Source organism: Bifidobacterium sp. SO1 (assembly GCF_018555335.1).
In the GTDB taxonomy this organism is placed as follows: Bacteria; Actinomycetota; Actinomycetes; order Actinomycetales; family Bifidobacteriaceae; genus Bifidobacterium; species Bifidobacterium simiiventris.
Genome location: NZ_JAFEJR010000007.1, coordinates 56,713 through 111,178 on the forward strand (window position 1 = coordinate 56,713; position 54,466 = coordinate 111,178).

Genomic DNA, 54,466 nt, shown 5'->3' on the forward strand with positions numbered 1-54,466 from the left:
TCACGGGAGCACCGGTCTCAACTTCCATATCCCCGCAGGGCTGGCTCTATAAATTATCTTATAGCAGCCCGCTGACGTGAATATGTCATGCCAGTTACCGATGACATGCATGTCTGAATGCCGCTGCATAACCCATGATCAGGAAGGCAAGCAACCACAGGAGCAATACCAACGTCCCGGTAAGTGGACGGTTCACTGCAGTTGCCTCGCGTATCGCCGCCGGATAGAACAGCCTGTTCGCGGCAGGTATCAGATACATGATGAACGGTTTGAGCAGTATGGGTACGAACAGGTAAATGGATAAGCCAAGCAGCACGTTCCCAACGAACATGGACAGCGACAGCACTGCGATGCCGTTCATGACCGCTAACAGCAGGCATCGGGACGAAAGATGGCCGAAGACATCGCCGTCTCCGTAGACGATGACGTTGCCGATGGTGTCCAACATGGCCAGAAACAGTCCGGCAATGAGAATGATTGCGATCTTCTCTGTTATCAAGGCATAGGCCATGCAACGGTGGGAACCGACGATAAGCGTTGCCATCACCGTTTCTCCTGAACCAATCTCGATGTGCGACAGAACAATGGCGATGATCACCGTCGCCTGCGACGCAAGCGTCATGCTGCTTCCGGCGTTCAGCGGGTTGTTCCCGGACACATCCATGCTGACCGGCATGAGCGCGACCGTGTATACGACAATCACCCAGCACACGGCTGCCAGACATGCGATCCACAGGGAGCGTGACGTCATATCTTTGTAGAGCAGGGCCTTGATCATACGAGACCGCCTCCTACGCCTGTAACCGCCGAAGAAGCCGCCCACGAATGGTCGCCGCAGCGCAGAACGTCACTGTTAGCCAGCAGGCCATGACGATTGCGGAAACGTTCACCGGAAGATCGCCCGCTTCATCGACTCGTCCGAACGCGAAGCTCTTGCCTCCGATCATCGGCAGCAGCACGTCCGCGTGGATCGCCTTCAGCACGCCGGACAGCGAGACCATGAGCAGCAGGAAGATCACGACCAAGGCCGGCACGTCGCGTTTCGTGGCCACGGCCGCGATGTATCCGACCAGTCCCATGACCACGGCGAACACCATGACACGCAACGGCGTCGTGACGACGGTCGTGGTGAGGAACATGGGCCGCAAGGCAGGATTCAATGTCGCGGCGAGTATCGCCGCGTTCAGTGCGGATGACAGCAGTGAGACGCCAGCGCAGTAAATCACGGTCGCGAGCACGTCCCCGATCGCGAACGGCCAAGGCCGGTTGACCAGCAGTCGCAGTTGTCGTTCGTCTCCTGTGCGGAATCCTGCCGCGACGTTCAACGCCATGATGATCGGAATAAGGATGATCGAGGTCTGGTAGGGCGAGGCAAGTACGGCGTCGGACACGATATGCGCCGGATCCGGGTCCAGGGAATCAGCCGATCGTATGGCGCCATCCGCGGCAATGGACACCGTCGAGGAGATCGTCTGCACGTCCAGTACCGCGAACAGCGCGGTGAGCGCCAGCACAGCGAACACCGACCAATAGAACTGCCGGTTCGCGCAGTACCGCACCAGCGAGCAGGACACATACCGGGATGATGAAACATTCGTTCCCATGACGCTCACTCCTTCACCACATTGAAGTACGCCTGTTCCAGGCTGCCATAACCGTCGAGGAGCGTGTCGATGTCATCGTCGAGCACCTTCCGCCCGTTCGACAGGCCCACGACGCGGTCGGTCACCAGTTCCAGTTCGGCCATGTAATGGCTGGAGACCAGGACGGTCCTGTGATCCGAGACGTAGTCCTTGATGAAGTCGCGCACCCATTTGATGCCTTCCGGGTCGAGACCGTTCAACGGCTCGTCCAGAATGAGATACGGGGCATCGGTCAGTATCGCGGTCGCGATGCCCAGCCGTTGCTTCATGCCGAGTGAATAGGTCTTATACATGCGGTTGCGTGCCTCGTACAGGTCCACAAGACGCAGGCATTCATCGCAACGGGAGAACGGGATGCCGGCGGCCAGCGCGATCCAATGAAGATGATTGAGCCCCGTCCGTGATGGATACGGCATCAGCCCGTCAATGAACGAACCGACGACCATGAGCGGATCGGGGCCAAGTTTGTTGTATCGTTTGCCGTCGAACGAGGCTGTACCGCTACTGGCCGGTTCCAATCCGAGCAGGATGTGCAGCAGCGTCGATTTGCCGGCGCCGTTCGGCCCGATCAACGCCGTAACCTTGCCTTGCTCAACTTGGAATGACACGTCATCCAACACACGCTTGTCGTCATAGGTCTTGGAAAGCCTCGAAATCTCGATCATCGCAATCTTCCCTCTTAAAACACCATGGACTTTTGGGACAGTCTCATCTGTGTACTGCTGCGTTTCACTCCTCCATGATGATCGTCAACGCAGGATCGTGCCAATCGGGGAAGTATTCGTCAACCAAAGACGACAAGGGCGTCGGCGGTCATCCACCGACGTGGGCGAGGGGATTCTTCATAGGGATGCAGAACCTCGGTTGATGTTTTGGTGCATGTGGAGGCCGAATGATGGTGCCGCGTTGACGGATTCATCGATGAACAGGTTGACCCTGACAGAGGTACGTGGAGGCCGGGTCCCATGAATGACAGGGGGCGTCGGTCGACCTCGTATCCTCACCGGGCGGGCTTGCGGCACATCATTCTCGAGTGGCCCGATGACTTGGGAGCGACGGAGGTGGTGCGCTCTATGCTTGTGCAAACGGAATCCGGCAATCCGACCACATGCACGCCTCCGGGTGCAAGAAATTCGGGGAAAGAGGCCGATCATCCCGAATTTCTTGCGGTGAGCGTCAGTCAGTGTAAGAAATTCGGGACGACTGGGCTGATTTCCCGAAATCCTTGCGCTGCGGATTGCTCAGTGCAGGAAATTCGGGAGTATGGAGTTGATTTCCCGAATTTCTTGCGCCGGACACGGAAAGGAATGGATGAGCGCCTTCATCGGAAGTCGTCATGCAACGGACGACCGTCGTTTCGTAACGGTTTCATCATCTTCGATGATGCCGGCAGAGCCGCATGCAGGATCCACGTGCCGTCTTCGGCGGACGTGCTGATCGAACCGCCGAGAGTGGCGAACCAGGTGCGATGCAATGCCAGTCCCTTGCCGGAGTGGGGTTTGTCCGGCAACAGCGATCGTGTGGCGATGTCGTTGACCTGATCGACAGACAGGCCATCACGGTTGCGGCGCACGACCACACGGTATTCGCCGGACGGGTCGCCATGCACGGCGATGTTGGTGTACAGCTCGCGCAGCAGGTCGATCACGGCGGACTCGCGTTCGTGGGTAACGTCAGCCGTATCCGTCGGCTTGTCCGTGGTCGGATTGTCGATCAGCGTTGAATCGCCGGCGAAACCAAGCCGGGACAGGTATCGGTCGCCGTGGTCCAGTACGTCATGGATACGCTCGGGGAACGTGACGCACGACGAAGAAGCCGCAGTCGAGTTTCCGATTTCGATATCGTCGTCTCCGGAATGTCCGGTGTTGCCGTCGTCGGTGCCATCTCTCCGATATGCGTCACCGTCGCCGTGATCATCCCCGATGCGATCGTGATGTGATCCGGTATCAGTGTCCTCACCGTCCCCGTCGAGCATGTCGATGACCGTGCGCACCTCGCCGAGCGTGTCGATCGTGCGCCGGTACAGATCATCGAACAACGCCGTATGTTGCTCGTCGTTCGTCGAACGTGACCGTTCGTAGTCCAATCGCATGGCCATGTACGCGAGCTCGCTCGTCACCGCGTCGTGGATGCGGCTCGCAGCCCGCGCGTCGCGGCGCATGGCTTCCACCTGTTCACGCTCTCGCTCATAGCGCAGCCGGTCCTGTTCCGCCTGTATGGCCACGGCCCTCCACGACATCGCACGGCCGAATGCATACGCGACGAAGAACGACACCAGTAGTATCACGTAGTCGCCGAACGGGATGCCGGCGCGCGCCGAGACCATCCAACGCACCGCGGCGATCAACGGCGGCAACAGCCGCCACCATCGCGACCGACCGTACCGTCCGGCAGCCGCCAGCGCGACCCACATGCCGTAGAACAGGCTCGCCCCGCTCATATCCGGCAGGAACGCGCACCCCACATACGTGACTGCGACCGCCACGCTCATCGGCAACGGAAAGAACGGCAACACCAGCAGGCACAGGATATGGATGACCGTGAGCACCGTGGTCGCCACGAGCTGCGCGGGATACTCGAACATCTCCAACACCGTCAGACCGGCGGACAGCAACACGACGCACCACATGACCGGCCCTACGCCAGCGGCACGAACACGCTCACCCGCGCGGCGAACTAATCCTGCAACATCAGCCATTCGGCCACCGCCTGCGTCCGATTCCGCGCGCCCAGTTTCCTCGCCGCGCGCATCACATACGTCTTCACCGACGACTCGCCAACGCCAAGCAGCTCGCCGATCTCGCGCGAACTCCGGCCCTGCGCGCACAAGCGCATGACCTCACGCTCACGCTCCGTCAACGACGCGACGGCCGTGGCCGCAGTCGCCGAGCGTGTAGCGGAATCGCTATCAGCGCCGGTATCATCATGTTTCGCGAGCAGCGCATGCGACTGCGCGGCCGTCAGATCGGACACATACCGGGTGCGCGGCATACGACCGTTGACCAGCGTGACCGCCGCATCGCAGACATCCTTCACCCGCGCCTTGTCCATCACGCACTGCGCGCCCGCGGCCAGCGCGTCGGCCGCGTAATGCTCCAGCGAGAACGACGTAACGCCGATCAACGCGACATCGGCCGTCGCCGCACGCACCTGCCGGCACACCTCGACGCCGCTCAACCCCTCCAACGACATATCCACCAGCAGCACATCCGGACGCGAATCGGCCGACAGGCAGCGGGCGACCGCATCCCGGCCACGCCGGCACGCCCACGTCACGTCGACCTCGGGAAGATCGCGATGAACCAGCAACGTCAGCATCGTCAACGTCAACTGGTCGTTGTCCACCATCCCAAGACGGAACCGTCTCCTGTCGTACATACGCCACCATCCCATAACAAATCCGGTCAACGGACATCATATCGACGGCTCATCGTTGGTCTTCTCCCATGATCGCGGTGCGCATGGCGCCCGACAATTCGTATCGTACCGGTCGTTGCCCGGTGGCGATGATGGTTTTGTCTCCGACAAGGGCATCCAGCGCATGATTGGTTCTGTTCCGCCCCAATCCCATCGATTCTCGCAGCCGCGGTCTGGTTACGCTGTGGGGGGGGCGATCCCGAAGAGTTCTTCTTGGATGAGTGCGGCTACGATGTTCGTGGCATCGTCGTTCCAGTCCCGTTCCGAACGCAGTCGGTCGAGTGCCGCGAACGACCGCAGCAGTATGGATCGTTTGATGGACAAATCGTCGATGATGCGCCGTTGCGCTTCGGTGACGAATTCCATCATCCGATATGAGAACAGGCTGGCGTCGAGACGGTTCAACGGGTGCTGCGCGTCCTCGAACGCCTTGTAATACCGGTTCTTGCCGTCGGAGATGACCGGGCTGAGACTGATGGAGGTCGGCACGCTCAGATGCTGTCGAAGCTGGAGGGCGAACAGGAACCGGCCGGTACGACCGTTGCCATCGTAGAACGGGTGGATGTACTCGAACGCGAAATGGCACATGGCGGCGCGGATCAATGGCGGCACGTCCCGGTTGCGGGTGAGCGCGAGCCATTGCGTGAGCGCGACCTTGATCTCGGATTCCGGTGTGACGCCGGTGTGGACGCGCCGCCCGGTCGTGGGCTCGTCGATGTACACGGGGCCGTTGCGGAACAGGTCGCCGTCCGGTCTGTCGTTGTCGTCGAGTTCCCCGGCGACGACCTTGTCGTAGATGCCACGGATGTCCCCGAGCGTTTCCGGCAGCGCGTAGCGCGCGGGGTCGTCGTCGCTGAGCGCGAGGAACAGGCGGGCGAACTCGCTGAACCGCGCATGCCCTCCATGTTCCGTGGCGGCCTCCAACGCGAGGCTGATCTCCTGCCTGGTGGATCGCACGCCCTCGATGCCGTTGGTGCTTTGCATCTCCTCGCCGATGAGATCGTACAGGTACGCGCGTCTGGCGATCGGCGGCAGCGCGTCCCATAATGCCGCGACCCGCGTCTCCCGCTCCCGGATATCGTCCGTGATGGTGGCGAGTTCGCGGAAGTTGACGACGAACAGTTCATGCCCGCGCAGGGTGATGCCGGAGCGGAACGTGCTCCACCCGTCAAGACGCCGCAAATATTCTTCGTCGGCGATTTCCTCCGGCCTCTTCGTTGACCGGCTCATATGCGCGGTCTGTCTGATGCTTTTTAGCCTGTTCCCATATGCGCCGCTTTCCAGTCAGTCGACCATTGCAAGGGTCGCAACAATGATGCTATAGGTCGTTTTTGGCAATATCGACCTATAGACAGTCTATATCGTGGTGGCTATCGGTTGGTATTGGTCATGGCGACGCATATTCACGGGGAAGGATCGGATGTTTACGATTCCCCACGGCGTTTCGACGAACGATTTGGGTTAGCGCTGAATCGTCTGCCGCGAACCTACCGGATGGTTCCGCGCCCCGTCTGCCATTCGCCGGCGGTGATGATGCGGAGGGTCTCGTCATGGTATTCGTCGATGAGCGGGAAATGGTTGTGCTTCGATTCGCCGGCGACCTGCATGCCGCATTTCTTCATCACGCGGCCGGACTGCGTGTTGTCCGTGTAGTGCGCACCCCACACGGCGTCGACGTGCAGCGTGTCGAACGCGTAGCCGAGCACGGCGCGCAACGCCTCGGGCATGTATCCCTTGCCCCAGAACGGGCGGCCGATCCAGTAGCCGAGTTCCAGCGCGTTGCCGCCGACGTGCCGGGCGTAGCGTTCGTCAATCGTGCAGTCCGGCCCGTTATCGATGTGGCGGAGCGGCTTCAATTCGACGCAGCCGACGGGTTCGTCAACGTCGGCATCGATGTCTTCCGCCGCGGCGTCCCGAATGGTGATGGCCCAGTTGTGCTCGGTCGGGGAGAACACGTCACGGATGACGCGCATGCTTTCTTCGATGTCCTGATGCGGTGGCCAGCCGCACGGCAGACCGATCCGCGGGTCCGAAGCGTACCTGAACAGGGATGCGGCCTCGGAACGGTCTTCGATCTTCCATGGGCGAAGCAGCAGACGCGCGGTTTCGATAATGTCGCTCATCGTACCTCCCAACTATTTGGCATGCGAATTCCAGACCAACGTTACAACAGCGCACTCGGATATGGGGGAGACCCGTCCCCGGCCGGCGGACCAAGCACAGCGAGAACCGCGCGCATCGTCCTTACGGATGATGCGCGCGTTCATCCCCGCGCCCGATGGATGGCTCCTGCGAACCGGAAGATCATGGAGCCATAACATTCGTCGCGAGGTTGCGGCGGGGAAGGGGAGCAGCATGAACAGGCTGTTGAAGGTCGCCGTCTGTGTGTTGATGGTGGTGTTGGTCTCATTGGCCGGGTTGATGTCGGTGTTCGTGTTGGGTGACGGGTATTTCACGGCGATACGCGAGTATCCGAAACAGGGTCGCCTGTTGTCGTTGTCCGATGTGCCGCATGACCGGTCCGACCGGACCCTGAACGTGCTGCTGGATGCGGTCGGCGCTGACGGTGGTGTGGTCGTGCGTTCGGATTTGCTGACGTCGCCGGTGGATGGTTCCGCGGGCGGGTACCGGTTGGGCGTGTACGGTGACGTGACGGCGCATGCCTCGACGATGCGACTGCGGTATCTCGGCGCATCGATATTGGATGAGCATAATCTCTCCCGGCTGATGACGGCGACGAATGAGAACGCGACGTTGGGATTGGACCAGGTGCGTCCGGACATGATCGCCGACCTGCCCGGCACGCGTACGGGTGTACGTCTGGTGGTGATGCAGCTGAATGCGTTGGTGCGTCAGTCCGGCACCGTCAACGGCGACTATCGCATCGTCGGATTGGACGACGGTCAGTTCCGGGATCTGGTGTCCCGCGTGAGCGAGGCGAGCGGCATCGCCGGCGACCAGTTGACGTCGGCTTCGTCAGGTTCGTCGTTCACGGACAGTTTCATGACGCTGGTCACGCTGGCGTTGATCGCCGTGGCGTCGCTGGCGTTGATACTGATCGTGGTGTTGGGCACGTTCCAGGAGTTCTCTCGCCTGGGCGTGTACATGCTGCTCGGATGGTCGCGACTGGGGTACGGGGCCGTATTGTACCGTCCGTTCCTGCTGTTCCTGCCGGTGATAATCCCGATCCCCGTCCTCATCATCGGCTGGGGGTTGAGCGGATTCCCGTTCACGCCGCAACTGGCGTTGGCCATGCTGGCGCCGAGCCTAGCCACGGCCGCGATCGTGCTGCTGGCGTTGGGTTGCGGCGTACTGGCGTTGCTGTCGGTGCGGCCGGTGGCGGCGATCCGCAACCGTGTATCGAAACGGGCGATGCTGGTCGTGATCGCGATCGTGTACGTGCTCGCGTCGGCCGGACTGGTCGCCGGCGCGCACGCGGTGGACGCGCCGATGGCCGGCGTCCGCAACCTGACGCAGGTGAGCGCGCAATGGAGCCGATACCGGTCGATGCGCATCCTGTACAAGGACTCGCGCGGCACGAACCACACGTCGACGTCCGGCCTGTCCGACGACCATGCGAAGGAGATCTACGACTGGTACACGTCGATCGAACGGGAAGACGGCGTATACCTCGCCAACACCCGATACTACGGCCGCAGCCTCGTCGCATCCTGGCGGCACCTCTACCAACAGGTTCCCGAACAGGCGTTCTGGTACTTCACCATGTCCCCGAACTACCTCGCCGCGCAAGGATTCACCGTCGACCCGAACGTGGCGGCGCGGGCCGAAGCGGGCGAACGCGTCTACCTGATCCCCGACACCATGCCGCAGAATGAACAGGAACGCATGCGCGGCTACCTGACCGAAACCAGCATGAAATACAAGGACTGGGAAAGCCCCATCCACACCACTTTCATGAACACGGGCGCCGTCGGCTTCGTCACCTACCATCCGTCCACGCCGCTGTTCACGTGGAGCGACGACCCCGACCAGCCTTCGGACGTCACCGACCCGGTGATCCTGTTGGCCACCGGCGCGAACATGACGCCGTTCGAGACGGAAAGCCTCGGCGCGGTCGGTCTGACGAACAGCTACATCAAACTCGACGCGGCCGCCGCCCAACGGTACACGGCACCGGGCTACCTCGCCAAGTACCATCTCGAAGACAACAATCCGGTCTTCCGCACGACCGCCGACTTCATCGCCGGCATGCGCAAAAGCCTCACCGAATTCATGCAGCTTTTCGGCGGCCTCGCCATTACCGCCATGATCTTCCAACTCATCGGCGTCGCCACCCTATGCCGCATCTACGCCATGACCTACCGGGAGACCATCGCCGTCAAACGACTACTCGGCTACCCACTGCGACGCATCTTCGCGCCGGCCTTCACGCTCATCATCACCGTATCGGCCATCGTGTTGCTCGCAGCGCTGCTGCTGGGGTCGCAGGCGGGCGTCATCGCGGCCGCCGTGACCATGCTGTTCCAGCTGGTCCTCATGACGGTCCAGTCGCGGACGCTCGCCACGAGCCAGCTGCAGACCATGATCAAAACGGAATGAACCGCCGCATTCGCGGACCGGCATTCCGGCGTCGTTTCAACCATCACTCAACCACACTCAGCCGTTTTCAACCAGCGCTTATACAAGGAGCATCCCATGTCCACGAGCATCATCGTCAACGATCTGTGCAAGACCTACGGCAGCCGCACCATCCTGCAGCACCTGTCCTTCACCGTGCCGACCGGCGGCAGTCTGGCCATCATCGGCCCGTCCGGCTCGGGCAAATCGACATTGCTCAACATCATCGGACTGTTGGATTCGCCCACCGGCGGCACGGTCACACTCGACGGGCAAAAACTGCCGGACATCAACAGCGGCAAGGCGACCATGCTGCGCCGCACGACTATCAACTACCTGTTCCAATCGTATGCGCTCATCAACGATCTGAGCGCCCTCGGCAACGTCATGCTCGGCATGGCGTTCATGCCCGGCGGCAAGCAGGTCAAGCAGCGCAAGGCCAAAGCCATGCTCACGCGACTCGGCCTCGGCAACGTCATCGACGACAAGGTCGCGACCCTGTCCGGCGGCGAACAGCAGCGCGTCGCCCTCGCCCGGTGCATCCTCAAACCCGGCGACGTGCTCCTCGCCGACGAGCCGACCGGGGCGCTCGACCACACGCTCGCCCAGCACGTCTTCGACGAGATGCTCGCCCTGCAGCACGAATACGGCAAGACGCTGATCGTCGTGACCCACGACACCGGCATCGCGCAGCAATGCGACCGGGTACTGGAACTGCGCCACGCGGCATGACAAGGAGATCGTGATGCGAGGTAGGACCATTCAGCTTGCGGTGCTGGTGGCGGTGCTGGTCGCCGTTATTGGTTCGTTCGTGATGCTCAGCGGGTTGGATGCCGTGGCGCCGTTGGGTGTGCAGGGCACGGTGCAGGTGTCGGGGTCGACGCCGTCCGCGCCCAGTTCGTCGACCATCGTGGGGATCGAACGGACGGCCGGCGACACGGGCGCCGACATCGTCAAGCTGGTGGAGGATATCAAAGACCCGGGCGGGGCCCGCACGCTGTATGTGGCCGTCGGGAACCGGTCGGGAGAACCGGCCCGTTGGCTGGCCGACGGGTATCCGGGGTTCACGCGTTCGATGAACACGACGGTGCTGCCTTTCGGCCGGCTCTCGGGGCAGGACCCGCGCGGCAGCTACTACGTGTACGGCGATCCGGCCTCGACCCGGGCGTTCGCCGAGCGGTTCCGCACGGACGGATACGACGTGGATGTCAAGACCGACTACACGGCTTCGTACGCGCAGTGGCTGAGCAATCAGCCGCTGGGGGTGAGTTTTGCGGTGACGGTTCTGCTGTGCGCGATGCTGGCGGGCATGTTCGCGTTGATGAACGTCAAAGGGTATGCCGTGCAGCGCCTGCAGGGCAACTCCGACTGGAGCGTCATCGCGCGTGACGTCCGCGCCAACATCCGCCAGGCCCTGGCCTCGACTCTGGCTGTGCTGCTGGGGTTCATGGGATTCCTGGCCATGTACAACCATGCGTCGCATATGGGCGCGGCGTTGGCGTTGGCGGCCGGTGTGTTCGCCGTGTTCCTCATGGTGATCGTCGTGGCGTATCTCGTCGGGTTTGCGGTGGCGTCCCGTTCGTCGATGCTGGCCGCGCTCAAGGGACGTCTGCCGGCGCGTTTGGCGTCCGGGCTGGTCTACTGCGTGCGCGTGCCCGCCGTGATCCTGGCCGTCTGGGCGGCCGTCTACGCGGGGATGGCCGCAGGCCAGGCCTTGGACCAGGCCGAAGCCCAACAGGCATGGGCCACGGCGGGCCGTGCCAGCGCCATCAGACTCAACCCCCGGCTCTCCTCGGATGAGCAGGACCGGTATTCGGCCGCGACGGGCCAATGGCTGATCTCGCAGGAGCGACAAGGCCGTATGATCCTCGCCGAGGAGGGATACACGCTGGAACAGCTTTCCGCCTTTGCGAACCAGACGGGCTCGTCCGCGGACGGTACGGCTTCCCTGTCCGGGGACGTGCTGATGGTGAATTCGAACTATCTGCACGCGCAGACGGTGCAAGACGCCTCGGGCCGACGGATCACACGAGTGCCGGACCATGGGGTGCTGGTGGTGATACCCGCCTCGAAACAGGATCAACGCGAGAGGATCGAGAACATCGTACGGGCGTTCATCGGCTCGCAGAGCCAGATGCATGGCGTCGCAGCACCCCGGATCACCGTGCTGACGGGCAAGCCCGGCCAGTCCCTGTTCGGCTACGGACAGCAGAACATGCCGAACCAGAAGACCCTGTTCCACGACGCGGTGCTCGTCGGCGTGGATTCCGGCACCGGAGTGTTCTCGCCCGACGACTACACGGCTTACGCCTCCGGAGGCAATGCCATGCTCACCGACCCGGATCAGGCGCTCGTCTCGCTGCGCGAGGCCGGACTGCAGCCGTTCATCTACGCCGTGAGCAGCGTCAGCGCAAAAGCGGCCGCGGACTTCGCGAAACTCCGGGCAAATCTGCGCACCCACCTGATGAACGTGCTCGTCGCCATCGCCATCCTCATCGCCTCGGCCATCGCCGCCGCCCAGACGCATGTGCGCAGCGGTGCCCAACGCATCTTCGCCCGCTACGTGCACGGCTGGAGCTTCCCGGCCACCCACCGGCTCGCGATCACCGTCGAAACCGTCCTGGCCCTCACACCGATCCTCTACTCGGCATATCTGGTCATCCAAAGCGGGCTGCGCTCCGGAACCCCCACGGGCGCCCAGAGCGTCGCCGACATCTACCTGCTGGGCGGCTGGCAGCCCGCGTTCATCGCCATGGTCACCATCGTGAACATGCTCATCTACCTGCTGGCGACCGCGCGCTACGAGCGCGCCCTCGCCGCCAATCACTCCAGAGAGGAATAAACCATGCACGACCACCACTCCCTGCCCGGAGCTCCCATCACCGCCACCAAACTCGAGAAGACCTTCGGGAAACGAACCCTGTGGCGCGACCTCACGTTCCGCATCGAACCGGGACAGATGATCGCGCTGACCGGACCGTCCGGCTCGGGCAAATCGACGTTGCTGAACATCATCGGCCTGCTCGAACACGCCACCGCCGGAACCCTGGAATGCGGCCCGGACGACCTGACGGCCATGAACCCGCGTCATGCCAGGCTGTTCCGTAAACGCACCCTGGGCTACCTGTTCCAGGACTACGCGTTGATCGACAACGCCGACATCGAACAGAACCTCGACGTGGCAATGCACGGCACAGCCATCCGGCAGGACAGGCGAGACCGAATCAGCCGGGCATTGGACCGCGTCGGACTCAAGGGACGCGAGCACGACCCCGTCTTCCAGCTCTCCGGCGGCGAACAGCAGCGCGTCGCGTTGGCGCGCCTCATCGTCAAACGGCCCGGCGTCATCCTCGCCGACGAGCCCACCGGCGCCCTCGACCATGACAACGCCGACATGGTCATTCACACCCTGCGCGACATGGCCGAGAACGGCGCCGTCGTCATCATCGCCACCCACTCCGACCACGTGGCCGAAGCATGCGATTGGACCATCCAACTGTGATGCGCCGGCACAAGGTCGGAGGGCGTTGCATGGATAGGTCATTTCCGAATGGGTTCCGTGTCTCCATTGCCGTGGTGTCGTTGCTGTTGGGTGTGTTGTCTTCATTTCTTGCGTGGGCTGTGTACTGGGGCGTTCTTGATTGGCGTGGTTCGCAATGGGGCATGTCCGATGCGCGGGCGCAGCTGGTGTTGACCGCGTCGGCGGATGCCGGGCACGACGAGGGGAAGAGTCTTGAGGCGACGCGTGATCTGGCCGAGTATCTTTCCGGTCATGGTATTTCCTTGGTGGAGGGTTCCGTGGGGGATGGCTGGCCGGCGATCGTGTTCCAGTCGTCGGGGTCCTCTATCGGATGGGCTGATGCGCTTCCGCGCGGATACCGGGACGTGGACAGTCGCGCGGCCTGTGTGATCGAGTCGTCGTTCTCGGCCGGCCAATGGCGCGAACATGGCGACGTGCCGTTGCTGCCCGCGGGGTTCTCGATCGGCGGTGTCGTCAGGGTTCCGGGGGTGAACGCGGGCGGCAACCTGCAGTATGTGCTCCCGTTGGGTGCGGTTCCCTTGTTTCCCGGCAGCGTGTACGTGAATACGAGCGACCCGCAGCGGCTCCGGGAGATCTCGGACCTGTTCGCGCGCTGCGGCATGGACGTGACGCAGCCGCAGGCTCAGTCGTTGTGGTCGTCCCTTGCCGGTGACTCCTTCGTGGGCATCACCTTGCTGTTTCTGGTACTGGCGTTGGTCTGCGCCTGCGTGTGCGTCATGACGATGGAGACGGCGAGGAGGGCGGACCTGCATGTCAGGCGATTGTTCGGCGCCACCGGCAGGCAGGTGTGGGCGGGACGGGTGCGCGCGGCCATCGTCCCGGTCGTGACGGGCGTGCTGGCGGGAACCGCGTTGAGCGCCGTGCTCATCACCGTGGTGTCGGGCAGGACCGGCATCGGCCCGGCCGTCGCGTTCGTCGCGGCCTTCGCCGTCGGCACGATTCTGACGGTGTGCGCGACGGCGTTGGCCGAGTGGCTCGGCATACGATCGAATGACGAGGTGGAACGATGATCCATGAACTGATGACCGGCGTCCGCATGGGATTGAGACGATGGGGATCGATTCTCGGCATCACGCTGCTCGTCGTCTTCGCGGGAAGCGTGTTCACGATGACGCTCAGCGACGTGCTGACCGAGTCCAGCGTGATCGGCGGCGAGGCTCGTCTGCGGGCCGCCGACGCGGTCACGTTCTCCCCGCAATACCTCCTGCAGTCCCCGAGCAAGACGGACCCCAAGGTGGCGGATGGCCTGCGGGACATGCTGGAGCAGGGCAGGGCGTACACCGCGATCGTCAACAACATCGAGATCGACGATCCCGGGTTCGCCAACGGCATACCGGCCATCGTCCTGATGGGCAACGTCGATGACGTGTTCCCCCGGCTTGGCCTGTGCTCCCACGCGCCCTGCGCGTCCATCGGCTACCGGGTGGACCGGGCGCAGGCGCCCGACAGCGTGCATATCGCCGGCGCCGACGTCAAGGTAACCGGCACGCTGCCGGCCTCGGCGGCCATATTCGACCCGAACACCGCCGGCCTCAACCTGGACCGGACCATCGTCATCCGACTCGACCCGAGTTCGCTGAACCGGCTCAACGACATCGAACTCGAAGAGGCGGTGACCAAAACGGTCATGTTCAACCCATCCCGGACCCAGCTCGACGAATTCATCACGGGAAGCCGCGACGCCGGCCTGATACTCGTGCCGCACCGGCTGAACACGGAACAACCCCAACGGGACAAGGACCTCATCGTGCGCGCGCTGATGTACCTGCTCGGACTGTCCGCCTTCCTCGCGCTCACCGTCATCGTGATCATCCAATCATTGTCCGTGACCCTCGCGAGGGAACAGCCGCCGATGCTCGTCCGCCGGCTCTACGGCGCCACCGCCGTAGGCGAGGCGGTCCGCGTCGCCGGACTCATCCTCAGCATGCTGCTGCCCGCCGCCGTGGTACTGGCGTGCTTCCAGCTGATAGGCGAACCGGTGGCCACCGCATCCCGGACGATGATCGCCGTCATCCTCGCCATGGCGATCCTGGTCTGGACGATCGCCGTACGACGCGCAACCACACACATCCAATGAAAGAAGCACCGACCATGCCACAGACGACCATAGACGCCAGAAACCTGACCAAACGATACACGGACGGGCAGGCGCAGCTCCTCGCCGTGCACGACGTATCCCTGCACGCCTCGGCCGGGGAGTCGATCGCCATCATGGGACCGTCCGGATGCGGCAAATCCACCCTGCTGCGCATGATCGGACTGTCCATGAAACCCACCTCCGGCTCCCTGCTCCTGCAAGGACGCCCGGCACCGGAAAACGACAAGGACCGGTCCGCATGGCGCAACCGCATGTTCGGCTTCATCCCGCAGGACTACGCGATCCTCGAAGACGAGCCCGCATGGGCCAACGTCGCCATCCCCATGGAATACGCACACCCCAGGATCAGGCGCGCCGAACGCCGGCAACGCGCCACGGCCGCACTGGAACAGGTCGGCCTCGCCGGCAAGGCGCGACGCATGCCCGGGCAACTGTCCGGCGGCGAAAGGCAACGCATCGCCATCGCCAGGGCGACCGTGATGCACCCGGCCATCATCATCGCCGACGAACCCACCGCGGCACTCGACACGCACACCGCCGACACCATCATGACCATGCTCCTCGCGCAATGCAAGCAAGGCGCCACGCTCATCCTCGCCACCCACGACCCACGCGTCGCAACCCAATGCGACACCACCCTCACCATGCGAGACGGCGCATTCCTCTGAGGTCGCCCGCAAGGTATCGACCAAATCTACAGGAGATGATTTACCATGTGGCAAGCGTTTCAATGGTGTCGAGCCCGTCTTGACGGTGTGATTCGTCAAGGTTGTCCCAATAAGGTGAATCCTCGGTGAGCTTGTCGTGCAGGAGTTTGATGCGTCTGCGATCGGTGTTGCTGTGCAGGCGCATGAGTTCAGCGTCAGGGTCCGGGATGAGCGACGCAAGCATGGCTGCATCATAGAGGTGACGTTCACCGTAGCCGGCGTGGTCGGCGCTGTAGGCCGCGCTCTTGAGTATCAGTGCGCCGAGCAGGTCCGGGATGCGGATTGCGGCTTCGATCCCGCTTTGGTCGTCGATGAGTCCGACCTGCATGCTGCGTTCCACGGCCTGAGCGCCGCCCGGCATGGACAGCACCGGCGTACCGGCTATGGTCGCGTCAGTCCCGAGGAACTTGGGCAGGTGATCGGCGACCAGCAGGTCCACAATGTCTCCGTTTGGCGCGCTCATGCGTGTCGTGTATCCGGTCAGCGTGCCCGGTTGCGTCTCGAACCCGCGGGCAGCGAGGATACCGCGTAGCTTGGCGATGCCGCGTCGGTCGGCTATGAGGTCGGCGAGCAGGTCGGCGTCGGTGGTGGGGCGCGCGGTCAATCCTCCCATGATGGCGTGCAGTTGGACCATGAGTCCGCCCGTGAGCAGCCATGATTCCGGGATGTTCGCCGCGGCGACCGCGTACACGGTGCTCCATGGATGGCCCGTGTTGGGGATGTGGATCGTCGGAATCATGCCTGATGCTCCTTGCAGTGGTAGTCGTCGATCAGCTGTTGGAGGGTTTCCAAGCCGGCGCGACATTCTCTCGGGTCGTTGGATTCGGCCAGATCGGCCGCACATACGCCGAGAGGCATAGGACCCTCACCGGCGGGAAGACTATCGACGACATGGAGCCGCACCCGGACTGGCGTCGCACCCTGTTTCAACCGACATTGCCGAATGACGTCATCCAGAGCATCGGCGGTGACGTAGCCTTCCACCACGTCTGTGGCGGTCAATTGGAACGAGGTGGCCAATGCTCCGGTGGCGGCGGAGGGACGGATGAGGGTTTCGACCTTGGTGAGGTTGGAATCCCGGCACCAGTATTCGACCATCGTCGCGCGCCTGCGCGTGAGACGGACCAGACTCTCCACATCCATCTGCCTCAGATATCCCCTGAGCCGGTACCGCTGCTGCCGGCCCAGCCGCGGGGTGTCGAGCCCGCTGATCATATACAACGCGGCAAACGCCATATCCGGCGAATACGGACGCCCGTCCGCACCTTGCCACTGTGCTTGACGGCGTACGGAATCCTCGGTGATCAGCGTGCTGTTCCCTACGGGAAACGATTCAAGCTGGCCTGTGGCGCAAAGCGCGTTGACTCGTCTCTCGCTCACTCCGAGTCGGCGTGCGGCTTCCTGCCGTGTGAGCAATGTCCGATTCGTTCTAATAGCCATGCCCCTATTGTATACAGAACTATTCTTGATCATGAATAGTTCTGTATACAACGAGTAATAGGACATCTCAATGCTCATTCGAGCATAAGCGGCCAACATCCCACTTCAATGAAGTCTGCAGCGGATTGGTTGCGTTTTAGTGACGGCATTGGATGGCGATGTACGTCAAACCGTGATCGGAATAACCTCTGCCGTTGCGGGATGTCACGCGGAAATCGCCGTCATAGTGTTTCTCGTCCCGGTCATCCCCGCGCGTAGCACTCCCCGAATATGACCTGCACAAGGTCCCACCAGCTGAATGGAGGAGTAGAGATACCTCTTGCGGTGCGGCAGAAGAGGATGCGTCTTATTCCCGCCGTATCGCCGTCGATGGCTACGATCGTCGGCAATCGAACATATCTGATTGTGATTCAAGAAGTAAGAAAGAAATCAGATGTGATCGATTTCTTTGCTCCGACATGCCTCAGCGTTCTTTGAAGTAGGTGAAGAGGTGTCGTTCCTTGATGTGGAGGGTGGTGATGGTGGTGGCGAGTAGGTAGGCGGCGCCTGTGGTGATGGTGGTTTGTATGGCGTTGAGGGTGATGGTGGTTCGGTCGGTGGCGTCGATGAGGAGTCTGGCGGCGGTCATGTCGATGGGCAGGCTGATGGCGGTGGCGAGCAGGATGGTGATGCCGGTTTCGATGATGATCTGCGTGGCGAGTGCGGGTTTGGGGACGCCGCAGTGCAGTGCGGAGGCGATTTCGAGCCGGCGGCCGCGTATGAGCAGGTATCCGATAATGAGGGCGATGAGCGCGCCGCAGGCGGGCAGGATGCGTGTGGAGCGTTGCCGGTAGAGGGTTTGTCCGTCGAAGCCGTCGCCTTTGGTGGTGTTGAGCTGGCCGAGGGTGGGTGCGTCGTCGCCGGTGGTTTTCGCGTTCGGGGTGAGGGTGGACCAGAGGGCGTTGCGGGTCTGGCTGGTTTGCGGCCAGGTCTTGGCCCAGCAGGCGTCGAACGTGCCGGTGGCGGGTGTTTCCTCCATGAGCGCGTACGCGTATCCGGGGGTGCGTCCGTCGTCGGGGTATTGGTAGACGCCCTTGACGTGTGCGGTGCGTCCGTCCGCGAGGCCGATCGTGCCTCCGGTGGTGGTGCCGAGCGTGTCGGCGACTTGCTGGGAGGCGATCAGTCCGGTCGTGTTCGCGTCCTGTTTCGTGTCGAGGAGTTTGGCCAGTCCTGGGGTGATCTGGTAGAGGGGCGTGGTGGTGTCGGGCAGGGCCGCGAGGGTGAGCGGGTCGGCTGCGCGGATTGCGCCGGCGGCCTGGACGCCTGTGAGGCTGGTGAGGCGTTCGCAGGATGCCGCGTCGATGCCGTCGGGCGCGTTGAGTACGAGGATGTCGGCCCCGGATTGCCGGTATGCGTTTGCCTGGTCGAGGATGGCCGATCCGGCGGCGATGTCCATGATGCCCATGCCGGCGGCGGTCAGGGCCAGGGCGAGGACGGCCGGGGCGAGGCGGGCGGCGCCGCTGGTGATGGAGCGCCATGCCTCGGAGATGACGGAGGTTGCTTTCATCGTGGTGTGGTTCATTGGTAGTTCTTCAGATCGATGATGTCGGTGCATGCGTCGCGCGTGTTCGGGTCGTGGGTGGAGACCACGACGATCGTGTCGTTGCGGGCGATGCGGGAGAGGGATTCGCTGACCGTGGCCGCGGTGTGCATGTCGAGCTGGGCGGTGGGTTCGTCCACGAGCATGAGCGAGGGTTGGGCGGCGAACGCGCGGGCGAGCATGAGGCGCTGGGCCTCGCCGCCGGACAGTTCCGCGAACCTGCGGTCGGCGACCCGGGTCAGGTTGAACCGGTCCATGAGCGTGCGCGCCTGTTCCTCGGCCTCGCGGCGCGGGAGCCCCTTGGCGAGCAGGGGCAGGCTGACGTGGTCGATCGCGGTGCGTTGGGCCACGCCGTGCGGGTTCTGGAAGATCCAGCGCATCGAGTCGATGCCCTGTCGGGTCACTTGGCCTTCGGCGGGCGTGGTCCAGCCGGCGATGATGCCGAGCAGCGTGGACTTGCCCGCGCCGCTCGGCCCGGTCAACGCGTACACGTGTCCGGGCATGAGGCTTGCGGTCAGATCGTGGAACAGGAGCGGGCCGTCGGCGTACCGGTGGCCGACGTGGTCGAGGTCAACGCGCATCGCACGCCGCCTGTCCCGGATCGGCCTTGATGCGCGCGGGCGCCTTGCCGTCGATTGTGACCAGCGTGCGGCCCAACGAGCTGCCGGCCACGTGCGCCTTGACGCTCGTGCCGTCAGTCGCCACCACGCACCCGTCGCTGCCCTTGAGCCCGGTGAGCGCGGCCGCGGGCACCGAGTACACGCCGATCGGCTCCTTGAGCTTGTAGGTCACGGTCACGCTCGTGACGTCCTCGCCGTCCTTGCGCGCGCCCGTGTACGTGGACCATCCGGCCATCGCCTGAAACGCGGCCTGGTCCGACACGATGCCGTCGTCGCCGATGGGATAGTCCTTGCCGTTGATCTCGACCACGCGATCGCCCTGGATGCGGCCGTCCGGCAGGGACGCGGCCTTGACCGACGCGACCCCGGCCGTGGCTTGGAACGCGGGCGAATCAGTCGAATCGCCGGTCACGGTCGAACCCAGCGACGCCGCGCACGACACGCTCATCGCCTGCGCGGGCAGCCACACCGCCAACGCGCGGGAGAACGCGCCCTGCTGGACCCTGGCCGTCGCCGCGGCCGTGCCGGCGTTCGCCGCGTACAGGCGACGCCACGCGTCCCACGTGGCCCAGTCGAACACGCCCGACCGGGAGCCCCCGTAGCCGAGCGCGGCCAGCTCGTCCTGCAACGCCGTCACGTCGTCGCCCTTGTCCCCGTACGTCAGATCACGATACAAGGGCGTGTCCGTGTGCAGGCTCACCAATGGCGTGCCGTCCACGTCGTACTCGTGCGAGCCCGAACGCACCACGCCGTCCGCGGGACACGACGCGAACGTGACCCTGCCCGACACCGGGAACGCGACCCCGCCGGCCGGCGACGCCGTCACGTCCACGTTCAGGGAACGCGCGTCGTCGAACTCCTCCGACCCCAACGCAAGACTCCCCGCATCCGGGGAAGCCGACAGGGACGGCGGCGTCGCCATCCGCTCCAACCCCACGGCCAATCCCATGCCGGCAGCCAGGCACGCGACCATGCACGCCACCACGAACCCCACGCCGTTCACCCGACGACGTGTGCGAGCACTACTATTCTTTCCGGATCGAAACACGAGCAGCACCCCCTCTTTACTTGCTCGGGTTCGCCAGGCACTGGGAGAACGCGTCCGACGACGTGTCCAGCTTCGACGACCCCTCGGGCTTGCCCATCTCGGTCAGGTAATCCTGCTTCGTGAACGAGTCCGGCACCAGCTTACGCCGCTTCAGGCAACCCACGACCAGTTCGATCTCGTCCGCGTCCGACGGGTTCTGCACCATACGCTCGTACAGGTCGCGGATCTGCAGGTTCGTGCCCTTCGCGCACGCCATACTGTCCTCGTTCGCCCTGGCCGAATCGTAATTGTCGTCCGTATTCATGTGCTCCTGCATCAACCCGGTGGACTGGTCCGTGTCGAACTCCACGTCATCGCCCTTGGCGGCCATGCACTCCTGGTACTTCTCGTTCGCCTCCCGGTAATCCGACTCGCTGATCCTGCCCGCCTTGACCGCGCGTTCCAGCACACCGCGCTCGAAATCGCTCGACGCCGACTGCAACGCCTGCTTCAACTCCGCCTCATACGACGACGATCCGGAAGACGACGAAGACGAGGAGGAAGCCCCGTCCGACGCGCCGGCATTCCCGGAACCCGGCATCGAACACGCCCCCAAACCCAACACCACCGACAACACGTCGGCAGCCGCAACCACGCGCAGCATCCGCTTCGACAGCATGATGATGTGCTCCTTTCGTTTGAACATTGATGTGACGGGAACACACCGTATGAGCCGGTTCGATGGGTTTTGCCGGTTTCGACCCGGTTCCGACCGTTTTTGACCGATTTCCGACCTCGTTCGCCACGGCCGATATGATGTGCCGCAGCCAATCAACCGGAAAGGAGACGTCGATGCGCGTGCTGGTCGTCGAAGACAACGTGAACCTCGCCGACGTGGTCGGCATGGGATTGCGCATGAAGGGCTTCGACACGACGGTCGTCTACGACGGGCGCGACGCGATCGACGAACTGGACGGCGCGCGATGGGATCTGCTGATCCTCGACCGGGACCTGCCCGGCGTGCACGGCGACGAGATCTGCCGTCGGCTGCGGGCGCGACGCGATCCCGTCCACATCCTCATGCTCACCGCCGCCTCCCGCACCGACGACATCGTGCAAGGACTGGGACTCGGCGCGGACGATTACCTGACCAAACCGTTCGCGTACGCCGAACTGCTCGCCCGCGTCGAAGCCGTCCAGCGGCGGCTTGGCCTGGCCGATACCGGACCGTTCGTGCGGGGCGGGTTCCGGGCCGATTTCCGCACCGGCGACATCAGCATGAACGGCGAGCCATTGCGCTTCGGCCAGCGCGAGCTCGCCGTGCTGCGCATGCTGGTGGAGGCGCACGGCGCGGTGGTCGGCGTCGACCGCCTGTACGACGAGATCTGGCAGGACGACCACGCGCACACGAAAAGCATCGTCAAAAGCACCGTGTACACGCTGCGGTCCAAGATCGGCGACCCGGACCTCATCGAGACCGTGCCCGGACAGGGATACCGCATATCATGAACCAACAGCACGCCACGCACGAACCGCAATCATGTCCGCGCGTTCTTCGCCCATCGCGATGGTCGACGCGAGGCCGTCTGACCGCCACGATCGTCGTCGCGTTCCTGCTGCTGACGACCGCCGTCACCGCCGGCACGTTCCTCATCGTGGACCGGCAACTGTCCACCATAACGGTCGGCGGCATCGACACGAGCACGGACTCCGAAAGCGCGGACAAGTCGCTCCGCCAACCATCCTCGAACGCTACTGACGGCGACGAGTCCGGCTACACATCCATCCACGTCAACGAGGACAGGGGAGACGGACTGTCGCTCAAGGCGACGGCGGGCGACGACCGGACGCGCGATCTCATACTCGCCACGACCATCGCGCCGATTCTCGTGTTCGGCGTGCTGGCGGCCATACTCACATGGACCATCACCACCAACAGCCAGAAACGCATCAACATGGTGGCCAGACAGATCACGACCGCGGACGGGCCATTGTCCGCACGCCATGCCGTCAGCATCCCGGAACGCAACGACGAGGCCACGACCATCGCCAATGCCTACAACGCCATGCTCCACGACCTGAACGACTCCATCGAACGGGAGCGACAGTTCATCGCCAACGCATCCCACGAACTGAAAAACCCGCTCGCCGCCACCTCGGCCGCCCTCGAAATACCACTCGACGCGGGACTGTTCGACGACGCGACCCGCCCATTCGTGCGCAAGGCGCTCGACGCCAACCGCAGCGGCACGGCACTCGTGCTCCGACTGCTCGAACTCGCCCGCATCCAACACCTCGACCACACGGATCTCACCCGCATCGACCTCGCCGACGTCGTCTCGGACGTTCTCGACAAGGAACACGACGCCCTTGCCCCGCTGACGGTGACGGCGTCGCTCGCGCCCGCGACACTGCAGGTGGACCGCATACTCGTCAGCCAACTGGCCATGAACCTCATCCTCAACGCCGCACAACACAACATCCCCGGCGGCAGCATCGACATCACCACCGCAACCAGCCATGACGACGGCAACGACTATGCGACGCTCACCATCGCCAACACCGGCAAGGACCTCACCCGGATCGACCCGACGGAACTGCTCGCCACGTTCAACCGTGGCCCGGACAGCAGAATCAGCAACCGGCACGGCACCCCCAACCACGGACTCGGCCTATCCATCTGCGACGAGATCGTCCGACTCCACCACGGCACCATGAACCTGCACGCCAACCCGCACGGAGGGCTGACCGTCACCGTGCGACTGCCTGACACGAATGCACGCCGATCTATGCAGCCGAAACCGCACATGGACAGCGCTGTGTCATCGGATATGCAGCCCGTCGGTATAGCATGTTCCTCATCGACAACGACGACCGAAGACGGGGGGAACGACCGATTATGAGCGCGGACAATACCGGCAACGCCAACGATCCGATTGACGGCGGATGCCGGCCGAAGCGGCGGGACGACGAACGCACGGTCGCCGGCGAACACCGGCGTATGCGGCGGGCGGATCGGGAGATCGTCAACCATGAGCAGATAGCTGAGATTATCGGTCGGTGCGACATTGTCGACATGGCATACATGGACGCCGAAGGACCGACGATCGTGCCACTGAATTTCGGATACGATTACAACTCTGCGACCGGCGACCTCACGTTATGGATACATTCAGCGCCGCGCGGTCGCAAGCTCGACGCGATCCGTGCGGCCAGCAACCGCCTGCCGGTGTCGTTCGCCATGCGCACCGACTGCGAGGTGATCGAGGGGCGGACCGCATGCAACTGGGGCGAGGCGTTCACGTCGATCGTCGGCAACGGCGTCGCCTCGATCGTGGACGATCTCGGCGAACGCCGTCGCGGCCTGCAACTGCTCATGGCGCATCAGGCGCATATGCCGCACGTCGAGTTCACCGATGCGCAGGTGATGAGCGTCACAGTGTGGAAGATCACGGCAACCCGGCTCACTGCCAAATCACACGCAAAACCGGATCGTGGCAGCCGTGTCCGTACCGAACGGCCGGGTGGCAGCGCTCCCGCTGCATGACAAATGACGTTACAGATCCGGCGTTGCCGTTGCAACGCGAAAGGACAATGCCGGATCTGCTCATTCCTCGGCGTCCGCGCATTCCTGGTTCGCGGAAGAATCACACTGTTCCTCGGTCTCCTCGCGCTCCAGTGTGTCGGCGTCCGGCTGCTCTTCATACCCGATGACCTGCCTGTGGATCAGGATGTAACGCTGCGCGCAGCGGGCGGCATCGGCGTATATCACGGCGTACTCGTAATTGGCTTTGGCCCACAAATGCAGTGCGGCGACATGCGGCAACGCGCTTTTGCCGACATCAGTCAGCATGTATTGGGCGTTCGTACGCATGCAACTGTTCGCCCGAATGGCCACCACTCCCGCTCGTTGCAATCGTGTCAACGTGTTTCTCGCCTCACTCTCGGGCATGGAACGCAAACGTTCGCATATTTCCTTGAATGTCAGAGGCCTTGCTCGCAACAGTTCGATGACCAGCACCGACCATTTACCGGAAACGGCTTCAAATAAATCAAAATAATGATGTTCGTCGATATTCACGTTATGACGACCTGCCATATAACCTTCCATTCTCACGTCGTTGTGCTATCTCTGTCTATGCCAAGGTTGTCATAAACATTTTTCCAGCATACGGCAAGCTTTGACAAAAGACACTGGCACATCGACACGCGCGCGTTGCGGCATGGCGCGACACGCAGCGTGCCGTCGCGTTCACCAATTGTTTACGAACACCCCCTTATCCATGTGTGACCGTCAGACGATTTTCGGCTAGACTGTTCATCAGTTTTGTTCGTTTTCCGAAAGGATGCGCAGTGACCGACGTGTTCGATCTCTCTGCAGAGAAGATGCATGCCAAGGGCATGAGCGATGTGGCGATCTCGCAGTTCAAGCGACTGTACGACGTATGGCGCAACGAGGAGGCCAGCAGCTGGATCCGCGAATCCGATGTGGAGCCGCTGACCGGCGTACCCAGCTTCCACGACGTCTATGAGACCATCGACCACGACAAGGCGGTGGACGCGTTTTCGAAGACCGCCTTCCTCAAGCTCAACGGCGGCCTCGGCACCTCCATGGGCCTCGAATGTGCCAAGTCGTTGCTGCCGGTGCGCCGACACAAGGCCAAGCAGGTGCGCTTCATCGACATCATCCTCGGCCAGGTGCTCACCACCCGCGCACGCCTGGGCGTTCAGCTGCCCCTGACGTTCATGAACTCGTTCCGTACGTCGGCCGACACCATGAAGGTGATCCACCGCAACCGCAAGTTCCACCAGGACGACATCCCGGTGGAGATCGTGCAGCATCAGGAGCCGAAGATCGTGGCCGCGACCGGAGAGCCGGTCTCGTTCCCCGAAAACCCGGAGCTTGAATGGTGCCCGCCGGGGCACGGCGACCTGTTCTCCACGATCTGGGAGTCGGGTCTGCTCGACAAGCTCGAGGAGCACGGTTTCAAGTACCTGTTCATCTCGAACTCCGACAATCTGGGCGCCCGGCCGTCACGCACCCTGGCCCAGCATTTCGAAAACACTGGTGCACCGTTCATGGTCGAGGTCGCCACACGAACCTACGCCGACCGCAAGGGCGGTCACATCGTGCGAGACAAGGCCACCGGACGTCTCGTGCTGCGTGAGATGAGCCAGGTGCATCCCGACGACAAGGCCGCGGCCCAGGACATCCGCAAACACCCGTACTTCAACACGAACAGCCTGTGGATCCGCGTGGATGCGCTCAAGGCCAAGCTCGCCGAATACAACGGCGTGCTGCCGCTGCCGGTGATCCGCAATCACAAGACCGTCGATCCGACCGATCCCGACTCGACCCCCGTCATCCAGCTCGAGACCGCGATGGGCGCGGCGGTGAGCCTGTTCGACGGCGCGATCTGCGTGCAGGTCGATCGCATGCGCTTCCTGCCGGTCAAGACCACCGACGACCTGTTCATCATGCGTTCCGACCGATTCCATCTGACGGACTCGTATGAGATGGAGGACGGCAACTACATCTTCCCAAACGTCACGTTGGATCCGCGCTACTACAAGACCATCGCCGATTTCGACGAGCGGTTCCCCTACGGAGTGCCTTCCCTGGCAGCGGCCAATTCCGTCACGATCGCCGGCGACTGGACGTTTGGCCGCGACGTGATCCTGTTCTCGGATGCGAAGCTCGCCGACCAAGGAGAGCCGAGCTACGTACCGAACGGCGAATACGTCGGACCGCAGGGCATCGAGCCGGACGATTGGGTGTGATCGGGGGTCTGAGAAAGTAGGCCGACAGGAAAAAGGCGGTTTTTTTCTCGAAAATGCCGCCTTTTGCATAAATTGCCTCTAATATAGAGTGAGGTGTTGCCGTTACGGCGCGCACTTATAACGAAACGTTAACGATACGTGAGGACTAATGGCAGAGGGAACCAACGGAAGGCGGCGTTTTTCCGACAAGTGGGGCAAGCACGAGCTCGACGTACTGGCTGTGTTGTCATCCGCGTTTCCGCAGTGGCTTACCTCCCGTCAGATCGCGCAGCGCGTGAAAGCGTACGCGGATTCGTATGGTGAGCTTGCGGATCAGGCGGCCAAGGCGGCATTCGCCAAGCAATTCCAGCGTGACCGTGCCAAACTGGCGGCTATGGGCATTGCCATCGAATCGCGACAGCCGGAGTATTCGTCCAAGTCGGAAGGTCAGGATTTCGCGTCGTACCGTCTGCAGCTTGGCGACGAACCGCGCATCCGTCTGCACTTCGAGCAGGAGGATCTGCCGGTGCTGGCTGCGGCGAACTATCTCGCCCGTTCCATCTCCGTGTCCTCCACGTCAGCCAAGCAGGAGCAGCAGGCGCAGCAGCATGCCTCACGCACCACACCTCGCGTGCCGCAAACCCCTATCCCAGGTCTGGGTCTTGATTCGATCGCTCCCGGCCTAGGTACACAGACCATTCCCGAGACACTGGTCAAGGTGATCGATTCGCGCCGGTTCGCCGCGACTGTGGACGTCGACGGCGAGCATATCAACGTCGCGTACACCGACTCCGACGATCTGGCGATGTTCGTGCTCGAGCATCCGGGAGCTTATGTGGTCAGCCCGCCCGAAGCGGTGGCTGCGTTCCATCGTCGTCTTGATGCAGCCACACAGTTCGCGATCGCCGACGAATCGTCCGGTGACAACAGCGCGACCGTCGTCACCTCGGCGATCAGCAGCCATCACGACCGTTCCGGGGCGGATGATGACGACGATCCCGAACTGTCGAAGGCGCACCAGAAGAAGAGCGCCTCGTTCCAGACTGGCAGCGAGGTCGATCGTCGACTGCGTCTCATGCTGTTCCTGTCCGCGCATCTTGGCGAGGAATATTCGCTTGCGGAACTCGCCGAACGCTTCATCGGCAAGGCGAAGAGCGAGGACGAGCTCAAGAAGTTCGTGAACGTGATCCACAAGGACATCAACACGCTCACCACCGTGTCCGATGACGGGGAGATGGCCGGTAGCCAGTTCTTCGACATCGACTGGTCGCTGCTTGACGCCGAAGGCATCGTCTCGGCCACGAATTCGCTCGGTTTGGAGCGTCTGGCCGGCATTTCGCCACAGTATCTGAGCTTGCTGACCGCATCGGTGAGCTACTTGGCGCATTCGCCGCTGCTGCCCGAAGAACAACGCGATCAGGCACGTTCGCTGTACGAGCGGTTGCACGCGCACGTCGTGCCGGGAGAGACCCCGTGGCTGAGCTTGACCGGGTACGAGCTTGAGCCGCGCAGCTTCTCCGCGGTCAGGCGTGCGATCTCCACCGATTCGCTGCTCGACATGGAATACACGGACGGCGCGGGCCGTACCCGTCGCAAGCTCGTCGCCCCTGCGAAGATCTTCGTGGATGAGGGCGTGTACTATGCGGCCGTATGGACCGACGTCGCGGATGTCGCGCCGAAGGACAAACAGCATCTGGTCGTCAAGGACACGCGCATCAACAAGGCGAACGGCAAGCCGCGCATCTGGCAGGTGCTGCGTCTCGCCCGCATCGAGCGGGCCGAACTGGTCAAGCCGACCAAGCCGATCAGTATTCCCGATGTGCCGGTCAATGAACTGCGCAAGTGGAGCTTCGACAACGGCACCGCCGCGGTGTTCATTACCGATCAGCCGGATCTGTCGTTCCCCAAGACGCTGTCCGGCGCCACCGTCGAGCCGTACGGCGACGGGCAGAAGGTGCATCTGACCGTGTCGTCCGACTCGTGGTTCGTGGCGTTCTGCATCGCGCACGCCCGTCACATCACCGCAGTGGCCCCTGAGACGTTACGCACGATGATCGTGGCCCGTGCACAGCGTGAGCTCAGCGTCAGCCAACACGACAGCGAAGAATCCGGCGAGTAGTCGTATCGGAAACCGCGTAGCGGACAGGTGAAGGAGGGGAACCATGCCGTGGTGGATATGGCTGCTGTTGGCACTGTTCATGATCGCCATGATCGTCGCCGGCGTGGCTTATGCCGTCATCCATGCGATGCGCGGCATTCGTAACGTCAGTGGCGTCGGCGCGCGTATCGGCGAATTGCTAAACGCGATGCAGGAGCCGGAATCGACAGCCGAGACCATGCAGACACCGTCCTTCGCCGAACCGTTGGCCGATGTCGCCGACCGGTATGCCACCGCACATGCCGAAGTCGTCGAACGACAGGCCGCCAAGCGCGAACGTCATATCCGCCAATGGGCGGAATGGAACAGCAAGTAGGATCATGCCGCGTCATCATCGCAACTCCCGTACCGATTCCACGGTTTCTCCGTCTCCGTCGCAACGGTATGCGGCCTTCCAGAAGACCAAGGCTCAGGCTCGGTCGTTGGCCGCAAGATTCGCGGCGACATTGCCATTCGAAATCGACGAGTTCCAGCGCGAGGCAAACGAGGCGTTGGAGGCCGGCCGCAACGTGCTCGTCGCCGCGCCGACCGGCGCAGGCAAGACCGTCGTTGCCGATTTCGCCATGTATCTGGCGCAGGAACGCAATGTCAAAGCGTTCTACACCACACCGATCAAGGCGCTGAGCAACCAGAAGTACCACGACCTCGTGGCCGTGTACGGATCCGACAAGGTCGGTCTGCTCACCGGCGACACCTCCATCAATTCCGAAGCCGACATCGTGGTCATGACCACGGAAGTGCTGCGCAACATGCTCTACGAGCATTCGACCACGCTCACCGCGCTCGGCTACGTGATCCTCGACGAAGTGCATTATCTCGCCGACCGGTTCCGCGGACCGGTGTGGGAAGAGGTCATCATCCATCTGCCGCAGTCCGTGCGTATCATCGGATTGTCGGCCACCGTGTCGAACGTCGAAGATTTCTCGCAGTGGATCACCTCAGTGCGTGGTGAGACGACGCTGGTCGTCTCCGAAACGCGTCCGGTGCCGCTCGAACAGCATGTGCTGGTGCAGGCGGACGACCATACCGAACCGGAACTCATCGACCTCTACCAGCATGACGAATACGGCCGGCAGACCACCAAGCTCAACGCCGAACTCGTCAACCGCCTCGACCAGCTCGATCGCAGGGCCGCACGCCGACGCGGCGAGGAGCGCCCGACCAAACGTGGCGGCAAGAACGGCCGTGGGCGTGGCGGCGCGAACGGCAAACCGGAGCGTGGCAAGCCGGAACGGCATACGCCCAAACGTTGGGCGGTCGTCGACGAGCTCAACTATCTCGACATGCTGCCCGGCATCTACTTCATCTTCTCACGCAACGGCTGCGACCAGGCGGTCGAACAGTGCATCAACGCCGGACTGGAGCTGACCACCGAGGATGAGGTGCGCCGTATTCGCCGCATCGTCGACGAAATGGTCGAAGGCCAGTTGTCGCAGACCGATCTCAAGGCGCTCGGCTTCTCGAAGTTCCGATTCGCGCTCGAGGAGGGTTTCGCCTCGCATCACGCGGGCATGGTCGCCTTGTTCCGCCAGATCGTCGAACGACTGTTCGAAGAAGGTCTGATCAAAATGGTGTTCGCCACTGAGACGCTGGCGCTCGGCATCAACATGCCGGCACGCTGCGTGGTGGTTGAAAAGCTCGAAAAATTCGACGGAACCGGGCACGTGCAGCTTACGCCGGGGGAGTTCACCCAGCTGACCGGTCGCGCGGGGCGCCGAGGCATTGACACCATCGGGCACGCCATCGTCGTGGATCATCGCGGGTTCATTCCGGCCACGGCCGCCGCACTGTCCAGCAAGCGCGTCTACCCGCTGCATTCGAGTTTCCGTCCGACGTTCAACATGGCCGTCAACCTGCTCAATTCCAGCGATTACGAGACGGCACGCGTCACGCTCGACCATTCGTTCGCACAGTGGGAGGCCAACGAGTCTGCGTGGCAACTCGAATCGCAGATCGACACGCTCGAGAAGGCCCTTGCAGGTTACGAGCAGGCGTTCATATGCGATCACGGCGATTTCAAGGACTTCATGACGATCCGCATGAAACTGTCTGATCTGGAGAAGGCCGGCCGCCGAAAGCTCAAGCAGACATCGTTCCGCACCGACAAGCAGCGGTCAGCAGCGTTCCGCGAATTGGATCGGCAGATCGCCGAACTCAAGGAAGCCGACCGCGAGCATCCATGCCGCAGCTGCCCCGACTTGCAACAGCATCTCAAGTGGGGACATCGCTGGGCGCGTGAGACGCGAGAGTTAGAACGGGTACGGGACCGGTACGATTCACGCACCGGATCGGTCGCACGTCAGTTCGACCGCATCTGTGACATCCTGTACCGGCTGGGCTATCTCGAACGTGAGGACGGTTCGCCGGCCGCGTCAGTCGGCACCGGCAATGCGGCCGGCCATACGACGGCGGATACCCGTCTCGGATACCGGCTGACCGAACGTGGCCAGCTGCTGCGCCGCCTGTACAGCGAGCAGGATCTGGTGCTCGCCCAAGCGATCTGCGCCGGCACACTCGACATGCTGCCGCCGCAGTGCCTCGCATCCGTATTGTCGTCGCTGATCTACGAGGCGCGGCGAGGCGGCGGGGGAGAACCGCGCTACTATCCGGGCGGCTCGCAGGGGCCTGTCGCATGGGCGGCGCAGGAGCTACGTGGCATCCATGGCGAAATCCGCATCGAATGCGAGGACGCGAGCCTGGACGCGCCGGCTCAACTTGATTTCGGCATCGCCGACATCATGTACGAATGGGCGGACGGCGAGGAACTCGCATCGATCCTGCGCGGCACCGAATTGACGGGAGGCGACTTCGTACGCAACGCGAAACGACTGGCCGATATGCTCCAGCAGATCGCCACAGCCGCTCCGTTGCTGGGCGAGAAAGGCGAGGCACTGGCCCGCACCGCACATGAGGCAGCCGATCAGGTCAACCGCGGCATCGTCTCGTATTCCGGCGTGGACTGACCGGCCGACAATCACAGCGATCAGTCGATACTAGGCCGAACGGGAATAGAACGCCCGTCCCAACTGTTCGATAACGTAGTACGGATTGTGATATAAGGAGGAACTCATGGCGGAACGTAGTCTCAGAGGCATGAGCATCGGCGCGAAATCGCTGGAATCCGACGAAAACGTCGATTTCGCGGCGCGTACGGAAGTGGCGTACATCTGCCCGAAGGGGCATCGTACGATCCTGCCGTTCGCCGACGGTGCGGAGATCCCCGAGGAATGGGAGTGCCGTTGCGGCGCCACCGCGCATCGCGAGGGCGACGGGGACCAGGAACCGGACGAGATCACCAAGCCGACCCGCACCCACTGGGACATGCTGCTCGAACGCCGCAGCGAGGAGGAACTCAAGGCCCTGCTCGACAAGCGACTGCAGATGCACCGCGAAGGATGGATCCCCGATTACGAGTGATCGCGCGTGCGCCGACGCGGCCGACCCGCACAAGCTGAACAACACGTGAACTGATGCCCGGTCATGATGGCCGGGCATAATTGTATGCGTTTGCAATCGTCGGCGTTGCGTTTGCCGCCGAACACAGGGGAGAGATGACCATGACCCAGAACCATCCGCTGAACGTTGTGCTGCTCGATCTGGACGGCACGCTCACGCAGTCACATTTCGGCATCATCGCCTGCGTCGTCAAGGCGTTCGAGGCACTGGGACTGCCAGTGCCGGACGACGCCGAGCTACACCGGTTCATCGGCCCGGCCATTATTGAATCGTTCAAGCGCAACCATATCCCTGACGGCAAACTGGATGAGGCCGTGCGTATCTACCGCGAATACTACGCCGACAAGGCCGTGTTCGACGATCCGAACGATCCTGGGCATCTGGTGCCGGGACGCCTGTACAACCGCGTGTACGACGGCATTCCCAAGCAGCTGGCTACGTTGCGCAAGGCCGGATATTATCTCGCCATCGCCACCTGCAAGCCCGAGTATCAGGCCGTGCCGATCTGCGATCATTTCGGCCTGACCGGCATGGTCGACGGCGTGTACGGGGCCAGCCGCGACAATTCGCGCCTCGACAAGGATCAGGTGATCCGGTATGCGTTCGATCGCATCGGATTCGATGCCGCGGCAGGTGACCGCGCGCTGATGGTCGGCGACCGTTGGACCGACGCGGACGGCGCCTCGGCATGTGGTCTGGATTGCCTCGGTTGCGGCTGGGGTTATTCGGAACCCGGCGAACTCGCGCAGCACGGTTGCTACCGGATCCTCGATACCGTGGCCGAACTGTCAGGCGCGGTCGAGGATTACTTCGGCTGAGCGGGTTTTTCAATGATTGATCCCGGGCTTACGGCCGTTTCCGCAGTGTCAGAAGACCGTAGGCCCGGGACGAATATGCGCGGAGACGTACGGACACGACAGCATCATATTATCCGATAATGTACGTTATGTCAGAAAGGATTTAGGGGGCATTCCCGGTTTGGGTTGGAATCCCGTCGGAACCGTTGGAATATCAACGATTTCGACACCTTCCGCCGGACGGCGCGTCCACGTCCACAGGCGGCTGAAAACGGCTATGGGAGGCCGGGATAGGCACGCATAGGCACGCGCCCATGCGCGGGAAGCATGCCGTCCGACGACACAGAAAACCGGTCGAAAGGACAAGCCTCATGCCAGCCAGACAGACGCGCCGCGACAAGGGCGCGGGATCCGTCGTCAAAACCGATACGGGCAAATACAGGGCGTTCGTGCAGACATCCCCCGACCCCGCCACCGGGGAACGCCGAAGAGTCAGCGCCACCGGACGGACCCGAACGGAGGCATTGGAAAAGGCCCGAGAGAAGCTACGGCTCATGGAAGGAGACCCGCACGCATGGGATCGGATACCCACCGTGGCGGAATGGTGCGAAAAATGGCTCGACGAGATCATCGAACCGAAACGCACGCCGAACACGACGAAAACCTACCGGAACGCGGTGAAGCTCCGGATCATCCCCATCATGGGCGCCCTCCCCCTCGATGAAGTCCGCCCGCACCACATTCGCATGCTCGAACAGATGATACTGGAGGGGAATCCGAGACTCGGCGTGAAGGCGAGAAGCCCCGCCACGACCCTCAACACATGGCGTGCGCTGAACAGCGCTCTCGACGCGGCCGTCAACGAAGGAATAATCGACCGGAATCCGATGAAGGGATGTGAACCGCCGATGATGAACGACAACGAGATCAGAATCCTCACCCCGCTGCAGGCGGGACGGCTCATTCGCATGGAACCCGACCCCCAGTACAGGCTCATCTGGAGAATTCTGTACACGACCGGCATGCGACTGGGCGAAACCCTGGGGCTCACCGCCGGCGAGATCATGGAGAAGGACGGGGTGCCGTTCATCACCATCCAATGGCAGCTGCAACGGTTCGACGGCGTGGAAGACGAAAGCCGGTTTCCGAAATGGTATGCCGCCCGGCACGTCGGCGGAAGACTCTGGCTCGTACGACCGAAGACAAGAAGCTCCCGGCGATCCATTCCCATCACCATGGATCTGGCGGATGAGATCCGCCGTCACATGGAGGATACGGGAAGGAAAAGATCGGATGATCTGATCTTCCTCACCCGTCGAGGCAATCCGTTCGGCCGATCCACGATCCATCCCGCCTGGGACAATGCGCTGGAACGTGCCGGACTCCCCCATGTGCGCATCCACAGCGCCCGTCACACCTTGGCGACCATGCTCGCCACGCTCGGCGTATCCGACGTGTATCGCGAGGCGATCATCGGCCATGCTGACATCTCCACCACGAACCGCGTGTACACGCATACGGACATCGGGCATCTCGGTCGGGTCATCGACGCGGTGGGCACGCTGCTGGAAACTCCGGAACCCATGCGGGAGAACGCTTTGACCTGTGCGGATAAGGTCGGATGATCCGTCTTGTACGCATGCGTGGCGCATGAGCATTGAAAACCCGGTTCCCATTCAGGAGCGTCTTACGCTCACCCTCCCGGAGGCCGCATGGCTGGCCGGCCTGCCCGTACGCGAACTGCGTCATGCCGCCGACCGGCATGATCTGGAGACGTTCACGCTCACGTCCACGACGAAACGGGTCCGAAGACGGGATCTGGAGGATTGGCTGAACACGCTCTGAATGGGCGACACGCCTCGAACATGAGGCGTGTCGCCCATTCCCGTATTCGTTCCGGCGGACGCATGAGCCGTCCGTCGGAACGTCCGGCGAACATGGCGGAAGGGGAACGGGAGACGGTCATGGAATGCGTTGAATGCGGGATCATCATCGACGGGGAGAAGGATGCGTTCGACCAGTGCGAGGCATGCGATGCCGTGTATTGCGCGGACTGCGCGGAAAGGGATCTGACGAAATGCGACGAATCCGGTCACTCCCATTACGATGACAAATATTGTCCCGACTGTCTGACCGAATGCGGATGCTGCGGTCACCGGTCATGCCCGGACGGGCTGACGGGCGATGATTTCGATGTCTGCGACTTCTGCGGGCGCCGCCATTGCCCGGACTGCGATTTCTGCGGCGGCGATTCGTATCCGCGGGACGTGGAACGGTATTATCATTCGTCGCGCATCTGACCTGCGGCAAGCCGTCCGAACCGGCGGCCCAGCTCATCCACGTCGATCACATCACCGCCGCGGATGATCGTCTCGCGTGCGAGACCATCCACCGTCCGGACGATCAAAGCGGGGGTGAGCCGGCTCCCCCACTCGTACGCGTTCTCGAAATGCCGGCCGTCGAGCCTCATGCCGATCTCATCAAGCCGGAGCATGATGATCTCCTCCGCCAGATTCCCCGTCATGGCGGGCATGCTGATGCGCAGGTCGAATCGGCGGAACATGGCCGGATCCAATAGTTCAGGCATGTTCGACGCGGCGATGAGAATCCCCATCGGATTCCAGTCGTCGATCCGCTGCAGCAGCAGGCTCGTGGCGCGACGCATCTCGCTCACGTCATCCCGGCCGCGCCGGGAGCAGAGCAGCGAGTCGGCCTCATCCAGAAACAGGACGCACGGAACGAACCGCATCCGGTCGAACAGGATGCCGATGTTCTCCAGCGTCTTGCCCGATAATCCGTTCAGCAGCCGATCCAGTCGGATGGTGCGCAACGGGAGGCCGGATCGGCGGGAGATCAGCGCGGCAAGGGATGTCTTGCCCGTGCCCGGCCGGCCTGTCATCAGGAATTTCGACGCGGGGTTCAAACCGTGCGCGGCGAGCGCATCCGCATGATCGCGTTCGGTGAGGAACCGGTCGACGGCGGACCGGATGTCAGGCGGAAGAATCAGCTCATGGCCGATCCCGTCCTCCCGATCATCCGTATACTGCGAAATGACCGTGTCGGCCTTCGCCGGCTTCCCGTCGCCGATATGTCCCGCCTGTGCGAGCCTCATCGTATACGCGTTGTCCTTTCCGTCGTTCATCTTTCCGGCCTGTTCGGCGATCCGTAGGAACACGTCGCGCATCCGGCTGGCGGTGCGGCCCCCACCATGCCGGAGATCAGCGTGAACACCTTCCTTTGGCGGGTATCGTCGCCTCCCGTGCCCGGATGAAGCATGATCCCGAACATGATGATGGCAAGACCCGCGCAAGGGGCAGGCAGCCGGATGAAGGGGTTCCATGGCGAGGGGATGGCATCAGCCCATGTGGAATAGTAGACCATCATCGCATCATCCGCCACACCAGGCGGACCGACTCGATCCAGAATTTCCGATCCCATGCGGGTAGCTCTTTCCACGGGGTGTCCGAGTCGGACATATGCTCGTACAAGGCGCGAGCCGTGTCCCGCATGATCGTCTCATCCGGTTCCGCGTCCTGTTCCGGCTCGTCGAATTCGCGTCCGATCGCCCCGCCGATCCGTTTCATTTCCTCGGGCGTGAATCCGTTGGGGATGATGACGGTGCGCGTGCCGACCGCGGCCCTCTCCTTCAATCGGTAGGTGACGGTCGTGTGCGGGCTGAACGAGGCGTCGACCAGCTGGCCGGCCTCCACGTAAATCGGTTTCTCCATGTGATTCCTTTCCTAGATGAGGTCGAGATTGTCGCATTCGGGATGGAAGCCGTCGGACTGTTCCGGCCGCCCGTTGTCCCGGTCGGAGCCGACCGAAATGAGATCACCGTCCACTTTGATCTTCCATTCACGGCGCACGCCTCTGTCGTTGACGGTGAGCAGGTGGATGAAAATCGTTCCATCCTCGATCCGCGTCTCCGCGGTCGCATGCGCGCTCGTATCACCCAGATTGAAGGAGTCATGGGCCCGGTCGAGTGTCATGTCGGGGATGGGTTTCGGCAATGTCATGCTGTCGTCCTTTCATTTTCCGTCCGGCATGCGTCCGCGCAGATCACGATCGGGATGATCGGTCAGATACCGGTCGACGATCTCGCCCATCGGGGTGTTCCATGGCAGTCCGGTCGCCCGGATCATCTCCTCCCGGGCGACGAGCTGGTCGATCCACCATGCCTTCCGATCGTGGGCATTCCAATACAGGTCGCGGGTTTTCTTGTCGTCGAACACGAGCACGGTATGCGGTTCGGTCCGCAGGATCAGATACCTACGCTTCATCCGACTCCTCCGATGATCGGGCGTCCTTCGCATGCCGGCCGACGATCCCATACGCCTCGTCATCCAGTGCGGTCGCCACGCCCAGGCGGATGCTTCCACCGATCAGTTTCCGGTAGTGTTCGGTGGCGATCCGCGTCAATGCGAGGTTGGCGATGTCATGGGCGAGATCATCCCGGTAGGAGCGTCGCCCATGATCCAGACGGATCAGCACGCCTTGAATCATGAGCGTGACCGCCAGTCCGGCGACGGTCACGCATTGGAGCGGGCGGATCGGGGAGCCAAGTCCGGTCGTCACGGCCGCGCCGGTTTCGACCAGCGCCAATGCCATCCACAGGACGGAGAGCGTCAGCATAAGCCATCTGACCCTGGGATGGGATGCGGTGACGAATCCGATCACGGCGACCAGCAGTCCCAGCAGGTCGATCACGTATTCAAGCCAGTTCATATCATCCCGTATGCGTCCCAATACCGCATAGGCTTCCCGTCCAGAAAACGGAGCCTGTTTTGAAAGGAAGACGGCCGGCTTATGCGCAGACCATCCCCCATCCCCCTGATCATCACGATGATGCTCGCCATCCTGCTCCCCGCCACACCGGCGCTCGCCGACGATCCGACGGACACCGGGTCGAACGTGATCACCCTGTCCACGATCGGCAGCAAGGACACCGACAGGAACCGCACCCAGCAGAGCTTCCAGTTCGAGAACGCGGATTGGACCGGCTACTATATTCGCCCCGGCATCAAAGCCAGGTTCAGGCTCACGCTGGCCACGGATGCGGCGCGGCCGAACGTCACATGGGTGCACCGTCAGGTCGGCCGGGTCGATGAGAACAATTACGCGCAGGTTCGCGCCGTAGACGGCGGCATCCTCAAGGCGGGCGTGAACGAGATCGAATACGATACGACCAACCGTCAGGTCGGTCAAGTCCTCTACATTCGCAACGACGGCGGCGACAAGGCCACGATCACCGTCGAGAATGAGAACGGTTCAGATGGAAAGCCATCCCTCGGCCGATATCCGATCTACGAATACGATCCGGATGATCCGGCGGCATTCTGGCGGTACGTGCGGGAGCTGCGAGACTATGTGGCCAGGGGCGTCGACACGAAGGCCGGCGAGCTGAACACGAACCCGGATCTGGGTATGGATGCGACCGCGATCACCGTGGGACGCATGGTGTATGAGCTGCGTGCCGCGAAGCTCGTGGACGTGCTGAAGGACATCACCACCGAGCAGCAGGCGACGGACTGGATCAACAATGTCTATAAGGTGTCGACCGATCGTCTCGCCTACTTCGATCAGGTTCTCGGCTTCGATGCGAATGATACGGACGTCAGACAGCAGCCGACCCGGATGAGGATCGTGCTGGAATTGACGCAGAATCTGACGAACCCGTCGACCATGTTCGCATGGTATACGATGTACCATCTGCCGGAGAGCGTGTTCCCCGGCGTCGCCGCAAGCGTGGATGGCTCGCACGGTTGGGGCAACGATCATGAGTTCGGGCATATGCTCGACATCGCGCCGTTGACCCGTACGGAGGAGACGAACAATCTCATCAGCATGTGGGGTCGCCGTAACGCGGGCATCACGAAGACGGACGACGGGGCGAAATTCACGACCGGCGTCTACCATTCCGGCGTGCTGTCGGCGCAGAAGCAGCTCACCCAATACGTGAACGACCGGCTCTCGAACTCGGAGACGGCATCCAAGTGGGGTGACATCTGGTATGACGTGACAGCCCGATTCAACACGCTCCACTGGTTCGACCAGTACGACTACTCGAACTACGATTACGACAACGGTTCCGGGTACACAAAAGAACTCGCCGCCCAGGTCAACGAATACGGTGGATTGGGAGCCGTCTACCGGCAGGTGCGCCGCAACCCCGGCAAATACAATAACGTCGGCGGAGTCTACGATGCGGCGGCACGCGCCTACTCGGATGCGTTGGGGTATGACATGAGCGAGGTCATGGGCCGGTACGGGATGACCGTCACCGAAACAACCAAAACGTATACCGCCAAGTATCCAAAACTCGAGAATCGGGTCGAACTGTATTCGATCGACGCGGACGCGAAGGAAATCAACGGAGCCGTCCCATTCGACAAGCAGACCACCGCGCCGACGCTCACCACCGGTCGGACCGCGGACGGGAAGCTCACCGTCAAAGCCTCCTATCCAACCGATTCCAGGGAGGCGGCCGCCGTGTCCGGGTACATGCTGTTGAGTGACGGCAAGGAGATCGCATGGTCCGTTGATGGCACGTTCGCCGTCGATACGCCGAAACAGCTGCCCGAGCATACGATCGTCGCCTACGACAGCCGGGTCAACCCATCCCCGGCCGCCAAAGTGAAGACCACGGCGGACGTGAACATTCAGGTCTCCGCCACGGACAAAACCAACGTGGACAGGGCGACCGTACGGGTGACACCGGATGACACGCGCAGGCAACCATATGACGTGAAACTCTCCTACGGGAAAGCCACGTTGAAGGATCTGCCGCCGGCGACGATCACGATCCTGCTCGACGGGTATGAGACGACGCCGAAGACCGCCCACGTGGACACGTTGGACTGGCGGGGCGGCAGCCTCCAGTTCACCCTCTCCCCCACCGACCACAAGACCGCGAGCGCCGCGTTGCGTCCGATCGTGCATGGCGTGAAGACCGATGACGGTCGGCTGGCGTTCATGATCACCGATCAGAACATCAATTCGGACATCTACTACACGCTGGACGGCAGCGACCCGTCGATCGGCAACGGCATCCGATACACGGGCGGCGGCATTCCGATCACATCGAGTCCTCTTACGGTCAAAGCCATCGCCTACAAGGCCGGCAAACTTCCAAGTCAGATCGGTTCGGCCACGTTTACGGATAGTCGTCAGGTCGCCGTCTACGATCAGATCTACGGCCCCGACTACGGGGTCGGCAACAAGGTCACGTTCAACGTCGGCATCTACAATGGTGCGGATCAGCTCGGCAAAATCTACGGGAAGGTCAGCAGTCTCAACGTGCCAGACGGCTTGAAGGTCACCCTGTATGAGGGCGAGCATCTGACCGGCACGAGTCACGTGTACACGTCGAAGGTGAACTGGGTCAACGGATACGGGTCGTTCCCCATCAAGTCGCTGAAGGTCGAGACAGTGAAGGCCCCGACCGCAACGGAGGCCGGCCTGTTGTCCTTTGATCCGGGTGCCGGCAACGTGATGGGCAGCATGCCGATCATCCGAATGTACCGGGATGTGACCGTGACCGTTCCCGATGTCAAGTACACGCTGACCGGCAGGAAGCCGGTCGGCTGGAGTGTTGACGGGTGGAACAGCCGGCCTACCGCCGGCTATCAGCCCGGCGATGTGATTAGTCCGACGGACAAGAACATCATGCTCACCGCACAATGGGCGAAGAACACGTATACGATCCGATTCGACGGCAATGGTGGTACCGGCAGCATGAACGATATCATCGCGAACCTGGACGGCAGGACCATGATTCCGGTTGCGTCGTTCACTCGCACCGGCTACTCGTTCGCCGGGTGGAAACTGGCGGATGGTCGGATCATCCAGCCGGGCGAACATGATCCGCTCGCCGACAAGGCGGATGAAACGGTCACGTTGACCGCCGTGTGGAAGGCGAACCGGCAGACCATCCGATTCGACAAAGGCAACAATGCTGCGACCGGTAGTATGGCCGATCAGACCGTAGACTATGGGACCACGTTCACCGTCCCCGAAAACAAGTATCGGCTCGAAGGGTACACGTTCGCCGGTTGGAGGGATCAGACCGGAGCAACCCATCTGCCCGACAGCAGGATCAAGGTCACCAATGATCTGACGCTGACCGCCATATGGAAGATCAACGAGTATACGGTCAGGTTCGAGCCGGGCGCGGACAAAACCACCGGCACCGTCACCCCGGTCAATGTCGAACACGGCCGAACCGTCACACTGCCCGACAGCGGATACCGGCTCGCCGGACACACGTTCACCGGATGGAAGGATATGACCGGGACCATCCGACAGCCGGGCGACAGGATCACCGTCACCACCGGTATGACGTTCACCGCCCAGTGGAAGGCCGACGAGTACGTGATCGGGTTCGGGAACGGCTCCGACAAGGCGACCGGCAGCACCGCCAATATCACCGCCACCTATGGGAAGACCATCATCCTGCCCGACAACGGGTTCCGGCTCACCGGCCACTCGTTCATTGGGTGGAAGGATACGACCGGAACCGTCCACAAGCCGGGAGAGCAGGTCACCGTGACCGGTCCGCTCACGTTCACGGCCGTATGGGAGGCCAACCGGTACAAGGTGAGCTTCGACAGTGGTGCGAAGGATACGACCGGCGGCATGACGCCGATCACCGGAACCTACGGCGAAAAGCTGACAATCCCCGACAACGCGTACCGGCGTACCGGTTATATGTTCGACGGGTGGAGGACCGGTGACAACACCATGCTCCAATCCGGGGCCGGGATCACCGTCACCGGTGATCTGACGCTCACCGCCCGGTGGAGGCCGATCTCCTATATGATCCGTTTCGACGGGAACGCGAAGGATGCGACCGGGCGCATGGATGATCTCGCCGTCGCCTACGGCAGGGAGATCCGGCTTCCCGCCAACATCCTCGCCCGAGACGGATATTCGTTCGCCGGATGGAAAACCGCGGACGGCACTGTGATCGGGAATAAGGCGACCGTACGGAACCTTACGGCGGAAGCCGATGCGATCATTATTCTGTCCGCCCAATGGGAGAAAACCCCGGCCGAAAACGGGGGCGACGGCAGGCCGGCCGCGGGGGAAGCCGATGGCGGGGATTCGAACCGGAACCCGTCGAAGCAGACCGAGCGGCGGAAGACGGACGAGACGAACAACACTCGCAAGGATTCGAAGACCGTCGAAAGGCTGGTCGAAACCGGCGCGCCGATCGGTCCCGTCATGCTCGGCATGATCATGCTGGCGGGCCTGGCAATGATCCTGCTGACGATCCGACGCAACGTCAACGACTGACAGTCGAGAGAACGGGGGGGCGGGATTCCGCATATCATGCGCGGAATCCCGCCCCCGTTCTTTTTGACCGTTCAGTGGCGGCGATGGGAGGTTCGGCCCGGCTCGCCCGCATCATGCCGCCGCCCGTCGAGCATCCACTGGATGATCGCCAGCAGGGCGGCGAGCAGCAGCCACGGGACCGCCATGCACACGGATGCGAGCGTCGTATCCCACATGATCCGCATATGGAACAGGAACCGGGCGATCACCGCGCCGCCCACCGCGGTCAGCGAACCGCACGCCAGCAGAAACGAAACCAGCGCAAGACGCCCGAACAGCCTGCCATGACCCATATGAAAACCAGCCCTTTCCCTACGATCGGACACATAACCCTTTTCCGCGCCTATGCGCCGCCTTTCAAAGCATTCGCAGCGCATCATCCAGCAGATGCTGAAGATTCCCGCGCTCGCCGACCCTCATGCGCACGCTCGCATGTTCGTCGAACACGGTGACGACCGGAACGGCGGTCTCCGCGCAAAGATGGAACAGTATGCGATTCCCGCCGGTCGGCGACTCCACGTGCAGGAGAAGACCCCGTTCGTCGAAGTCGGCGAACGGATGATGGTCGCGCAGCCAGGCTGACAGCATGCAGGAGATCATGTCCCGATCATCCTCCGACGCGCCGGAAAGCCGATGCCCAATCCATTCGTCGATTTCACCCGGATCGGGATGGCACATGTCGTACAGAATGCCGGTCTCATCCACGTCATCCTCGTCAAGGGCGTCAATGCCGGTCCAGTCGCCGTCGCATGCCAGATCGTACGCCCAATCCCTGTCACGCTCCCCGTACGGGTGGAGGATCATCCGCAGATCCGACGGCCTGACCGCATCCGACTGCAGGGATACTGAGCACGGTCGCCAGCCGGGGATCATCCCATTCGGCCGACGCCCGTCGAACGTGAACGCGCGCAAAGGTCCGGCCGCCGTGAGCGTTTCCAGCATGCACGCGTCCCCGCCGATCAGCCGCGCCAAAGTCCAATACCGTTCGCGAGAATACCCGTTCATGATCCGCCGCCTTTCAGTCGCACAGGATAAGGACCGTATTCTCCAGCGGGCCGTCGGCCATGTCCGTGCCTTCCGGCCAGTAGGAGCCGTCATCGTCCACGGTCGGATGCCATGACAGGCCGAACGTCTTATGATACGGGAGATCATCCTCATCATCATCCGCGCACACCAGCACCTTCGCGTTCCCGCCGTACTCCGCCTTCGCGAGCAGCAGCTTCGCCAGCAGTTCGTCGACCGTCATGACCGTCATCCTTCCCGTTCCCATCCGGAGCCCATCCCCGGAACGGTCGGCTCATGCGTCCGCCGTTCTCACGGGTTGACCCACGGCATGCGGAGGATTCGGATTCGCAATACCCTTCCCATATGTCTTTGTACTGGGAGATCAGATCATATTCGGCCGCGACGATCCCGGTCGACCCGCCGTCGATGAGGGATGCCGGAAACGTCGAAGTCATATCCGATGACGACATGATGACGGTCATGAAATACGGGGACGAATGGGCGTTCCAAACCAATGCGGGATATCTCGTCATGCTCCTCCCAAGACGGGAAGGCGCCTACGGTCTCCAATCCGCCTCCGATCCGCATGCGCCCGCCTTCACCCAGGATCGAATGTTCTCCCACATGGAAAGCGCGAGTATCCTTCGGGTCGACATGAAGACCGACGGCCCCTCCGTCTTCCGGCTGGATGACGGCCCCGAATGCGATGTCACGGATGCGGATCTGCCGAATGTTCTGACCGAAGCCGTCATTCGCATCATGGGGCAGGCGGTCGAAAAGGACATGCTTGACGAGACGAGCCGGCTTCTATGGCGGGAGAATGCCGATCCGCATCGGATGATCTCCTACCGGAGCCGATTCGCCCGATTCGAGGATCTTCGCCGCCGGTATCGGATCGCATCCCCGGATCTGGATGCCCTGTACGAAAGATACGAGAAGGCCGTCGGACTGTATGACGACGAGAACGGCCGGAGGGCCGAATGGGGGTCGCAAAGGGCCGGCATCCTGCTGCTGATCCTGTCCGTCATAACCGGCATTCAGGCCGTGATCGACATTCTCCAGTTCGCCCCCGGCTGGGATGCGTTCCCATGGTGCGGTCGGATCATCGTCCTGCTTCTGCTTCTGATCGTCGGCGGGATTCTTATGGTCAAAGGATCGCATTGGCTTTCGCTGAAAGATTCCAGACGGTCAGCACGGTCGAAACGATCATGAACATGAACGTCGGCAGGTCATGCACCCATTCGATCGTGAACCGGTAGAACCTGAGTCGGGGCGAATCCCTGACGGATTCGGCCATGAGCCAGGGTATCGCATCGGATCGCATCCATTCGACGGCCCATACGAGCATCAGCAGCAGGATCAAAGCCGGATACCAGACGATCAGATGCGGTCCTCCCCGCAGCCATGAGGCGAACATGAGCGGAAGACCCGACAGCATGTATGCGAATCCGGTGAGATCCGACGGCTCGCTCCAAATACGGTCTCGCATGTAGGCGATGCGTGCCGGCAGACGGCAAAGCCAGACGGTCAGGAACCACAGCCAGCCGGCCATGAGCGGAATGATCCACATGATCGCATCCCCTTATCTTGGGATGGGGAATGCCTCATGCCGGCTGCCGCCGGGCTGCCAGCCGAGCCTTTGGCAGGATTCGCCGCGCCGCCACTTGTTCCACGCCTTGATCATGATCGCCGCCCTGACGCGCGGATCGACCCTTTTCCCCTTCATGTCGGCCAGGGTGCGGCGGACCGTGAGGATGGGACTGTCCGCATCCAGTCCGGCGCCGGTGGCGAACGCTTCGAGGAACGCGTCCGCGTCCGTCTCGTCGATTTCGCGGAAGCGCTGGATGAGCACGGCGAGATGGGCTGCGGGGAGGAGTCCGCCGCAGCGGCCGTAGACGCGTTTCGCGGTTTCGGCCGCATCCGCGATGCCGGGATGCGTCTCCACCCATTCGAGGGTCTGGCCGCCGCTCATCGCGTAGGCGCCGCCCTGACGGAACGCGCTTTCCGCCCCGTATTCGCTCCACGTGTGGTCGGTTCGGGCGGCCGCGGCGATCGCGGTCGCGTTCGAATACCCGTGTTCGAGCCGGAGCGCGTCCGCGTTGGTGCGTTTGACTCCCTGATCCATGCTGGACTGGGTTTCGGGGTCGAGTCCGGTGACGACGAGTGTGGTGAACGGGAGTCCGGTGCGCACGCTCGCCTCGCACCGGTTCTGCCCGTCCAACAGGGTGCCGTCGGCGGCGATTTTGACGGCCTCCCCGTTGACCTTCCACCGTCCGGCCTTCAGGTCGGCCATGTAGCGGCGGATGGCCTGCTCCTTGAGATTGCGGTTGTGCGTGTTGGAGGCGAGGAGTCGTTTCGCCTCCTGCGGGGTGATGGTGCGGAATTCCGCCTTGGGTTCCATGCGCTTCGCTCCTTTCGGAATGTCGTCGGATCATATGCGTCGCCCATCCACTATGCGTTCATGAACGGCGACCGTTCACCGGCGCATAGACGCCCGGCGACCATGATGATGATTCCGAAAGGAGCGGCATTTGACCGAAGACCACACCATTCTCGACGATCTCAGAAAGGTCAGCGCATGGGCCGACGACCCCAACGCCAACGGACGGCCGCGCGAGCAGTTCGAACGACTCGCCGGCCTCCCCTTACGCGACCTCAACCATGCGATTGACGCCGTCACCGACCCGAACGAATACGAACGGCTCGCCGTATTCGCCGCCGACCGGCTCCGCAACGACCGCAAACGGCTCAGGGAACGACTCTACCGGGACGGCATCGAATTCCAGGCCGCCCGCCAGCAGGCCGGCATCAGCCAGGAACAGGCCGCCAAGGAGACCGGAACCAGCGTCAGCACCATCCGACGCTGGGAGAACGACGACCGGTATCCGCCCAGCCTCACCGCATGGGAGCAATCCCGTACATGGCTCGCCAGCCTCGACCGGGACGCGCAATGGCTGCTCGCCAACCATGCGGAACTCCGCGACCTCCACAACCGGGACTATGACCCGGATGACGGGCCGGACCCGTGGTGGATCGGCGGGATCACGTTCCTCTGGCTCCGCGACCAGGACACCTATGACACGCTGATCGAACCGATCCGCCGTAACCGGCTCATCGACGAAATGCGCGACGCGAACGGAAGACTCCCGACCGGAATGCCCGAAACGACGGAACCGCCCTACGATCCGTTCGACCCCGACGACGAACGCGAATACGAAAGACGGGCCAGACACGCCAGGATCCTCGGACTCAGCCTCATCGACCGCCCCTCCTACACGCAGCACAATGCCGCCGTCACCCTCGCCTGCCATCGCATCCGCATGCGGCTCGCCGGCGACATCACCGAATACTCGATAGACCTCGCAGGGAAAGGAAACTGAATCATGTACGAAATCAGTGAACGCATCCGCCAGGGCATCCTGCTCGCCCTCGCCGTCCTCATCACCCGCCTCACATGGGATAAGACCCCGAGCATCATCCGATGGGCGAAGACCATGATCATCCTATTGCTCGACGCCATCCGCCAATGGTTCGCCCCGTACGCGGATCACGTCGGCTGGTGGCCGATCATCCTCCTCACGGTCATGCTCATTCCCCTGCTGCTCACCATACTCGACTGGCTGTGGCATCCATACGAGACGCTCCGCGCCTTCGGGGAATACGCATTGGAAATGCTCGCCTCCATCGGCGGCGGCATCGCATGGCTGACGATCCGTCTGATCCGATGGGCGAAACCACGGATCACGGTCATAAGACAACGGATGGGACGGAACGCAGCCTGAACGAGAACGTCCGGCGGGGATGACGGATTCCGACCCGTCATCCCCGCCGGACGTTCTCAATCCCGGTGATCATCGGCATGATCGCCCAGACCGGTCCCGTTCACCCTGTCCGGCATGAGCCGGTCATCGCATACGGTCCGCGGGCTTCAAGCAGCAGCCGGCCGAAATCGGTGGAGAACAGTTCCCTCTTCGGCGAACCCGATGCCACGGTCAGTCCCCCGTTCCCGTGATCCGGTCGCCGATCGTCCAGTATCGTCCGCCCACCGCGTCCGCGCCGCCGTAGCAGAGCACGTCGTGCAGATCCTCCGGGAACATGACGTCGGCCATCCACAGACCGTCATGCCACTGCTCGTCGCGATAGTCTCGCAATCCGATGATCTCATCCTCCGCCGTCGCGTCTTCGGTCAGCACAAGCAGATACGAATGCCATCCTTCAGGCGGATGCCGGAATGCGCCCGGCCTGCCGATCCGGCCCGCATGTCTGCGCCGATCCAGTCGAATATGGAATTCGCGTGTCAGCCGGTCGTAGCGGTTTAGAACATCCATGTCCCGTCTCCTTCCATCGGCTTCGGTTCGGGGAGCAGATCGGGGATCGGGCTGCCGAGCAGCGTGCCGTCCATGAGGACGAACACGAGCAGACCGCGGGTCGTATGGCATTCGACCGGCGGATTCTCCCGCCAGCATTCCTTCCCCGGCGCATGCCCCCGCTCGTCGCGGAGCATCGCGTTCCGGTCGAGCATCATGCGCAGCCAGCCGGTCGCCCGCGCATCCGGTTTCGTCGGATATTCCGACGTTTCCGCGAACGGGTCAGGATCCTCGTACGTGAACATGTCCGGATCGCAGGAGCAGAGACTCGGCTCCAGCCCCCACTCCTCGACCGTTTCGCGGATCAGCCGCTGGAAGCGGAGACGCCCGTTCTCGCCTCTCAGATACGGGCGCGAGCATGTGTGCCCGTCCGAGTACGGGCAGGAGGTGACCTGCGCGAAATGCGATCGCTGACGTTCCGCCTGCAGATCGATGATCGCATCCCATGCCGAATCGGGATCATCCAGCGGATGCTTCTCCATGTGGCGCAGCCATGGGCGGCCGGTTTCGATGAGCCGTTTCGTCAGCCCGGTATGCGCCGTCAGCCAGTTCTGCGGGCTGAAGCATCCGCGCCACCTGTACGTGTTCGCGTCGGCTGCGCCGTGGCGGAGCATGCGCTCCGTGCCGTCGTCGATGCACGCCTCCGTCATTCGACGGCTCACATCCGGGGGGAACATGAGCCGGAACCATTCGAACAAATCCTCTGACAGTCCATCCGTAGTCTTCATGCCCCGGCTCATGCGTCCGCGATCGTAGACGACCGGAATTATGAGACCGGGAAGAATCGCATTCGATCCGGGGATTGCTTTCAGATATCCGGACCATTGCCGAACGGCCCCCACCAGTCGCCTGGAGGCTCCAAATCGGAATCCATGCCATGAACCGATGCGGTGAAGCGTCCCAGTCGATCACGCCCTTGTCCGGATTGAGATGTGTGGAACATCGAACCAATCGCCCTCCGATACCGGTCACGGACATCGGATTCCAATAGATCCGCAAAAGAGGCGAGTTCGGTCTGTCGTCTCATCATGAAGGTCAATTCACGGAGACTTCGGGGAGGCAGTTCGTGACGATCACACATATCAATTAAGGCCTCCCTCATTAGACTCGGATTCTCCCGAAATCTTTCCATAAGGAAATCGGCCTCGTTCTGAACGATCAATGGATGAAATGCGCGAATCGCCGGAACGTTGAAATGCTTCAGATTTTCGGTGACGAGCACATCCGCTTCGGAGGATATGGCTCCTACCGCGATCGCTTTGTCATCCGGATCATAGGTCAGGGAATCCGGATAGTCCTCCAGAGGATCCATGACGACCATCGCATCGGGGAATGCCCGCCGCATCATCGTCAGACGGCGTCGTGCTTTGCGGGATGCCTCGGTATCCGAAAGCTCGATACCCTCGCGACGATCTAAATCCTTAAGTCGTTCGGGAAGATGATGACCGAGTTCCATAAACACATGTTCGTTCCATAAAGGAGTCAGAAGCCGATACGGGGCATCGGACATCGAAAGGAGAATGTCAAGGGATGGATTCCCGTAAAGGACATTCGTATCAAGAAATGCTCGGATCGGGCCAGCCATGCTCCTGCTCCTCCACCAACGACAGCAAATCCGATGTCGCCTTCTGTCGCTGTCGCACATGCTCCCCATACGAATCCAATGATTCACGGTCAAACAGCAGCGGGGTCGAAGACAAGATTGGCAGATCCCCGATGTCAACCGCATGACGAAGCAGATGAGGGGCGATTCCAATTCGCTCCGAAGCCTCGTCCAAGGTCAATGCCTTTCTCAGCGCGCTCTTTCGTCTGAGTCTTTCGAATATTCCCATGACTTCAATCTCCTTGCGATGATTCATGACGACACATGCGTCCGTCCTACTGCATATAAGTCTTCGACTATTTCAAAAAGGAGTCAATTCGAGTATACGGTCCTGTTTTTCGACAGTTCCCGATCCGTCAGCCCTCCCGGCAGTCGTTCGACGCACGCGTCGGCGTATTCGTCGAACCGGTCATCGGTCAGGATCGATGCGATTCCGTTCGGATTGTCCGCCGGCGGGGCGAACAGTCCGATGTCCGCATGGATAAGCACATGATTGGCGCAGATCGCGGCCAGCCGAGGATCGGCCGACCATAGGATGCGGAGCAGATCGAAGGAGAGCCGCTCCGCATCCCCGCTCGAAGGAATCCCCGGCTGGGGATCATGCAGTCCAAGCAGCCTCGCATATTCGCGGATGTCATCCGACTCTAACGGATGCCGGGATCGTTCCAGCATGGCATTCCACGCCCGTACCGTGGGATAAATGAGCACGGTTTCGGATACGGGTCGTCCCGGTACGGCGATCCCGGAGTTGAGAATGGATGTCACCGACGTGTATTTGACCCGTCCGTCGATCAATAGGAGAAGCCGCCAGATCGTGTCATCGGACAGCTGGTAGGCGAGACGGAGCGCCGCATTCTCCCTGAGTATGAAAGGAGAAGGCGGTATCAGCGGGTTTCGATCCATTTAATGCTTCCTACCGGCACGGAGACGACGACGCCGTCCAGTCTTGTGAGTCGGATGAACGAGTCGTCATCCTCGCGGTGGGTGTACATCATCATCGATCCATCCGCGAATTCGAGAAGGGGATACATGTCCCGCCAAACGAATGTGAATCGTCGATGCTGAAGATCCCGGAGTGTATACCCGTAGCCGGTTCGATCCTTGATGCAGCCGTTCTGTTCCGCCTGCACCTTGTACTCCCAATGACGGCCCGTAGGATCCTCATAAGTGAGCCACCATTCGTTTCCGTCGAACATCCGTCTCACGTCCTTCTCCGTGTGGATTGCCGTATCCGCCATCGTCCTGTCTCGCTTCCCACGCCATCGTCTTCACGGGATGAGGCTCACGCATCTGCTTCCATGCCGTCCATGATAAGCCGGAGAATGCCGACCGCGGTTTCGGTATCCCATCGGCCGGTCAGGCAATGATCGACGATCGGCCGCCAGTCCTCCCACTCGCCATGATCGGGAATCCAATATGCGCCGCCGGTCCGATCGAAGTCCGCGCATGATTCGCCTTCCAGTTCCCGGAGGCGGCGGCGCATGAGGAACCGCGCCTTGTCCGCCTCGTAGCAGGAGGTCCGGTCCACGTCGCGGATGATCGGCCTCAACCGGGATTCGACGGTCTCCCAGCCGGTCCAGAAGCGGATGATCCGCCGGTCATCCGCTTCTGGACCGGCCATGTGTCGTCGGGCGGCATGTTCGATCATCCGGTCCAGGCGGCGGCGCAATCCCTGAGCGTACAGGCCGAACGTCTCCGCGGTCAACGGCCGGCCGGCGGATTCCGCTGCGATAATATTGTCGGCCAGATCGACCTGTTCCCCGGATGGCTCCTCGTCGGCGTCAAGGGCCTTGAGCATCGTCTCCCAGGATGTTTTCACCATGTTCGGCGCTTCCAGCCTTTCGCGTTGAACATGCGGATCGCCCGTTCGGGCGTATCATGCCGGTACATCATCCGGATGGCCGCATGCCGGTCACTCTCCCTGACGATCCTTTCCGCCCATTCCAGCATGAGATTCTCCGGGATCTCCCCCGCATATCGGATGCTCGTCCATTCGCCCGCAATCCGACAGACGGCCGGCTCTCCGCCGGGATACTGTTCGACCAGCATCCGCCACGTGCCGATGTCGTCGCACCAGCCGGCCAGCCGTTCCAGCTGCTGGGGCGAACATTGCCGGGAGGCGATCAGATGGTAGGCGACCGTCGCCGGATCGGATCTCAGGACACGCGGCTCGGCCTCCAGCAGGGGGATGATCAGATCGATCTGCCCACCGGTCGGATTGGCGTGGCAGACGAAGTCATCCATCACGCCATCCCCGTCCCTCAGCATTATCATGATCTGGTCGACGGTGATCGACGCGGCCAGCCGCGACAACAGATCGTCGTTCATCTTCGACCCTCCATCCCATTCCGGTCAACGGTTTTCGAATCATCCCATATGACGGCCGGCTCGCCCGCATGAATAAGCGTATACGGGGTGCCATCCGCCCTCAGTCTCGTCTTGCGGATCAAAGGATCACCCACGAACCGGTCGCCGCCGGTCAGGATGGGTATGATCCGATGCCCCCAATGACCGGCCTCCCAGTCAAGATTCCGCGTGCGTAGCCGTCGCAGCGTCGCATACCCGTTGGGCAGGATCTCCGTGATCTCATACCAGGACACCCATCCATGCCGATTCCTCGCCCGGAGTACGGTTCCCGGCGCCCATGCGCTCATATCCCGCACACCCCCTGCAGGACAAGCCCCCGTTTCTCGAACATGGCAAGCCGTTCGAACAGGGCATCCTGCAGAATACGACGGATTCCCGGCGATGCATGCCGCCAATCATACGCATCCCCCGTCGCGTAATCGTAGACGCCCGCCACGAGTCGCGGGGCATTCATTTCCACCACGAAACGCAGGCCCCATGATTCGGGCCCGATCGGCTTATGGTACAGCCATACGCCGCTCATATCCCGACGGAAACCCAGATCGTACAGGGTTTCGGGATCGGGAAGACGGGTGATGCTCATATCGTTGATTTCCTCGACATTCATGACAGGCCTCCTTGATCTTTGCCGGATTCTTCCGATGGTGACCGGGATCATGCGTCCGGGCCGAGAATCATCTTCGCGCGCCGCAGCGCCAGGGTCAGGGCGCGGGATGGATGATCGCCGGCCGGAATGCGGATGACCGCCGGACAGGCGGGCTTCCATGTCTCGCCCCGATCATCCCGTTCGCACGTCCAGCCGTATGATCGGAGCCGGCGGCGAAGAGTTCCGGCCGGATCCTCATCCAGCATGCGCCGGATCGTCCGTTGAACGGATGTCAGGCATTCGATACGCGGATCATCCGCATCCAGGCACAGCAGATCCGCATCCAATCCATGCAGGAACACGCGGATCGGATCCATGTCCGAGCCTTCCGCGTGTTCAAGCATGCGGGCGAAACGTTCGGACAGATCCTCGTACAGGTCGGCCTTCAGCCGCCATTCGGGAATGCCGTCCGTCGAGTAACGCTCCCACGCGTAGCGGGTCGCATGTTCGAGCAAGTCGAGAATCCTCTCGTTCAAGCCATGCCCCGAATCCCCGTGAGACCGTGACCTCGAAGCCGTTTCGCCTCAGACAGGATATCTTGTCTGAATCGTTCCCTGATCGGCGGGATCTGACTCACCCACTCGTACGGTTCCCCGTTGTCGTCGTCGATGAGGATCATGCCCCATGCGCCATCCGAAGCCCGGACTTCGGTGTGAAGGCTCATATGCCAGGCCGCGGGGCCGGCGGGCATGATCCGCTCCCACAGGCCGCGATTGTCCCGACGGAAGCCAAGACGCGTCATCATCGCATCCTCGGGCAGCGGGGTGAAACCCTGGATGATCGTGAACTTCAGCCGAACCGTCGTCATACGGTCTCGCATTCCATGCGGATACGGTCAAGCAGATCATCGACCTGTCCCGGATCATACCCGTCTCGGGTCATGGGCAGTCGAATGCCGCGCAGACGCTCCGCATCAATGTCCTGATCATGTTCAAGCCGGCTGGCGATGTCGTTGAGCAGCGGATCCACCGCGAGGGGATCATAGCCGACGCGGGTCACGTCGAACATCGCGTCGCGGATCATGGGCGGGGTCATGACTCCCCCTCTTCGGGGAGCGTCATGACGGCCGCGGTCCTCAACACTCCCAGGATCGTGTGCATGCCGCGACGCGCATCATCGGACAGCCAGTCGGGCGAAACGGTTTCGATGGCCATGCCGTCCTCGCTCAACGGGGTGAGCAGGAACGTCAGCCACGCGCATTCCACGCCCGGCAGGCCATCCACGCCCACAAGCTCGTAGCGTGGCATGAACAGGTGGGGAAGCGTCGGATCATCCGGATAATCCGACGTCGCATCCTCCGTCAGTCCGGCCACGAGATCACGCGCATACGATTCGAAGCCGTCCGGGGCGGTGAAGCCGACGTGGAAGCCGGCCTTCCGTTCCGATTCGGAGGATACCTGCACGTAGGCGATCGTCCCGTCCACGGGCGGATCGTCGATCGTCACGGTGCGGGCGATCAGGATCAGGGTCATGGGATTCATGTTCATGACATCCTGTATGCGTCCGTCAGCATGATCCCGGTGTTCGCGGATCCGGGGCGGTCCGCAAACCGTTCGACCTCGCGTACTCGCGCAGAAGATCAAGAGTGAGCGTGAGCAATGGCCCGTTGTTCCGATCCGGATAGGCGCGCACCCGATCGTTCACCTCGACCATGTAACCCTTCGGGAACATGAACCCCCGCCCCTCATCCACGATCGTGAATGTGACCCGATTCGCCTCCAATGGGAGAATGGTCGGGGAACCGGAGGGGCGCACCGGCAATGGTATCGGGTCGATGAACGCGGTGATCCGGCGGGTTTCACGCCGGGATTTCATGTGGAAGCCGCTCATGCGCGCCTCCCCCGTCGGGATTCGAGACGTTCGCCCGCGTGAAGCAGATGGTAGCCGCCGCAGTTGGGGCATTTGCGGGCGATCATCCCGTCCGGCATGCCGCCCAGTGCGATGTTCGCATCCACTGGCGTCTCGTACCGCATCCGGCCGCATTTGCGTTCGAACCGCTTGGCGGCCTTCAACGGGCGGGGCCCGTGCTTTTCAAGATTGTTGCGTGGCATGACTGTTCCTTTCGTCTTGCTGATGAATGGTTTCCGAAATGGGCGGTCAGGCGGCGACCGTCACCGATGCGGCCGGTTCGATCGCGTCCATGACCGTGTCCGCGAGCAGCGTCCTGTCGAACGCCCGCTCCGCCACGCCCTTGTTCAGTCGGATCGTGACCGTGCCCTTGCGGCCCGCATGCCATGACACGCCGTCGGGGATCGCGCCCCCATGCCCGCGGATGAGACGATCCAGATACGCTTCGCCCATGGCGGTGACGGTCGGATAGTTGA

65 protein-coding genes (1 of these 65 cut by a window edge) are annotated in these 54,466 nt (G+C 62.2%); 23 read left to right on the forward strand and 42 right to left on the reverse strand.

The genetic code is table 11. From position 1 onward, the window contains the following. Positions 1-94: 94 nt before the first annotated feature. The 7 genes from JS541_RS07325 to JS541_RS07355 form a co-directional block, all read right to left on the reverse strand. Positions 95-778: a hypothetical protein gene (locus JS541_RS07325; protein WP_214373798.1), complete on the reverse strand. Its 684-nt coding sequence runs from the start codon at positions 776-778 to the stop codon at positions 95-97. Positions 779-791: 13 nt separating this feature from the next. Next, entirely contained in the window at positions 792-1,604 is an 813-nt protein-coding gene (locus JS541_RS07330; protein WP_214373799.1) for a hypothetical protein, read from the reverse strand. A 5-nt stretch (positions 1,605-1,609) separates the two neighbouring features. Next, positions 1,610-2,308 (reverse strand): ATP-binding cassette domain-containing protein, encoded by a 699-nt coding sequence (locus tag JS541_RS07335; RefSeq protein WP_214373800.1) that lies wholly within the window; start codon positions 2,306-2,308, stop codon positions 1,610-1,612. A gap of 656 nt (positions 2,309-2,964) precedes the next feature. Beyond that, complete coding sequence (locus JS541_RS07340; RefSeq protein WP_214373801.1) at positions 2,965-4,341, reverse strand: hypothetical protein; 1,377 nt, start codon at positions 4,339-4,341, stop codon at positions 2,965-2,967. Further along, complete coding sequence (locus JS541_RS07345) at positions 4,320-5,021, reverse strand: response regulator transcription factor (RefSeq protein ID WP_214373802.1); 702 nt, start codon at positions 5,019-5,021, stop codon at positions 4,320-4,322. Before JS541_RS07345 ends, JS541_RS07340 begins: the two co-directional genes overlap by 22 nt. Before the next feature lie 216 nt (positions 5,022-5,237). Next, positions 5,238-6,290 carry a Fic family protein gene (locus JS541_RS07350; protein ID WP_240539278.1) on the reverse strand — a complete coding sequence of 351 codons (1,053 nt, stop codon included), beginning with the start codon at positions 6,288-6,290 and terminating at the stop codon, positions 5,238-5,240. Between the two features lie 257 nt (positions 6,291-6,547). Next, complete coding sequence (locus JS541_RS07355; RefSeq protein WP_214373803.1) at positions 6,548-7,183, reverse strand: GNAT family N-acetyltransferase; 636 nt, start codon at positions 7,181-7,183, stop codon at positions 6,548-6,550. Between the two features lie 232 nt (positions 7,184-7,415). Between JS541_RS07355 and JS541_RS07360 the strand changes: the two genes are divergently transcribed. The 7 genes from JS541_RS07360 to JS541_RS07390 all read left to right on the forward strand — a co-directional run bounded on the left by JS541_RS07360 (position 7,416) and on the right by JS541_RS07390 (position 15,945). Continuing rightward, the gene (locus JS541_RS07360) at positions 7,416-9,620 is read left to right on the forward strand and encodes a hypothetical protein (protein WP_214373804.1); all 2,205 of its coding nucleotides are present in this window, start codon (positions 7,416-7,418) and stop codon (positions 9,618-9,620) included. A 96-nt stretch (positions 9,621-9,716) separates the two neighbouring features. Then, positions 9,717-10,370, forward strand: a complete 654-nt coding sequence (locus tag JS541_RS07365) for an ABC transporter ATP-binding protein (RefSeq protein ID WP_214373805.1) — start codon at positions 9,717-9,719, stop codon at positions 10,368-10,370. 13 nt (positions 10,371-10,383) lie between these two features. Beyond that, positions 10,384-12,480, forward strand: coding sequence for a hypothetical protein (locus tag JS541_RS07370; protein WP_214373806.1), 2,097 nt, complete (start codon positions 10,384-10,386; stop codon positions 12,478-12,480). 3 nt (positions 12,481-12,483) lie between these two features. After that, a complete protein-coding gene (locus tag JS541_RS07375; protein WP_214373807.1) occupies positions 12,484-13,140 on the forward strand; it encodes an ATP-binding cassette domain-containing protein in 657 nt (218 codons plus the stop codon). A gap of 29 nt (positions 13,141-13,169) precedes the next feature. Beyond that, positions 13,170-14,189, forward strand: a complete 1,020-nt coding sequence (locus tag JS541_RS07380; RefSeq protein WP_214373808.1) for a hypothetical protein — start codon at positions 13,170-13,172, stop codon at positions 14,187-14,189. After that, positions 14,186-15,256 carry a hypothetical protein gene (locus tag JS541_RS07385; protein WP_214373809.1) on the forward strand — a complete coding sequence of 357 codons (1,071 nt, stop codon included), beginning with the start codon at positions 14,186-14,188 and terminating at the stop codon, positions 15,254-15,256. Before JS541_RS07380 ends, JS541_RS07385 begins: the two co-directional genes overlap by 4 nt. A 14-nt stretch (positions 15,257-15,270) precedes the next feature. Beyond that, entirely contained in the window at positions 15,271-15,945 is a 675-nt protein-coding gene (locus JS541_RS07390) for an ABC transporter ATP-binding protein (protein ID WP_214373810.1), read from the forward strand. A gap of 40 nt (positions 15,946-15,985) precedes the next feature. Here JS541_RS07390 and JS541_RS14770 read toward each other — a convergent pair whose 3' ends face one another. From JS541_RS14770 to JS541_RS07420, 6 genes are all read right to left on the reverse strand, one after another. After that, entirely contained in the window at positions 15,986-16,723 is a 738-nt protein-coding gene (locus JS541_RS14770; RefSeq protein ID WP_236036858.1) for a hypothetical protein, read from the reverse strand. Continuing rightward, on the reverse strand, positions 16,720-17,400 hold the full coding sequence (locus tag JS541_RS14775) for a helix-turn-helix domain-containing protein (protein ID WP_236036857.1): 681 nt from the start codon (positions 17,398-17,400) through the stop codon (positions 16,720-16,722). Before JS541_RS14775 ends, JS541_RS14770 begins: the two co-directional genes overlap by 4 nt. 487 nt (positions 17,401-17,887) lie before the next feature. Then, a complete protein-coding gene (locus JS541_RS07405; RefSeq protein ID WP_236036856.1) occupies positions 17,888-18,970 on the reverse strand; it encodes a hypothetical protein in 1,083 nt (360 codons plus the stop codon). 11 nt (positions 18,971-18,981) lie between these two features. Continuing rightward, entirely contained in the window at positions 18,982-19,584 is a 603-nt protein-coding gene (locus JS541_RS07410) for an ATP-binding cassette domain-containing protein (protein ID WP_214373812.1), read from the reverse strand. Then, positions 19,574-20,617 carry a peptidoglycan-binding domain-containing protein gene (locus JS541_RS07415; RefSeq protein WP_338023588.1) on the reverse strand — a complete coding sequence of 348 codons (1,044 nt, stop codon included), beginning with the start codon at positions 20,615-20,617 and terminating at the stop codon, positions 19,574-19,576. The genes JS541_RS07410 and JS541_RS07415 overlap by 11 nt, the downstream gene beginning before the upstream one ends. 70 nt (positions 20,618-20,687) lie before the next feature. After that, positions 20,688-21,329 (reverse strand): hypothetical protein, encoded by a 642-nt coding sequence (locus JS541_RS07420; protein WP_236036855.1) that lies wholly within the window; start codon positions 21,327-21,329, stop codon positions 20,688-20,690. A gap of 173 nt (positions 21,330-21,502) precedes the next feature. Here JS541_RS07420 and JS541_RS07425 point away from each other — a divergent pair, with 173 nt between their 5' ends. The 3 genes from JS541_RS07425 to JS541_RS07435 are packed head-to-tail and all read left to right on the forward strand — an operon-like array spanning position 21,503 to position 24,197. Then, complete coding sequence (locus JS541_RS07425; RefSeq protein ID WP_214373813.1) at positions 21,503-22,159, forward strand: response regulator transcription factor; 657 nt, start codon at positions 21,503-21,505, stop codon at positions 22,157-22,159. Then, a complete protein-coding gene (locus JS541_RS07430; RefSeq protein WP_214373814.1) occupies positions 22,156-23,553 on the forward strand; it encodes a HAMP domain-containing sensor histidine kinase in 1,398 nt (465 codons plus the stop codon). Before JS541_RS07425 ends, JS541_RS07430 begins: the two co-directional genes overlap by 4 nt. Next, a complete protein-coding gene (locus tag JS541_RS07435; protein ID WP_214373815.1) occupies positions 23,550-24,197 on the forward strand; it encodes a pyridoxamine 5'-phosphate oxidase family protein in 648 nt (215 codons plus the stop codon). The genes JS541_RS07430 and JS541_RS07435 overlap by 4 nt, the downstream gene beginning before the upstream one ends. 60 nt (positions 24,198-24,257) lie before the next feature. Here the strand turns inward: JS541_RS07435 and JS541_RS07440 are convergent, their stop codons facing one another. Beyond that, on the reverse strand, positions 24,258-24,749 hold the full coding sequence (locus JS541_RS07440) for a winged helix-turn-helix transcriptional regulator (RefSeq protein WP_214373816.1): 492 nt from the start codon (positions 24,747-24,749) through the stop codon (positions 24,258-24,260). Positions 24,750-25,036: 287 nt separating this feature from the next. Between JS541_RS07440 and JS541_RS07445 the strand changes: the two genes are divergently transcribed. The 9 genes from JS541_RS07445 to JS541_RS07485 all read left to right on the forward strand — a co-directional run bounded on the left by JS541_RS07445 (position 25,037) and on the right by JS541_RS07485 (position 35,121). Further along, positions 25,037-26,431 (forward strand): UTP--glucose-1-phosphate uridylyltransferase, encoded by a 1,395-nt coding sequence (locus JS541_RS07445; RefSeq protein WP_214373895.1) that lies wholly within the window; start codon positions 25,037-25,039, stop codon positions 26,429-26,431. 148 nt (positions 26,432-26,579) lie between these two features. Continuing rightward, a complete protein-coding gene (locus JS541_RS07450) occupies positions 26,580-28,529 on the forward strand; it encodes a WYL domain-containing protein (RefSeq protein WP_214373817.1) in 1,950 nt (649 codons plus the stop codon). Between the two features lie 43 nt (positions 28,530-28,572). Further along, positions 28,573-28,884, forward strand: coding sequence for a hypothetical protein (locus JS541_RS07455; RefSeq protein ID WP_214373818.1), 312 nt, complete (start codon positions 28,573-28,575; stop codon positions 28,882-28,884). 4 nt (positions 28,885-28,888) lie between these two features. Continuing rightward, positions 28,889-31,531 (forward strand): DEAD/DEAH box helicase, encoded by a 2,643-nt coding sequence (locus JS541_RS07460; protein WP_214373819.1) that lies wholly within the window; start codon positions 28,889-28,891, stop codon positions 31,529-31,531. 106 nt (positions 31,532-31,637) lie between these two features. After that, entirely contained in the window at positions 31,638-31,985 is a 348-nt protein-coding gene (locus JS541_RS07465; protein ID WP_214373820.1) for an RNA polymerase-binding protein RbpA, read from the forward strand. A gap of 140 nt (positions 31,986-32,125) precedes the next feature. Further along, a complete protein-coding gene (locus JS541_RS07470; protein ID WP_214373821.1) occupies positions 32,126-32,842 on the forward strand; it encodes an HAD hydrolase-like protein in 717 nt (238 codons plus the stop codon). A 350-nt stretch (positions 32,843-33,192) separates the two neighbouring features. Then, complete coding sequence (locus JS541_RS07475; RefSeq protein WP_214373822.1) at positions 33,193-34,446, forward strand: site-specific integrase; 1,254 nt, start codon at positions 33,193-33,195, stop codon at positions 34,444-34,446. Between the two features lie 25 nt (positions 34,447-34,471). Further along, on the forward strand, positions 34,472-34,666 hold the full coding sequence (locus tag JS541_RS07480) for an excisionase (RefSeq protein WP_214373823.1): 195 nt from the start codon (positions 34,472-34,474) through the stop codon (positions 34,664-34,666). A gap of 62 nt (positions 34,667-34,728) precedes the next feature. Then, positions 34,729-35,121, forward strand: a complete 393-nt coding sequence (locus JS541_RS07485) for a hypothetical protein (protein WP_214373824.1) — start codon at positions 34,729-34,731, stop codon at positions 35,119-35,121. Here JS541_RS07485 and JS541_RS07490 read toward each other — a convergent pair. The 6 genes from JS541_RS07490 to JS541_RS07515 are packed head-to-tail and all read right to left on the reverse strand — an operon-like array spanning position 35,103 to position 37,546. Beyond that, positions 35,103-35,963 carry an ATP-binding protein gene (locus JS541_RS07490; protein ID WP_214373825.1) on the reverse strand — a complete coding sequence of 287 codons (861 nt, stop codon included), beginning with the start codon at positions 35,961-35,963 and terminating at the stop codon, positions 35,103-35,105. The genes JS541_RS07485 and JS541_RS07490 overlap by 19 nt on opposite strands. Further along, positions 35,960-36,259 carry a hypothetical protein gene (locus JS541_RS07495; protein WP_214373826.1) on the reverse strand — a complete coding sequence of 100 codons (300 nt, stop codon included), beginning with the start codon at positions 36,257-36,259 and terminating at the stop codon, positions 35,960-35,962. The genes JS541_RS07490 and JS541_RS07495 overlap by 4 nt, the downstream gene beginning before the upstream one ends. Continuing rightward, on the reverse strand, positions 36,202-36,549 hold the full coding sequence (locus JS541_RS07500; RefSeq protein WP_214373827.1) for a hypothetical protein: 348 nt from the start codon (positions 36,547-36,549) through the stop codon (positions 36,202-36,204). The genes JS541_RS07495 and JS541_RS07500 overlap by 58 nt, the downstream gene beginning before the upstream one ends. A gap of 12 nt (positions 36,550-36,561) precedes the next feature. Next, positions 36,562-36,837, reverse strand: coding sequence for a hypothetical protein (locus JS541_RS07505; protein WP_214373828.1), 276 nt, complete (start codon positions 36,835-36,837; stop codon positions 36,562-36,564). A 12-nt stretch (positions 36,838-36,849) separates the two neighbouring features. Further along, positions 36,850-37,101 carry a hypothetical protein gene (locus JS541_RS07510; RefSeq protein ID WP_214373829.1) on the reverse strand — a complete coding sequence of 84 codons (252 nt, stop codon included), beginning with the start codon at positions 37,099-37,101 and terminating at the stop codon, positions 36,850-36,852. Beyond that, entirely contained in the window at positions 37,091-37,546 is a 456-nt protein-coding gene (locus JS541_RS07515; RefSeq protein ID WP_214373830.1) for a hypothetical protein, read from the reverse strand. Before JS541_RS07515 ends, JS541_RS07510 begins: the two co-directional genes overlap by 11 nt. An 81-nt stretch (positions 37,547-37,627) precedes the next feature. Here JS541_RS07515 and JS541_RS07520 point away from each other — a divergent pair, with 81 nt between their 5' ends. Continuing rightward, on the forward strand, positions 37,628-42,115 hold the full coding sequence (locus tag JS541_RS07520) for an InlB B-repeat-containing protein (RefSeq protein WP_214373831.1): 4,488 nt from the start codon (positions 37,628-37,630) through the stop codon (positions 42,113-42,115). A 71-nt stretch (positions 42,116-42,186) separates the two neighbouring features. On the opposite strand, the gene JS541_RS07525 is transcribed toward JS541_RS07520, so the two are convergent. The 3 genes from JS541_RS07525 to JS541_RS07535 all read right to left on the reverse strand — a co-directional run bounded on the left by JS541_RS07525 (position 42,187) and on the right by JS541_RS07535 (position 43,400). Then, positions 42,187-42,447 carry a hypothetical protein gene (locus JS541_RS07525; protein ID WP_214373832.1) on the reverse strand — a complete coding sequence of 87 codons (261 nt, stop codon included), beginning with the start codon at positions 42,445-42,447 and terminating at the stop codon, positions 42,187-42,189. Between the two features lie 64 nt (positions 42,448-42,511). Then, positions 42,512-43,159, reverse strand: a complete 648-nt coding sequence (locus tag JS541_RS07530) for a hypothetical protein (protein WP_214373833.1) — start codon at positions 43,157-43,159, stop codon at positions 42,512-42,514. Between the two features lie 13 nt (positions 43,160-43,172). Further along, a complete protein-coding gene (locus JS541_RS07535; RefSeq protein ID WP_214373834.1) occupies positions 43,173-43,400 on the reverse strand; it encodes a hypothetical protein in 228 nt (75 codons plus the stop codon). 122 nt (positions 43,401-43,522) lie between these two features. Between JS541_RS07535 and JS541_RS07540 the strand changes: the two genes are divergently transcribed. Then, on the forward strand, positions 43,523-44,371 hold the full coding sequence (locus tag JS541_RS07540) for a hypothetical protein (RefSeq protein ID WP_214373835.1): 849 nt from the start codon (positions 43,523-43,525) through the stop codon (positions 44,369-44,371). Here JS541_RS07540 and JS541_RS07545 read toward each other — a convergent pair. After that, positions 44,307-44,729: a hypothetical protein gene (locus JS541_RS07545; RefSeq protein WP_214373836.1), complete on the reverse strand. Its 423-nt coding sequence runs from the start codon at positions 44,727-44,729 to the stop codon at positions 44,307-44,309. The genes JS541_RS07540 and JS541_RS07545 overlap by 65 nt on opposite strands. Before the next feature lie 12 nt (positions 44,730-44,741). Continuing rightward, positions 44,742-45,560 (reverse strand): hypothetical protein, encoded by an 819-nt coding sequence (locus JS541_RS07550; protein ID WP_214373837.1) that lies wholly within the window; start codon positions 45,558-45,560, stop codon positions 44,742-44,744. 130 nt (positions 45,561-45,690) lie between these two features. Between JS541_RS07550 and JS541_RS07555 the strand changes: the two genes are divergently transcribed. Beyond that, the gene (locus JS541_RS07555; RefSeq protein WP_214373838.1) at positions 45,691-46,539 is read left to right on the forward strand and encodes a helix-turn-helix domain-containing protein; all 849 of its coding nucleotides are present in this window, start codon (positions 45,691-45,693) and stop codon (positions 46,537-46,539) included. Between the two features lie 3 nt (positions 46,540-46,542). Continuing rightward, positions 46,543-46,941 (forward strand): hypothetical protein, encoded by a 399-nt coding sequence (locus JS541_RS07560; protein ID WP_214373839.1) that lies wholly within the window; start codon positions 46,543-46,545, stop codon positions 46,939-46,941. Between the two features lie 210 nt (positions 46,942-47,151). On the opposite strand, the gene JS541_RS07565 is transcribed toward JS541_RS07560, so the two are convergent. The 17 genes from JS541_RS07565 to JS541_RS07645 form a co-directional block, all read right to left on the reverse strand. After that, complete coding sequence (locus JS541_RS07565; protein WP_214373840.1) at positions 47,152-47,487, reverse strand: hypothetical protein; 336 nt, start codon at positions 47,485-47,487, stop codon at positions 47,152-47,154. After that, positions 47,475-48,254 carry a hypothetical protein gene (locus JS541_RS07570; protein WP_214373841.1) on the reverse strand — a complete coding sequence of 260 codons (780 nt, stop codon included), beginning with the start codon at positions 48,252-48,254 and terminating at the stop codon, positions 47,475-47,477. Before JS541_RS07570 ends, JS541_RS07565 begins: the two co-directional genes overlap by 13 nt. Positions 48,255-48,334: 80 nt before the next feature. Beyond that, the gene (locus tag JS541_RS07575) at positions 48,335-49,111 is read right to left on the reverse strand and encodes a PIN domain-containing protein (protein WP_214373842.1); all 777 of its coding nucleotides are present in this window, start codon (positions 49,109-49,111) and stop codon (positions 48,335-48,337) included. Continuing rightward, a complete protein-coding gene (locus JS541_RS07580; protein WP_214373843.1) occupies positions 49,083-49,358 on the reverse strand; it encodes a hypothetical protein in 276 nt (91 codons plus the stop codon). The genes JS541_RS07575 and JS541_RS07580 overlap by 29 nt, the downstream gene beginning before the upstream one ends. 83 nt (positions 49,359-49,441) lie before the next feature. Continuing rightward, entirely contained in the window at positions 49,442-50,032 is a 591-nt protein-coding gene (locus JS541_RS07585) for a hypothetical protein (RefSeq protein WP_214373844.1), read from the reverse strand. Next, positions 50,014-50,367 (reverse strand): hypothetical protein, encoded by a 354-nt coding sequence (locus JS541_RS07590; protein WP_214373845.1) that lies wholly within the window; start codon positions 50,365-50,367, stop codon positions 50,014-50,016. Before JS541_RS07590 ends, JS541_RS07585 begins: the two co-directional genes overlap by 19 nt. A gap of 44 nt (positions 50,368-50,411) precedes the next feature. Then, complete coding sequence (locus JS541_RS07595) at positions 50,412-50,951, reverse strand: hypothetical protein (RefSeq protein WP_214373846.1); 540 nt, start codon at positions 50,949-50,951, stop codon at positions 50,412-50,414. Continuing rightward, on the reverse strand, positions 50,945-51,457 hold the full coding sequence (locus JS541_RS07600; RefSeq protein WP_214373847.1) for a hypothetical protein: 513 nt from the start codon (positions 51,455-51,457) through the stop codon (positions 50,945-50,947). Before JS541_RS07600 ends, JS541_RS07595 begins: the two co-directional genes overlap by 7 nt. Then, positions 51,454-51,729: a hypothetical protein gene (locus JS541_RS07605; protein WP_214373848.1), complete on the reverse strand. Its 276-nt coding sequence runs from the start codon at positions 51,727-51,729 to the stop codon at positions 51,454-51,456. Before JS541_RS07605 ends, JS541_RS07600 begins: the two co-directional genes overlap by 4 nt. A gap of 50 nt (positions 51,730-51,779) precedes the next feature. Further along, a complete protein-coding gene (locus JS541_RS07610) occupies positions 51,780-52,103 on the reverse strand; it encodes a hypothetical protein (RefSeq protein ID WP_214373849.1) in 324 nt (107 codons plus the stop codon). Positions 52,104-52,150: 47 nt separating this feature from the next. Next, a complete protein-coding gene (locus JS541_RS07615) occupies positions 52,151-52,618 on the reverse strand; it encodes a hypothetical protein (RefSeq protein ID WP_214373850.1) in 468 nt (155 codons plus the stop codon). After that, positions 52,615-52,950, reverse strand: coding sequence for a hypothetical protein (locus JS541_RS07620; RefSeq protein WP_214373851.1), 336 nt, complete (start codon positions 52,948-52,950; stop codon positions 52,615-52,617). The genes JS541_RS07615 and JS541_RS07620 overlap by 4 nt, the downstream gene beginning before the upstream one ends. Then, entirely contained in the window at positions 52,947-53,177 is a 231-nt protein-coding gene (locus tag JS541_RS07625; protein ID WP_214373852.1) for a DivIVA domain-containing protein, read from the reverse strand. The genes JS541_RS07620 and JS541_RS07625 overlap by 4 nt, the downstream gene beginning before the upstream one ends. Continuing rightward, the gene (locus tag JS541_RS07630) at positions 53,174-53,629 is read right to left on the reverse strand and encodes a hypothetical protein (protein WP_214373853.1); all 456 of its coding nucleotides are present in this window, start codon (positions 53,627-53,629) and stop codon (positions 53,174-53,176) included. Before JS541_RS07630 ends, JS541_RS07625 begins: the two co-directional genes overlap by 4 nt. 19 nt (positions 53,630-53,648) lie before the next feature. Then, entirely contained in the window at positions 53,649-53,972 is a 324-nt protein-coding gene (locus JS541_RS07635) for a hypothetical protein (protein ID WP_214373854.1), read from the reverse strand. Further along, positions 53,969-54,193 carry a hypothetical protein gene (locus JS541_RS07640; RefSeq protein ID WP_214373855.1) on the reverse strand — a complete coding sequence of 75 codons (225 nt, stop codon included), beginning with the start codon at positions 54,191-54,193 and terminating at the stop codon, positions 53,969-53,971. The genes JS541_RS07635 and JS541_RS07640 overlap by 4 nt, the downstream gene beginning before the upstream one ends. A 46-nt stretch (positions 54,194-54,239) precedes the next feature. After that, positions 54,240-54,466 carry the final stretch of a hypothetical protein gene (locus JS541_RS07645; protein ID WP_240539279.1) on the reverse strand. It continues 301 nt past the right edge of the window, so 227 of the gene's 528 nt are visible here — the last part of the coding sequence; the start codon falls outside the window, past its right edge; the stop codon is at positions 54,240-54,242.

What these genes read in the sequence shown, in the direction of transcription:
- JS541_RS07385 (WP_214373809.1), top strand. Translation starts at nt 14,186, where the DNA reads ATGATCCATGAACTGATGACCGGCGTCCGCATGGGATTGAGACGATGG.
- JS541_RS07435 (WP_214373815.1), top strand. Translation starts at nt 23,550, where the DNA reads ATGAGCGCGGACAATACCGGCAACGCCAACGATCCGATTGACGGCGGA.
- JS541_RS07390 (WP_214373810.1), top strand. Translation starts at nt 15,271, where the DNA reads ATGCCACAGACGACCATAGACGCCAGAAACCTGACCAAACGATACACG.
- JS541_RS07525 (WP_214373832.1), bottom strand. Translation starts at nt 42,447, where the DNA reads ATGGGTCATGGCAGGCTGTTCGGGCGTCTTGCGCTGGTTTCGTTTCTG.
- JS541_RS14770 (WP_236036858.1), bottom strand. Translation starts at nt 16,723, where the DNA reads ATGATTCCGACGATCCACATCCCCAACACGGGCCATCCATGGAGCACC.
- JS541_RS07340 (WP_214373801.1), bottom strand. Translation starts at nt 4,341, where the DNA reads ATGGCTGATGTTGCAGGATTAGTTCGCCGCGCGGGTGAGCGTGTTCGT.
- JS541_RS07330 (WP_214373799.1), bottom strand. Translation starts at nt 1,604, where the DNA reads ATGGGAACGAATGTTTCATCATCCCGGTATGTGTCCTGCTCGCTGGTG.
- JS541_RS07625 (WP_214373852.1), bottom strand. Translation starts at nt 53,177, where the DNA reads ATGACCCCGCCCATGATCCGCGACGCGATGTTCGACGTGACCCGCGTC.
- JS541_RS07450 (WP_214373817.1), top strand. Translation starts at nt 26,580, where the DNA reads ATGGCAGAGGGAACCAACGGAAGGCGGCGTTTTTCCGACAAGTGGGGC.
- JS541_RS07360 (WP_214373804.1), top strand. Translation starts at nt 7,416, where the DNA reads ATGAACAGGCTGTTGAAGGTCGCCGTCTGTGTGTTGATGGTGGTGTTG.
- JS541_RS07455 (WP_214373818.1), top strand. Translation starts at nt 28,573, where the DNA reads ATGCCGTGGTGGATATGGCTGCTGTTGGCACTGTTCATGATCGCCATG.
- JS541_RS07475 (WP_214373822.1), top strand. Translation starts at nt 33,193, where the DNA reads ATGCCAGCCAGACAGACGCGCCGCGACAAGGGCGCGGGATCCGTCGTC.
- JS541_RS07600 (WP_214373847.1), bottom strand. Translation starts at nt 51,457, where the DNA reads ATGAACGACGATCTGTTGTCGCGGCTGGCCGCGTCGATCACCGTCGAC.
- JS541_RS07500 (WP_214373827.1), bottom strand. Translation starts at nt 36,549, where the DNA reads ATGGAGAAACCGATTTACGTGGAGGCCGGCCAGCTGGTCGACGCCTCG.
- JS541_RS07505 (WP_214373828.1), bottom strand. Translation starts at nt 36,837, where the DNA reads ATGACATTGCCGAAACCCATCCCCGACATGACACTCGACCGGGCCCAT.
- JS541_RS07460 (WP_214373819.1), top strand. Translation starts at nt 28,889, where the DNA reads ATGCCGCGTCATCATCGCAACTCCCGTACCGATTCCACGGTTTCTCCG.
- JS541_RS07520 (WP_214373831.1), top strand. Translation starts at nt 37,628, where the DNA reads ATGCGCAGACCATCCCCCATCCCCCTGATCATCACGATGATGCTCGCC.
- JS541_RS07420 (WP_236036855.1), bottom strand. Translation starts at nt 21,329, where the DNA reads ATGCTGTCGAAGCGGATGCTGCGCGTGGTTGCGGCTGCCGACGTGTTG.
- JS541_RS07535 (WP_214373834.1), bottom strand. Translation starts at nt 43,400, where the DNA reads ATGACGGTCGACGAACTGCTGGCGAAGCTGCTGCTCGCGAAGGCGGAG.
- JS541_RS07480 (WP_214373823.1), top strand. Translation starts at nt 34,472, where the DNA reads ATGAGCATTGAAAACCCGGTTCCCATTCAGGAGCGTCTTACGCTCACC.
- JS541_RS07620 (WP_214373851.1), bottom strand. Translation starts at nt 52,950, where the DNA reads ATGACGACGGTTCGGCTGAAGTTCACGATCATCCAGGGTTTCACCCCG.
- JS541_RS07540 (WP_214373835.1), top strand. Translation starts at nt 43,523, where the DNA reads ATGTCTTTGTACTGGGAGATCAGATCATATTCGGCCGCGACGATCCCG.
- JS541_RS07565 (WP_214373840.1), bottom strand. Translation starts at nt 47,487, where the DNA reads ATGGATGTTCTAAACCGCTACGACCGGCTGACACGCGAATTCCATATT.
- JS541_RS07585 (WP_214373844.1), bottom strand. Translation starts at nt 50,032, where the DNA reads ATGGATCGAAACCCGCTGATACCGCCTTCTCCTTTCATACTCAGGGAG.
- JS541_RS07380 (WP_214373808.1), top strand. Translation starts at nt 13,170, where the DNA reads ATGGATAGGTCATTTCCGAATGGGTTCCGTGTCTCCATTGCCGTGGTG.
- JS541_RS07550 (WP_214373837.1), bottom strand. Translation starts at nt 45,560, where the DNA reads ATGGAACCCAAGGCGGAATTCCGCACCATCACCCCGCAGGAGGCGAAA.
- JS541_RS07580 (WP_214373843.1), bottom strand. Translation starts at nt 49,358, where the DNA reads ATGGGAATATTCGAAAGACTCAGACGAAAGAGCGCGCTGAGAAAGGCA.
- JS541_RS07640 (WP_214373855.1), bottom strand. Translation starts at nt 54,193, where the DNA reads ATGCCACGCAACAATCTTGAAAAGCACGGGCCCCGCCCGTTGAAGGCC.
- JS541_RS07470 (WP_214373821.1), top strand. Translation starts at nt 32,126, where the DNA reads ATGACCCAGAACCATCCGCTGAACGTTGTGCTGCTCGATCTGGACGGC.
- JS541_RS07350 (WP_240539278.1), bottom strand. Translation starts at nt 6,290, where the DNA reads ATGAGCCGGTCAACGAAGAGGCCGGAGGAAATCGCCGACGAAGAATAT.
- JS541_RS07545 (WP_214373836.1), bottom strand. Translation starts at nt 44,729, where the DNA reads ATGTGGATCATTCCGCTCATGGCCGGCTGGCTGTGGTTCCTGACCGTC.
- JS541_RS07515 (WP_214373830.1), bottom strand. Translation starts at nt 37,546, where the DNA reads ATGAACTGGCTTGAATACGTGATCGACCTGCTGGGACTGCTGGTCGCC.
- JS541_RS07445 (WP_214373895.1), top strand. Translation starts at nt 25,037, where the DNA reads ATGCATGCCAAGGGCATGAGCGATGTGGCGATCTCGCAGTTCAAGCGA.
- JS541_RS07405 (WP_236036856.1), bottom strand. Translation starts at nt 18,970, where the DNA reads ATGAAAGCAACCTCCGTCATCTCCGAGGCATGGCGCTCCATCACCAGC.
- JS541_RS07375 (WP_214373807.1), top strand. Translation starts at nt 12,484, where the DNA reads ATGCACGACCACCACTCCCTGCCCGGAGCTCCCATCACCGCCACCAAA.
- JS541_RS07590 (WP_214373845.1), bottom strand. Translation starts at nt 50,367, where the DNA reads ATGGCGGATACGGCAATCCACACGGAGAAGGACGTGAGACGGATGTTC.
- JS541_RS07440 (WP_214373816.1), bottom strand. Translation starts at nt 24,749, where the DNA reads ATGGCAGGTCGTCATAACGTGAATATCGACGAACATCATTATTTTGAT.
- JS541_RS07490 (WP_214373825.1), bottom strand. Translation starts at nt 35,963, where the DNA reads ATGAACGACGGAAAGGACAACGCGTATACGATGAGGCTCGCACAGGCG.
- JS541_RS07370 (WP_214373806.1), top strand. Translation starts at nt 10,384, where the DNA reads ATGCGAGGTAGGACCATTCAGCTTGCGGTGCTGGTGGCGGTGCTGGTC.
- JS541_RS07595 (WP_214373846.1), bottom strand. Translation starts at nt 50,951, where the DNA reads ATGGTGAAAACATCCTGGGAGACGATGCTCAAGGCCCTTGACGCCGAC.
- JS541_RS07510 (WP_214373829.1), bottom strand. Translation starts at nt 37,101, where the DNA reads ATGAAGCGTAGGTATCTGATCCTGCGGACCGAACCGCATACCGTGCTC.
- JS541_RS07355 (WP_214373803.1), bottom strand. Translation starts at nt 7,183, where the DNA reads ATGAGCGACATTATCGAAACCGCGCGTCTGCTGCTTCGCCCATGGAAG.
- JS541_RS07365 (WP_214373805.1), top strand. Translation starts at nt 9,717, where the DNA reads ATGTCCACGAGCATCATCGTCAACGATCTGTGCAAGACCTACGGCAGC.
- JS541_RS07610 (WP_214373849.1), bottom strand. Translation starts at nt 52,103, where the DNA reads ATGAATGTCGAGGAAATCAACGATATGAGCATCACCCGTCTTCCCGAT.
- JS541_RS07560 (WP_214373839.1), top strand. Translation starts at nt 46,543, where the DNA reads ATGTACGAAATCAGTGAACGCATCCGCCAGGGCATCCTGCTCGCCCTC.
- JS541_RS07465 (WP_214373820.1), top strand. Translation starts at nt 31,638, where the DNA reads ATGGCGGAACGTAGTCTCAGAGGCATGAGCATCGGCGCGAAATCGCTG.
- JS541_RS07335 (WP_214373800.1), bottom strand. Translation starts at nt 2,308, where the DNA reads ATGATCGAGATTTCGAGGCTTTCCAAGACCTATGACGACAAGCGTGTG.
- JS541_RS07530 (WP_214373833.1), bottom strand. Translation starts at nt 43,159, where the DNA reads ATGAACGGGTATTCTCGCGAACGGTATTGGACTTTGGCGCGGCTGATC.
- JS541_RS07430 (WP_214373814.1), top strand. Translation starts at nt 22,156, where the DNA reads ATGAACCAACAGCACGCCACGCACGAACCGCAATCATGTCCGCGCGTT.
- JS541_RS07630 (WP_214373853.1), bottom strand. Translation starts at nt 53,629, where the DNA reads ATGAACATGAATCCCATGACCCTGATCCTGATCGCCCGCACCGTGACG.
- JS541_RS07495 (WP_214373826.1), bottom strand. Translation starts at nt 36,259, where the DNA reads ATGGGATCGGAAATTCTGGATCGAGTCGGTCCGCCTGGTGTGGCGGAT.
- JS541_RS07425 (WP_214373813.1), top strand. Translation starts at nt 21,503, where the DNA reads ATGCGCGTGCTGGTCGTCGAAGACAACGTGAACCTCGCCGACGTGGTC.
- JS541_RS07485 (WP_214373824.1), top strand. Translation starts at nt 34,729, where the DNA reads ATGAGCCGTCCGTCGGAACGTCCGGCGAACATGGCGGAAGGGGAACGG.
- JS541_RS07410 (WP_214373812.1), bottom strand. Translation starts at nt 19,584, where the DNA reads ATGCGCGTTGACCTCGACCACGTCGGCCACCGGTACGCCGACGGCCCG.
- JS541_RS07635 (WP_214373854.1), bottom strand. Translation starts at nt 53,972, where the DNA reads ATGAGCGGCTTCCACATGAAATCCCGGCGTGAAACCCGCCGGATCACC.
- JS541_RS07570 (WP_214373841.1), bottom strand. Translation starts at nt 48,254, where the DNA reads ATGAAGACTACGGATGGACTGTCAGAGGATTTGTTCGAATGGTTCCGG.
- JS541_RS07325 (WP_214373798.1), bottom strand. Translation starts at nt 778, where the DNA reads ATGATCAAGGCCCTGCTCTACAAAGATATGACGTCACGCTCCCTGTGG.
- JS541_RS07575 (WP_214373842.1), bottom strand. Translation starts at nt 49,111, where the DNA reads ATGGCTGGCCCGATCCGAGCATTTCTTGATACGAATGTCCTTTACGGG.
- JS541_RS07345 (WP_214373802.1), bottom strand. Translation starts at nt 5,021, where the DNA reads ATGTACGACAGGAGACGGTTCCGTCTTGGGATGGTGGACAACGACCAG.